The following is a 57,671-nucleotide window of genomic DNA, read 5'->3' as shown; positions in this document are numbered from 1 at the left end:
CTTGTAGTTGCAATAGTCAGGTAATCTTCAGAAGATTCAATTTTATAATTCAAATAATAAAGATTTCCTTGTTTTTCTTGGTAAATTACTTCTTCATCAGACAACGTAGTTTTTGCTTCTGGATCCCAGTTTACCATTCGGTATCCACGATAAATATTTCCTTTATTGTATAAATCAACAAAAACCTTTATAACAGACTTAGATAAGTTTTCGTCCATTGTAAAGCTAGTACGTTCCCAATCACAAGAAGCACCTAGTTTTTTTAATTGTTCTAGAATTATACCTCCGTGCTTGTGTGTCCATTCCCATGCATGTTCTAAAAAATCTTCTCTTGTAAGATCTTCTTTATTGATACCTTCAGCTTTAAGTTTTGCAACAACTTTTGCTTCTGTAGCAATAGAGGCATGGTCTGTTCCGGGAACCCAACAAGCATTATAGCCCTTAAGACGTGCTCTACGAATTAGAACATCCTGTATGGTATTATTGAGCATATGTCCCATATGCAAAACACCTGTAACATTGGGTGGCGGGATTACAATGGTATATGCTTCTCTTTCATCTACTTCACTATGAAAATAATTATGCTCCATCCAGTAGCTATACCACTTATTTTCAATATCTTGCGCACTATATTTTGCATCTAATGCCATACTTTGGTCTAATTTTTGAAATATAACCGCAAAAGTAGTTATATCTTCAAGATTATAAAACTGACATGCCTAAAATAACAACAAATCCAGCATGAAAGTGAATAACTTATTTTGGAGAATGACATAGAGATGTTTATTTTAGCATTCATTAAATAAAAAATTATGAAAAAAATAGTAATAATAGCATTAGTATTAGTGGCTGGAATTGCTACTGCAAATGCGCAGGCAAAATTTAAATTTGTAACAGAAACAATAGATTATGGTACTGTCGCAAAAGGTAGTGATGGTGTAAGAGTATTTGAATTTACTAACGTAGGCAATGAGCCACTAGTAATTACAGATGTAAAGTCTACTTGTGGATGTACTGTCCCAGAAAAACCTGAGGGTCCAATAGGTCCAGGTAAAAAAGGGCAGATTAAAGTTAAATATGACACTAAAAATAAAGTTGGTCCTATTAGAAAAAATATAACTGTTTATTCAAATGCAGATGAGCCAGTAAAACTTCTAAAAATTAAGGGAGAGGTTTTAAAAGACGGTCAAAGTATACTAGAAAAGACAAAATAAAACTTTATTATAAGTAACAACAAAACCGTTTCACAATGAAGCGGTTTTTTTTATTAAAAAACTTTTTTAAGCACAAATCGAACCCTTTTTTTAGTTCCATTTTTATCTAAGATTTCCATTGTAATCCTTTTTCCAGCTTTTGAAGAAAAAAGTTGGTTAATTTCAAATAGTTTCCATTGATGGGCTTGCTTACCATTAATCAATACAACCTCATCTCCTTTTTCTATACCAGAAATAAATGCTGGAGAATCTTTTCTTACTTCTGCAACAATATATTTAGGCACTAATTTGAATTGAAATCTTTGGATAGAGCTAATGGTATTTATAGAGCTTGAATTATTATCATTAGTCGTAGAAGAGTATCCATTTGACACACGCTCTTGTTTCTTCTCCAGCTTGTAATCAAGTCCATTATGCTCTAAAGTTAGCCCGCTCATATTGTAATAAAACGGATCAGAAAAATTAGAGTTTTTCTTTAAAGTGAGTTTCTTATTAGTAAAATCGATTATAGTAGTAAATCTTTTAAAAAAATTACCCCCAAGGCTACCATCACGTTTCTTAAATTTTCTTGCATTTTGTAATGATACACTATCAGGAAATGCTACCGTTATTTCCTTAAAGTTGAAGCTTCCAAGCTTTACTTTATCAATTCTAGATCTCTTACCATAAATATTCCCACTTAAACCCAGCCCCAGAAAATCGTCAAAATAATTTTTAGGTTCTTCTGTTAGAATATTATATTCATTGAATAGCCATAGTGCATCGCTAGAGCCAGTATCTACAAGCAACAGTAAATCCTCTTTTTCATTTTCTATATTTGCTTCAACCTTTATAAATGCTTTATTTTTATTAAACACTAAATTAAATGTTTCACACTTTCTACATTTTTTAGGTGAATAAAAATCAGGATCATAAAACTTTAAAGTTTTTGACACATAGTTTGTTTGAACAACAAATTTTTTAAAAAAATCATATCCTAATATTCCATGAATAGGGATTCCCATTCTTGGTGAAAAATTAAGAGATTCGTCAAAAATAAAATACAGAGTATGGTTAAAATCTATTGCATCTCCTATTCTAACTTTATTCCCTATACTTTTAAGCCCATCAATAGCATCTCCTTCACCCAAGCCTCTTAACTTTATAGGTGTAGTATCTTTCACCTCTAAAGAGTCATTTTCAGAAAGACTAAAAATTATAGTTGCATTTACTCCTGTATCCAATAAAAAAGATAGCTTCGTCCCATTAACTTCAACAGGGATTACAACAAGATTGTTAACTAGCTCAAAGTTAATTCTATCCTTTTTTTTTCCTTTTAACAAAGAGAAGCCTTGCTGTGCATTCAAACAGAAAGTACTTAGCAATAAAAAAACTATGCTACAGTAAAAGAATTTTGATTGAAGATTCACTATATCAATATATAAATTTTTACTTTTAAGACTCACTAATTCCTGTGATTTAACAAATAAATTTTGCAACTTTGTTTTTAAAACAAATTCTATGCCTTCTGTATCTAATAAAGGGCTAAGCATGCCAGAATCACCTATTAGAAAACTGGTTCCCTTTGCCGAAAAAGCCTATAAGCAAAACAAAAAAGTATACCATCTTAATATTGGACAGCCTGATATAAAGTCACCACAAGTTGCTATGGACGCTGTTTCATTGCACTCGCTTGATATTTTAGCTTATACTCGCTCTGAAGGCTCTGAAGAATACCGCAAAAAGATTGCCAATTATTACAAAGCAAATAATATTAATGTCGCTCATGATGACATTATTGTAACAACTGGGGGTAGTGAAGCTCTTCTTTTTGCAATGGGAAGTATTGCAGACGTGGGAGACGAAGTAATTATCCCAGAGCCATTTTATGCAAACTATAATGGATTTGCCACGGCTTCTGGAGTTAAAATTGTTCCTGTAATTTCTAAAATTGAAAACAATTTTGCATTACCTCCTATTTCAGAATTTGAAAAATTAATTACTTCGAAAACAAAAGCAATATTAATTTGCAACCCCGGAAACCCTACTGGGTATTTATATTCTAAGGAAGAAATTCAAAAACTTGCAAAAGTTGTAAAGAAACACGATTTATTTTTGGTTGCAGATGAAGTATATAGAGAGTTTACCTATGATGGTGTTGAACACTACTCCATATTGCAAGAAGAAGACCTTGCAGAAAATGGTATTATTATAGACTCTGTTTCAAAAAGATATAGCATGTGCGGTGCAAGAATTGGTTGTTTAGTTTCAAAAAACAAACAAGTTATTAATACTGCACTCAAATTTGCTCAAGCTAGGTTAAGCCCTCCAACTTTTGCTCAAATTGCAAGTGAGGCTGCTTTAAAAACCCCACAAAGTTATTTTGATGATGTTATTGTAGAATATAAAGAAAGACGTGACACGTTAATTAAATTAATTACTGCAATTCCAGGTGTAAAAATTGGCACCCCTAAAGGTGCTTTTTACTGCATTGTAGAGCTACCTGTAAAAGATAGTGATGCCTTTGCACAATGGCTACTAGAAGACTTTGAATATGAAGGGGAGACCATTATGGTTGCACCTGCTGCTGGGTTTTACTCAAGTCCGGGAGTTGGAAAAAATCAAGTAAGAATTGCCTATGTTCTTAATATTGAAAGTTTAACCAAGGCGGTTAAAATATTAAGATTAGCACTCGAAGCCTACAAAGACTAATGCAAATTGAAGTAAATAAATCCCTCAAAGATTTCAACACTTTTGGTATTGATGTTAAAGCTAGTCAGTTTTGCTCTATATCTTCAGTAGCACAGTTGCAAAAAATACTTTCAGAGAATGATATCTCTAATCTTTTTATTTTAGGTGGTGGCAGTAATTTATTGCTTACCAAAGATATCGAGGGCTTAGTACTTCATCTAAATATAAAGGGAATTGAGGTTATTAAAGAAACCGAAAATGAGGTATTTCTAAAAGTAAATTCTGGTGAAAACTGGCATGAGTTTGTCCAATATTGTATTAAAAATAATTTTGGAGGAGTTGAGAATCTATCATTAATTCCTGGAAATGTTGGCACAGCACCCATACAAAATATTGGTGCTTATGGGGTTGAACTTAAAGACGTTTTTTATTCCTGCAATACGATAGAAACCAGAACCAATAAAGAAAAAACCTTTACAAACAAGGATTGCAAGTTTGGTTATAGAAACTCTATTTTTAAGAATGAAGCAAAAGGGAAATATATTATTACAGATGTTACTTTCTCACTTACAAAAAAGAAACATAAGCTAAGTACTAGTTATGGGGCAATTCAGGCAGAACTAGAAAAAAACAACATAACTAATCCCACTATAAGTGATGTTTCCAAGGCTGTTATTTCTATAAGGAAATCTAAACTTCCGGACCCAGCAGAAATAGGAAATAGTGGTAGTTTTTTTAAAAACCCAGTTATAGACAATCAATCTTTTAATGAGTTTAGGTTACAAAACCCCGAAGCTCCATTTTACGAAGTTTCTCCTACACAATATAAAATACCAGCTGGATGGTTAATTGAGCAATGTGGTTTTAAAGGAAAGCGTTTTGGAGATGCAGGTGTCCACAAAAAGCAAGCGCTTGTATTAGTTAACTATGGGAATGCAACAGGAAAGGAAATTTGGGAACTGGCATTAAAAATTCAAGAAACTGTAAAAAACAGCTTCTCAATTTTTATAGAGCCAGAAGTAAACGTGATTTAGTTTTTAATAGCTAATGGTTTATCTACAATATGCACTATTCCATTAGACCCTAAAATATCACTTTTACCAATAACAGCCTTGGCCCCTTTTATATCTTTAATGATAATGTCATTTCCAGATTTAGATGCGGTTAGTTCAGTTCCAGCAAGAGAGGTCATTTTATAAGAACCTCCATTTTCTTTAATTTTTTGTACTAACATGCTAGAATCTATTTCACCAGAAACAATATGATTTTTTATAACGTCTAGTAACATTTGCTTATTACTAGGGTTACTTAGCGCTTTGCTGGTGTCATCTGGTAATGACGTAAACCCTTCATTTTTTGGAGCAAAAATTGTAAAAGGACCAGCATCTTTCATTAAAGTGTCAGTAAGCTCCGAGCTTATGATAAAACTACTTAACATTTTTAATTCTGGAGTAGCCATTACTTTTGCCATTACACTCCCTACTTGTACTTTCTGTTCTACCGTTAATTCTTTCTTTTCCTTTTTTAAAAATTTTGCTTTTTCAGGGTCTATTGGTTTCTGTTCTTTTTTCTCTTCTTTACAGCTAAAAGACACAAAACAAATAGATAAAACGATGAGTATAGATAGTATTTTTTTCATAATTACAGAATATTAAGATACTTCAAAAATAAGTAAATAAGGTGCATATCCATAATAAAGATTGTATTTTTGTACTTCAAAATTTATATTTTTTGAAATGAAGATTTTATTAGTTACCATAGGACTATTATTACTTGCTTTTGCAGGAATTGCTATTAAGCTTTGGGCAAAAAAAGATGGAGAATTTGCAGGCACTTGTGCAAGTCAAAACCCAATGCTTAATAAAGATGGAGAAGCTTGTGGTTTTTGCGGCAAAACTCCAGATCAGTTTGATTCTTGCACACAAGAAGAACACAAAAACTAATTCATCATCTTACCACTACTTTTTCTATATACTTTTATAGGAATAGCCCTCATTAATATTGGGTACTACATTTTATTTGCTAATTACTCGTTCTCTAAAGTTTCTAGAGGATCAACAAAGGCTAATTTTCCAATATCAATTATTGTATGTTCTAAAAATGAAGAAAAAAATTTACAAGAGAACATTCCCTTATGGCTAGCCCAGAACTATCACAACTTTGAACTTATTTTAATAAACGATTCATCATCAGATAACACATTAAGTGTAATTGAAAAGTTTAGCAATCAAGACAGCAGAATTAAAGTTGTTGATGTAAAAAATATTGAAGCTTTTTGGGCAAACAAAAAATACGCTCTAACATTAGGGCTGAAAAAAGCTATTAATAACAATCTCCTTTTTACTGATGCGGATTGCAAACCTGCATCTAACAGTTGGTTAGAAGAAATGGCAAGTCATTTTAACCAAGAAAAACAACTTGTATTAGGATATGGGCCTTACATTAATAACAAAGGCTTTTTAAATGCTCTCATTCGTTTCGAAACTCTTATTACCGCCATACAGTATTTTAGTTACGCAAAAGCAAATAACCCCTACATGGGAGTTGGTAGAAATCTAGCTTACACAAGTGAGCTATATTACAAAAACAATGGTTTTATGTCTCATATTAAAATAACCTCTGGAGACGATGATCTTTTTGTAAATGAAGTAGCAACAAAAACCAATGTTGCAATTTGTGACACCCCAGAAAGCTTTACCTATTCTGTTCCAAAAAAAACGTGGAAAGCTTGGATTCTTCAAAAAAGAAGACATATCACTACTGTTTCTCACTATAAAACAAAGCATAAAATAGCTCTAGGCGCCTATTATATTTCTACACTATTATTTTGGATTGGAGTAGCGATGAGCTTTTTTATTCTTAATTGGATAGTTGCATTAACAATAGTAGCTACTAGAGTCCTGTTTCAATATATATCTGTTGGAAAAGGGGCAAAAAAACTTCAAGAAAGCAACTTAATTTTATGGATTCCTTTTTTAGAATTATTTCTCATTTGTTTCCAAATGTTTATCTTTATTTCTAATAGTATTTCAAAACCATCTCCTTGGAAGTAACCAAAGAATTTATTATTCAAAATATTAAAGAAGCCAAAAAGGGAAAACAAAAAGCTTTTAAATTTTTACTAGACCACTACTGGAATCAAGTATATGGTTTTCAGTTAAAAAGAGTTCAAAATGAGTATGAAGCAGAAGATATAACTATTGAAGCTTTCTCTAAAGCATTTGATAAAATTCACACTTTTGACGAAAAATATACCTTTAGTACTTGGCTTACTACAATATCAAAAAACATACAAATAGATAAAAGCAGGAAAAAAAATGCTTCTATATATGCCCAAACTACAAATACTAGTGATGACCAAGTAAAAAAAATTGCAGATCACACACCAACTGCAGAAGACACGTTAATTAAAGAACAAAACTTAGTTGAATTACTTCGGTTTATAAAACAATTAAAACCACACTATCAAGAGGTTATAAATCTTAGATATTTCCAAGAAATGTCCTATAATGAAATTTCTGAAAGTTTAAAAGAGCCTCTAAATAATGTAAAAGTACGACTCCTTAGAGCAAAAAAACTACTTGCAGAGATTATAACAGAAAACAATAATCATTGAAACAAACCCTTAAAAAATTAGGCCCTGGTTTTTTATTTGCTGGAGCAGCAATTGGGGTATCACATTTAGTACAATCTACACGAGCTGGAGCAGATTTTGGGTTTGGATTACTCTGGGCACTTCTTTTAATTAATGCTGTAAAATATCCATTTTTTGAGTTTGGTCCTAGGTATGCTTCAGCAACCGGAAAAAACTTAATAGATGGTTATAAGAATTTAGGAAAGCCTGTTTTATATGGGTATTTTATAATCACATTTGCTACAATGTTTACTATACAAACAGCTGTCACAATAGTTACTGCTGGGATTGCAACTTCCTTATTTGGTACAGGCTCCATTGTAGTATGGACAGCAATTATTACTGGAGTATGTTTCACTATTCTAATAGTTGGCCGTTATAAGTTCTTAGACAGTTTAATGAAGTTAGTTGTACTGTGTTTAACGCTTAGCACTATTATAGCAGTCGGTCTTGCTTTTTCAAAAACTGAAGCTATTACACTCACGCAAGAGTTCCCAATAGAAGCCGCCTCAATTCTTTTCTTAATAACCTTTATGGGTTGGATGCCAGCTCCTTTAGACATATCGATCTGGCAATCTATATGGACACAAGAAAAATACAAACTAGACACTACCATTTCTTCAAAGCAATTTAAATTTGACTTCAATACAGGGTATATAATGACGGTCTTTTTAGCAATTGGTTTTTTATCGTTAGGGGCTTTAGTACTTTATAATAGTGGTAAGACATTTTCAAATAAAGGAGGGGAATTTGCAAATCAACTTATTGGTATGTATACCTCAAATCTAGGAGAGAATACCAAAATAATTATTGCGATTGCTGCTTTAACAACAATGTTTAGCACAACTCTTACAACTTTAGATGCCTCTCCAAGGGTAATGAATAAAACCACAGAGCTACTCGCAGGTAAAAAAAGAAGTAAAGGGTATCTGTTTTGGCTACTCATTTTAATAGCTGGAACTCTTGGTATTTTCTTTTTTTTACTAAATGAAATGAAACTACTAATAGATATTGCAACCGTTTTATCTTTTATAACAGCTCCTTTTTACGCTATAGCCAATTATAAAGTGGTGACAAGTAAACAGATGCCGGAAAAAGCAAAACCCTCAAAATTTATGAGAGTTTATAGTATTGTAAGTATATGTATCCTTATTGGATTTAGCTTTTGGTATATCGTTACAATTCTATAAGTAAGAAAGCTATTTATTGTATCTTTGTACTAGCTATGAGTACAGAAACCCTAGAAATAAAAAAACCAACCCCAAAGCCAAAATGGCTACGTGTAAAATTACCAACTGGTAAAAAATATACCGCACTACGTGGATTGGTAGACAAATACGATTTACATACTATTTGCACCTCTGGAAGTTGTCCAAATATGGGAGAATGCTGGACAGAGGGTACTGCAACTTTTATGATTCTTGGAAATATATGTACACGATCTTGTGGTTTTTGTGGAGTAAAGACAGGAAGACCAGAAACGGTTGATTGGGATGAGCCAGAAAAAGTAGCGCGCTCTATAAAGCTTATGGAAATTAAGCATGCCGTAATAACATCGGTAGATAGGGACGATATAAAAGATATGGGGTCCATTATCTGGGCAGAAACAGTAAAGGCGATACGACGAATGAACCCTAATACTACACTAGAAACACTTATCCCAGACTTTCAAGGTGTTACTAGAAATATAGACAGGATTATTGAAGTAAAGCCTGAAGTTGTTTCTCACAACATGGAAACGGTAAAAAGACTTACAAGAGAAGTGCGTATTCAAGCTAAATATGAACGTAGTCTAGAAGTATTAAGATATCTAAAAGAACAAGGTATAAATAGAACCAAAAGTGGCATCATGCTAGGCCTTGGAGAGCGCGAAGATGAAGTACTGGAAACACTACAAGACTTAAGAAATGTAGGGTTAGATATTGTAACCATAGGTCAATACCTGCAACCTTCAAAAAAGCATTTACCCGTAAAGGAGTTTATTACACCAGAACAATTTAAAAAGTACGAGACCATTGGTCTAGAAATGGGGTTCCGTCATGTAGAAAGCGGTGCATTGGTTCGTTCTTCTTATAAAGCTCAAAAGCATCTTACCTAAACTAAACACCACTAGATATGGCAGCAACAATTAAAGTTGGCATCAATGGATTTGGTAGAATAGGCAGAACACTATTTAGAACATTATACAATCACCCACAGATTAAAGTAGTAGCTATTAATGATATAGCCCCTATTGAAACTATGGCGCACCTTTTAAAATATGATAGTATTCATGGTGTTTTGCATGAAGAAATTTCTACAAAAAATAATACACTAGAAGTTGGAAGTCAAAGCTTTTATTATTCTTCAGAGCAAGAAATAAGTAACATAAACTGGAAAGATGCATCCCTAGTTATTGAATGTACCGGAAAGTTTAAAACTAAAAATGTCTTAGAAAAACACCTAACTGGTTCTGTAAAAAAAGTAATTCTTTCTGTCCCACCTTTAGAAGATGAAATTAAAACAATTGTTTTGGGGGTGAATAATAAAATTCTCTCTAAAGAAGACACTATAATTTCTAATGCCTCCTGCACTACAAATAATGCAGCACCTATGTTAAAAGTAATACATGAATTGTGCAACATAGAGCAGGCTTACATAACTACTGTACACTCATATACCTCAGATCAAAGCTTACATGACCAGCCGCATAGAGACTTACGAAGAGCGAGAGCAGCGGGTCAATCTATTGTTCCCACAACAACGGGAGCTGCTAAAGCATTAACCAAAATTTTTCCAGATCTGGCATCGGTAATTGGAGGTTGTGGCATTAGAGTACCTGTTGCTAATGGTTCTTTGACAGATATTACTTTAAATGTAAGTAATAAAGTAAGTATAGAAGAGGTAAATTCTGCTTTCAAAAAAGCTTCAGAAACTAACCTTAAAGGTATTATGCAATATACTGAAGACCCCATTGTTTCTATTGATATTGTAGGAAATCCATATTCTTGTATTTTTGATGCAGGTATGACCTCAGTAATAGGGAAAATGATTAAAATTATAGGCTGGTATGATAATGAGGTAGGGTATTCTAATCGAATAAAAGATTTAATCTTACATATTCAGTAAAAAAATACCTCAATTTTCGAGGAAATAACTATATTTAACGCTCAAGTACAATAGTTTGAACTATTTAAGCTTACAAAGAAATACCCGTTTACTCCTATTTTTTGCGTCCTTTTTATGTCTATTGACACTTAGCGCGCAAGAAACTAGGAGTGACTCTATTATTGCTGTAAAGAATGCTTTAAAGACTGCCAAAGAGTCAATGTTAAAAATGGAGATTCCTGAAATTATTAGCAACCTTGAGTTATCTAATAGTTACGCGCCCTCTTTAGACGACAATACCCTAAAAGCTAATGTTTTACTAGAACTAGCTAGACTAAATTACTTAACAGAGAATTACCCAAAAGCAATTATTGATATTGATAAAAGTATCATGTTTCTTGAAAATACTCCTAATAAAGAATTACTTGCTAGATCTCATGCTTTAAAAGGTTTTATAACCATAAAGCAGAACAAGTTTTCTGAAGCTACTAATAGTTTTAAAGTAGTTGATGACATCTTAAATTTGAATCCTAATGAATTAATTAATGCTAAAAATTTATCAGGAAAAGGATTGCTTGCCATGCAAACTAATGAATATGAGGTAGCAGTTAACTATTTTGATGCATCTATCCCTATTTTTAATAGTAATGAAGATTACTACAATGAAGCTTTTTCACATATTCACAAGGCTGAGTCACTACTACACTTCCCAGAAGAGATTGCTGAAAATGCAATAATAGAAGCAAAAAAAGCTATAGATAAAGCCAAGCCTATTATTGAAAATAACGATTTTATTAAATTAAGTCAGAATTATTATAAGGTTTCGGCTATGCTAGGTTTTAGGACTGGAGATATTGAAAAAGCCGAAAGTAATTTTACTAATTATCAAGCAACTACTTCAAAGTTAAATGAGCTTTATATTTTGGCTACATCAGAAGGAGTAGATAGTGAGTTTAATATTGTAGATCTTAACAATAAGATAAAAGAGCAAGAGCAAGACATTGCAGATCAACAAAAATCTATAAGTTTTACCAAAATGACTACAGCGCTTAGTGTGGCACTTATAGTTATTCTATCGCTTCTAACGTTATCCCTTTACAAAAACAATAATCTAAGAGCAAAGGCTAACGACCTTTTACAAGATAAAAATACCGAATTGGAATTGGCTAAAGAAAAGGCAGAAAAAGCCTCTTTAGCAAAAGCTCAATTTTTATCAACCATAACACACGAGCTTCGTACGCCTATGTACGCAGTTACTGGTCTTACAGACTTGTTAATGGATGAAAACCCAACTCCAAATCAAAAAGAACACCTCAACTCCTTAAAGTTTTCTGGAGAGTATTTACTATCACTAATTAATAACATACTAGACCTCAACAAACTAGACGCAAATAAAGTAGAGGTTGAGAAAACAACTTTTAGTCTAGAAAAAAGATTAAAAGATGTACTAATTGCTCTTAAAAAATCTGCTGATGATAGAAACAATGTCATTAAACTAGAGTTTGATGAATCTATCCCTAAAAAGTTAATTGGTGATCCATTAAAAATATCTCAAATATTTATAAATCTTGTTGGTAATTCTGTGAAGTTTACTGAAAACGGAAAGGTTACAATAAGAGTTAAAAACAAAGAGAAAAAGAATAATAAAATCTTATTGCTCTTTGAGGTTGAAGATAATGGTGTTGGTATTTCTAGAAAAAAGCAAAAAAGTATTTTTGAAACTTTCTCACAGGCTTCTCTTCAAGTGAACAGAAAATTTGGTGGAACTGGTTTAGGGCTATCAATTGTAAAAAACTTATTACAATTACTTGACAGTAAAATTCATCTAGAAAGCCAGTTAGGTAAAGGGTCTAAGTTCTGGTTTACTATAAATTTTGGCGTTGTAGAATTAAGCGAAAAAGAAGTACACAAGAAAGAAGAATATGTTGTTGATTTCTCAAAACTAAAAAACAAGAAAATTTTAGTTGTCGAAGACAACAAAATCAACCAGATGATTACTAAAAAGATTTTAGAAAAGAACAATATTATCTGTGAAGTGGCAGATAATGGTTTGGATGCAGTTAAAATGGTTGGAGATACTAAATACGATTTAATTTTAATGGACATTCACATGCCAGGGATAAGTGGTGTAGAAGCTACTAAAAAAATAAGGTTATTTAACGAAAGCATCCCTATTATAGCACTTACTGCCGTAACTATTGATGAAAATCTTGACACCTTCTTTGAAGCTGGGTTTAATGAAATTATTCCTAAACCATTTAAAACTAATGACTTCTTTGAGAAAATATACAAAACACTTGAAAGTGTTCAAAAAGAGTTTAGTGACCTATAAACTATTAGACTTGTAGTTCTTTATTTCTTCTAATATAGTTTCTTTAAATACCTTTTCTTGATTTCTTAAAATCATGGTTTTTATTGGCAAGTAATACAATGCATATTTTCTAAGAGGTTCTTTCAGGCGCATAAAATCCTTTTCAGTAGTGATAATAATTTCATTTTTTTTAAGCCTTTCAATTTCTTTGTCAGAGAAGTTATGATGGTCCGGAAAATGCTCGTGTTTAAAACTAAACTCTTTATCTTTTAAAAATTCAACGAGTGGGGTAGGGTTTGCAATTCCAGTTACAAGTGTAAAGTCTTTATCTTTTAGGTATTCTAGCGGGAGTGTTTCAGAAACACCAAAGATTTCTTTGTCATAACTTATTTTTGAAAAATATAGTTTCTGTTCCGGTTTTAACTGCAATCTATATTCAATCTCTTGCATCTTAGCATAAGAGAGTTTTTCAGGGCATTTTGTAACTACTATGATTGAGGCTCTTTTAATTCCATTTTTAGACTCTCTTAGGTTTCCTGTAGGTAAGTGAAAATCATTTGTATATAAATCATTAAATGATGTTAATACAATATTTGTTGAGGCCTTTACTTTTCGATGCTGAAAAGCATCATCTAGTAAAATTATTCCTGCTTTTTCTTTTAACTTCTCTATTCCTTCCCTTCTATTTGCACATACTGAAACAGTTACATCTGGAAAGTTTTGTTTTATTTGCAATGGCTCATCTCCTACTTGTAGCACACTATGATTAACATCGACCTCTATATAACCAGAAGTTTTTCTTTTATACCCCCTACTCAATACTGCTATTTTAAAGTCTTCTTTTAATAACAAAATTAAGTATTCTATCATTGGAGATTTTCCGGTTCCACCTACAGAAAGATTACCCACACAAATTACAGGAAGATTGTAAAATGTACTTTTTAAAATACCAGTATCATACAAATAGTTTCTAGTACTTGTAATAACCCAATATAAAATGGTAAATGGAAAAAGCAACCATCGCAATACTTTCATACAGTCAAAAATACAAATTACAATACACTACACTCTCAAAATTATAAACTCTTATCTTTACCATAAAACCAAATACTATGAAAATTAAAGATATCATAGCGTTATTACAAGACTTTGCTCCTCTACAATATGCTGAGGATTTTGATAATACAGGCTTATTAGTTGGTAATGCAAACAAAGAAGTTTCAAATATTTTAGTAACTCTAGACACCCTTGAGGAAGTTGTAGATGAAGCAATTGAAAATAATTGTAATCTAATTGTAAGCTTCCACCCTATTATATTTTCTGGATTAAAAAAAATTACTGGTAATACCTATGTGGAACGTGCCGTGCTCAAAGCAATAAAAAATGATATTGCCATTTTTGCAATCCATACAGCTTTAGATAATAGTTTTGAAGGAGTAAATGCTAAGGTAGCAGAGAAACTTCAGCTTCAAAACACTAAAATATTAATTCCACAAAAAGGCACAATTAAAAAACTAGTTGCTTTTGTCCCTAATGAAAATTTAGAAGAGGTTAGGAGTTCTCTATTTAAAATTGGTGCTGGTGCTATTGGAAATTATGATAATTGCAGCTTTACTTCTGAAGGACATGGTACTTTTAAAGGAAATGACAACTCTAACCCCGTAAAAGGAAAAAAAGGCAACTTTGAGGTACAAAAAGAAACAAACCTAGGAATCACTTTCCATAAGCATCTAGAAAGAAAAGTGATTGAAACTTTGTTAAAATCACACCCATATGAAGAGGTTGCTTATGAAATTACAACCTTAGAAAACACAAACCAGCATATTGGTATGGGTATGGTGGGCGAATTGCAAAATGAGCTTAGTGAGGGTAAGTTTTTACGTTTTTTAAAACAAACAATGAAAACTGAATGTGTTAGACATTCAAAATTTACAGATAAGCCAATAAAAAAAGTAGCTGTTTTGGGTGGTAGCGGTGCTTTTGCAATAAATGCTGCCAAGTCAGCAGGAGCAGACGCGTTTGTGTCTTCAGACTTTAAATATCATGACTTTTTCAAAGCAGAAAACAATATTTTATTGGCAGATATTGGACATTATGAAAGTGAACAGTTTACAAAAGAACTTTTAGTTGATGTGCTTACAAAAAAAATTACTAATTTTGCACCTGCCTTATCGGGAGGTAAGGTTGTTTTATCACAAGTAAACACCAATCCAATTAGCTATTTTTAACGTATGGCAACAAAGACAGAAATTACTGTAGAAGAAAAATTAAGAGCCTTGTATGATTTACAATTAATCGATGCAAGAATTGATGAAATTAGAAATGTTCGCGGAGAACTGCCATTAGAGGTGGAAGACCTTGAAGATGAAGTGGCAGGCATGAACAAGCGTCTGGAAAAGCTTAATCTTGAACTTGAGACTATTGAAGATAGCATTAAGGCAAAAAAGAATCAGATTGAAGAGTCTAAAGAGCTTATAAAAAAATATACGAAACAACAAGATAACGTTCGTAACAATCGTGAATATAATTCTTTAAGTAAAGAAGTAGAATTTCAAGAGTTAGAGATTCAACTTGCCGAAAAGCACATTAAGGAATTTAAAGTTCAGATTGAACAAAAAAATCTTACAATAGAGGAAACTAAAGATCGCCTTACTGCTAGAGAAGAACATTTAAAGCATAAACAAGGAGAACTAGATGAAATTCTTAAAGAAACTGAAAAAGAAGAGCAAGCACTTATAAAAGAATCTCAAAAGTTCGAAAAAAAGATAGAAGATCGTCTAATTAAGGCATACAAAAGAATTCGTTCTAATGTAAAAAATGGTCTTGCTGTTGTAGCTGTAGAGCGTGGTGCATCTGGAGGTTCATTTTTTACAATTCCACCTCAAGTACAAATGGAAATTGCATCTCGTAAAAAAATTATTACAGATGAGCATAGTGGACGTATCCTTGTAGATCCTACATTAGCTGATGAAGAAAAAGAAAAAATGGAAAAACTATTTACTAAATTAAAGTAATTTTTTCCCTTTAAAAATTATATAAAGCCCTCGTATTATTACAAGGGCTTTTTTTTATCTTTATAATCAAACATTAAAACAAAACCTCATGCATTTTAAAAGAGTAGCTATCTTATTTTTAATTTTTACAACTTTCTCCTGTGCAGAATTACAAAACGTTGTAAATTCATTACCAAATGGAGGTGTTGGAACCGACCCTACAATGATTGCAAATGGATTGAGACAGGCATTAGATTTTGGAATTGACAAACAAGTTTCTAAGCTTACTCAAAAAGATGGTTTTTATAAAAATCAATTAGTAAAAATTTTACTCCCACAAGAATTGCAAAAGGTCGATAGAACTTTAAGAGACATAGGACTTGGTAGCCTTGCTGATGAAGGGCTTAAAGTGCTTAATAGAGCTGCAGAGGACGCCGTAAAAGAAGCAACACCAATATTTGTATCTGCTGTAAAAGACATTACCTTTAATGATGCAAAAAATATTCTACTTGGGCCAGATAATGCTGCCACATCTTATTTAAAATCTAAAACAAATTCTGCCTTGTACTCAAAATTTAATCCGGTCATACAAAATTCTTTTTCTAAAGTAGGTGCAGATCAGGTATGGACAAACATTATTACAAAATATAATAGTGTCCCTTTTGTTAACAAAGTAAATCCAGACTTAACAGATTATGTGACAAATCAAGCCCTAAAAGGAGTTTACACTATGATAGCTGTTGAAGAAAAACAAATTAGAACAAAAGTTTCTTCTAGAACTACTACGCTATTAAAACAAGTTTTTGCATTACAAGACTAGTCAAATTATTAAAAATTAACTTTTTAGTATCTACTTTAATATAGAATTAACCAAGCATTAATAAAATTACAGAAATACTGCCTATATATTTGTAGCGTAAGAATTTAGGTATGTTTGGATGGTTTAAATCAAAAGAAAAGTTGGAGCGCTTAAAAGAACGCTACACTTATTTAATGCGCAAATCCTACAAAGTAGCATTAAAGGATGAAAGAGAAAGTGATAGAATACAACAACGAGCGAAAGAAATTTTTGATGAAATAAAATACCTTTCTTTAAAAAATGCAGATAAATAAATTAATGTAACGACTTAAAGTAATTAAAACTATCCTTAAGTCTTGAACCATACCAACTAAAATATTCCCCATCCACTAAAAGAACTTCTGTGTTAAGTTCTTTTTTTAGTTTTATCATATCCTGTTCTTTAAATGGAAAAGGCTCAGAAGAAAGTAAAACTAAATCTGCTTTTTTTAAATCAGTAATTGACACCTCTGGATATCTAGAGTTTTTTTCTGAAAGGTTTTTGTAGTTGTTTAGTTTAAGTAAAGTATTAATAAAGGTGTCTTGTCCAGCAACCATAAAAGGGTTTTTCCATATCAAATAATAGACACTCTTTTCAACAGGCTGAAAATTCTTCAAAAAACTTGCTTTGGAGCTTTTAATACCCTCAATTAGTATTGAAGCATTTTGGGAAACATTAAATATCTCTCCTATGCTATGTATCATTTCAAAAACATGTTCAATTGTATAAATATCGCTAACCCACACAGGTGCAATTAATGATAAACCCTCTACTATTTCTTTAGTATTCTCCTCTTTATTACATATAATTATATCTGGACGTAATGCTTCAATCTTTTTGTAATTTACATTTTTTGTACCTCCCACAACAGTAATGTTCTTACGCAAATCTTTGGGGTGTATACAAAATTTTGTGACTCCAACTAGGTTTTCTCGTAAACCTATATCAACAAGTAATTCGGTTTGAGAAGGAACGAGTGAGACAACCCTTTTAGGAGGTTTCGAAAACTGTAGTTTTCTTCCTAATTGATCAACACACTCCATTATTTATAAAAAATTATTTTGAAAGAATTTGCTGCATTTGAGATTGTAACTCCTTTGCTTTGCCAGCAGCAGCTTTAGCAAAGTCTTTTTCAGAAGAAGCATAAATAATACCTCTAGAAGAATTAATAAGTAATCCCACGTTTTTTGTCATTCCATATTTACAAACATCCTTAAGGTTACCTCCTTGAGCACCTACCCCAGGCACCAACAAAAAGCTATCTGGTATAATTTCTCGTATCTTACTTAAGTATTCTGCCTTAGTGGCTCCAATTACATACATTAAGTTTTTTGCATTTTCCCAAGTTTTCGAGGTCCTTAATACTTCATTATAAAGTGCATCTCCATTAACTTTTTTGGTCTGAAAATCGAAAGCACCTTGGTTAGAAGTTAAGGCCAGAAGAATGGTGTGTTTATCTTTAAAAGACAAAAATGGCTCTACAGAATCTTTACCCATATACGGAGCCACAGTAACAGAGTCGAAACCTAAATCTTCAAAAAAAGCTTTTGCATACATCTTTGAAGTATTACCAATATCTCCCCTTTTTGCATCTGCAATGGTGAAAATTTCTGGGTAATTACTATTTAAATAGGCAATTGTTTTCTCAAGAGACATCCACCCTTTTATACCGTATGCTTCATAAAAAGCAGTATTAGGCTTATATGCTACAGCTAGATGATGAGTGGCATCAATAATCGCTTTATTAAAAGCAAAAATAGGATCCTCTTCCTGAAGTAAATGTTTTGGAATTTTATCTAAATCTACATCTAGTCCAATACATAAAAAGGATTGTTTCTTTTTAATCTCTAAAACTAAACTTTCGGTAGTCATAGGTTAAAATGTTTCTCCAGATTCTTTTAGTTTTTCTGTATTGCTTACCAACTGTAACTCATCTATTATTTTCTGGATATCTCCGTCAATAATATTGCTTAAATCATAAAGTGTAAGGTTTATTCTATGATCAGTTACACGTCCTTGCGGATAGTTATAAGTTCTAATTTTTGCACTACGGTCACCACTTGTTACCATAGAACCACGCTTTTCTGCATCTTCAGCTTGCTTTTTTGCTAGCTCCAAGTCGTATAATCGTGAGCGTAACACTTTAAAAGCCTTTTCCTTATTTTTATGCTGAGATTTCTGGTCTTGACATTGTGCTACCAATCCTGTGGGCTCATGCGTTAAACGTACTGCAGAGTAGGTTGTATTTACAGATTGTCCTCCAGGTCCAGAAGAGCAAAAGTAATCTATCCTAACATCTTTAGGGTCTATTTCAACATCAAATTCTTCGGCTTCTGGAAATACCATGACAGTTGCAGCGCTTGTGTGCACTCGTCCTTGTGTTTCAGTTTGTGGCACACGCTGCACACGGTGTACACCTGCTTCAAATTTTAAAACTCCATATACATCATCACCTTCTATTTCAAATTGGATTTCTTTATATCCTCCACTTGTACCTTCGCTAAAATCCACAACACTAGTCCGCCAGCCTTTACTTTCACAATACTTAGAGTACATTCTAAACAAATCACCTGCAAATATACTAGCTTCATCACCACCCGTTCCTGCTCTAATTTCCATTACGGCATTTTTAGCATCTTCAGGATCTTTAGGTATCAATAAAAACTTAATTTCTTCTTCTAGCGGAGGAATTTTAGATTTAGCTTCGTCTAACTGCATTTTTGCCATCTCCACCATCTCATCGTCGCTTCCGTCTTTTATAATTTCTTCTGCTTCTTCTATTCGCTCCGTAGCCAAAAGATACTCTTCACGTTTATCCATAAGCAAACGTAAATCTTTGTATTCTTTATTAAGCTGAACATATTGTTTCTGGTCGCTTATAATATCTGGCTGAATGATAAGGTCGCTTACCTCATCAAATCTATTTTTTACAATCTGTAATTTCTCTAACATACTTTAAATTCTATTGAAAGAAGGTTTCAATATAGCTTTCAAATTTACAATAAATAAAGAAAGCATTCAATCTAAGCAAAGTAGAATATTATAGAATAAACTCCTTTTCTTTAAGTACTAGATTATTTGAAATTTGAGTTTCTCTGTTAATAGAAAAGTTTAATAATAAAATAAGTGAGAGCAAGTAAAAAATTCTTTCAAAATAAAACGCTACTTGGAACTCAAAAAAGTAAGCAGCGAGCCCTGCTAAATCACACATAATGATTGACATAACAAGGTATAAAAAAAGTAAAGGTGTTTTTCCAACATATCGTTCATTATATGAAAAACCTACTAAACCTAATAAAATTAGAAGCACAGATTGCAGCATAAACAAAACATACTGTGTTGTATTGTCAAGTTTTTGGACTATGATATCTGAAAGGTAAAATACATTAACCACATTGAGTATTACTAAAGTTAAAACGAATACTAATATAATGGGAGTAGACTTTTTAAATTTTACTTTAAGTAATACCAATAATACTACTAGAATGTAAGCAAAATTACCAAAGACAAAACTCATTGTTTTTGAAAAGGGGTCTTCATAGTCTAAGACAAATATGTCTTTTATTAAGAATGCTAATAACGCTACAAAAAGAAATTTAAATTTATATCCTTTATAAAAAAGTGAGTATACTAATACAATAGTTGTTGAAGCAAGCCTAACGTATCTACTTACTTGTAAATCATAAAAATATATTACTAGTAAATTAATTAAAATTAAAAAAATTGAAAGATATAGTAAGTTCCTATACTTTTTAGGTAGTATTGTTTTCATACTTTAATTAGTTAATTGTAGGTAATTACTTACGTAAAAATATGAAAATTAGTTTTATTTAACTTACATTAATTAAAAGTTAAAGGATGTTGAGAATCCCTAAGAATAAATAAATGTCCCAAACTCTGAGCTTATAGTTAGCTTTTTTTCTTCAGAAGATTCTACTTTACCAATTATCTGAGCATCCACATTAAAAGAGTTTGAGATCTCTATAATTTTTGAAGCGACTTCCTCTGGAACATACAACTCCATTCTATGCCCCATATTAAAAACTTGATACATTTCTTTCCAGTCTGTACCACTTTCTTGTTGAATTAATTGAAATAGTGGAGGAACATCAAAGAGATTGTCTTTTACAATATGAAGATTATCTATAAAGTGGAGGATTTTTGTCTGTGCTCCTCCGCTACAATGAACCATTCCGTGAATTTCTTTATTACTGTAACTTTTTAGAATCTCTTTGATGATTGGCGCATAAGTTCTTGTTGGTGATAGCACTAGCTTACCCGCATCAAGCGCAGAGTCTTTTACAGTATCTGTCAGTTTTTTTGATCCTGCATACACAAGGTCTTTTGGTACTGAATGGTCAAAACTTTCAGGGTACTTAGAAGCTAAATATTTTTCAAATACATCATGTCTTGCAGAAGTAAGTCCATTACTTCCCATACCTCCATTGTATTCTGTTTCATAGGTTGCTTGTCCAAAAGAAGACAAGCCAACTATAACATCTCCTGCTTTTATATTCGCATTATCGATGACTTCGCTGCGCTTTATTCTTGCTGTAACGGTAGAATCTACAATAATGGTTCTCACCAAATCCCCTACATCTGCAGTTTCTCCTCCTGTGGAATATATCTCGACTCCAAATTTTGACAGATCTTCCAGCAATTGTTCGGTACCATTAATAATTGCCGAAATTACTTCACCTGGAATAAGGTTCTTATTTCTTCCAATGGTAGAAGAAAGCATAATATTGTCTATCGCTCCCACACACAATAAATCATCAATATTCATTATGAGGGCATCTTGTGCAATTCCTTTCCAGACTGAAATGTCTCCAGTTTCTTTCCAATACATATATGCTAAAGAAGATTTTGTGCCTGCACCGTCAGCATGCATAATCACACAATGGTCTTTGCTACCCGTTAGGTAGTCTGGCACTATTTTACAAAATGCTTTTGGGAACAATCCCTTATCTACATTTTTAATAGCATTGTGTACATCTTCTTTACCTGCTGAAACACCTCGCTGGGCATATCGTTTTGAAACTTCTTGACTCATAGAACAAAGGTAAAAAAAGAAATGGCATAACTAGGTTATGCCATTTCTTTAGATTTTAATAGTTATTAACGCGTAAATAATAATTCACGGTATTTAGTCAATGGCCATAGCTCATCGTCTACTAATAATTCTAGCTTATCACAGTGGTATCTAATCTCATCAAAATAAGGCTTTACTTTATTACAATATAATGAAGCTCTTTTTTCTCCATTATCAATTTTGTTTGCTTTTTTACGAGCATTGATCATATCGGTAATGCCTTTGTTAATTTTTGCAATGTGTCCACTAATTGCTTCAATTAGCTCAATTTGCTCTCCAGCAAAATCTTTAAATTTATTTCCGTAGATATCTTTAAGTCCTTGCACGTTTTCAATTAAAACATTTTGGTACTTAATAGCAGTAGGAATCACATGATTTCTTGCAATGTCACCAAGTACTCTTCCTTCAATTTGGATTCTCATTGCATATTCTTCTACTTCAATTTCGTAGCGTGCTTCAATTTCAACCTTGCTCATAATACCAAGGTCTTCATACAACGCTATAGTTCTTTTAGAAACTTGTGCTTTTAAGGCTTCTGGAGTAGTTTTATTATTACTTAAACCTCTTTTCTTTGCTTCTTTTTCCCACGCCTCTCCATAGCCATCTCCTTCAAAACGAATACGCTTAGAATCTTTAATATACTCTCTAAGTACGTTAAAGATAGCGTCGTCTTTTTTCATTTTCTTACCTTTTATTAAGGCATCTACTTCTTCTTTAAATGCCCTAAGTTGTTTTGCAACGATAGCATTTAAAACTGTCATTGACTTTGCACAGTTTGCCGTAGATCCCACAGCTCTAAACTCAAATTTATTCCCTGTAAATGCAAAAGGCGATGTTCTATTTCTATCTGTATTATCTAGTAATATTTCAGGAATTTTACCTACTACATTTAGTTTTAAATCTGTTTTTTCTTGTGGTGATAGCTTCCCATTGGTAACTTTTTCAAGTTCATCCAATACTTGAGTAAGTTGCGAGCCAATAAAAACTGAAATAATAGCGGGTGGTGCTTCGTTTGCACCTAAACGATGGTCGTTACTTGCACTTGCAATTGCCGCTCTTAAAAGTTCTTCATACTCATTAACTGCTTTAATAGTATTAATAAAAAAGGTTAAAAACTGAAGATTTTTCATAGGGGTACTTCCAGGTCCTAATAAATTTACTCCTGTATTTGTAGCCAATGACCAATTATTGTGTTTTCCACTACCATTAATACCTGCAAAAGGTTTTTCGTGGAATAAAACTTTAAAATTATGGCGATCTGCAACTTTACTCATAACATCCATTAATAATGAGTTATGATCTACAGCTAAATTAGTCTCCTCAAAAATTGGAGCTAGCTCAAACTGATTTGGCGCCACCTCATTGTGTCTAGTTTTTACAGGAATTCCTAAATACATACATTCGGTTTCCAAATCACGCATGTAGTTAAGCACTCGTGTTGGTATTGAACCAAAGTAGTGATCATCTAATTGTTGTCCTTTTGCTGAAGCATGCCCTAGCAATGTTCTCCCCGCGAGGTTAATATCTGGTCTTGACTTTGCTAAAGATTTATCTATTAAAAAATACTCTTGCTCCCACCCTAAAGTTGCATTTACTTTAGATACATTTTTATCAAAATACTTTGCTACTGCTGTTGCAGCATGATCTACAGATTGTAGTGCTCGTAGTAAAGGTGTTTTATTATCTAGTGCCTCTCCTGTATACGCAACAAAAACGGTAGGAATACATAGTGTGGTTCCATAAATAAAAGCTGGTGATGTTGGATCCCAAGCTGTATACCCTCTTGCTTCAAAAGTATTACGAATTCCGCCATTAGGAAAACTAGATGCATCTGGCTCTTGCTGTACTAACTGTCCACCGCCAAACTTTTCAATTGCCAATCCATCTCCGGTAGTTTCAAAAAAAGCATCATGCTTCTCTGCCGTTGATCCTGTTAATGGTTGAAACCAATGGGTATAGTGGGTTGCTCCTTTTGAGATAGCCCATTCTTTCATCCCTGTTGAGATATGGTCTGCTACAGATCTATCTATTTTTGAACCATTCTCAATAGCATCCATCACACTCTTGTATGAGTCTTTGGTTAGATACTGGCGCATAGCTGCTTCATTAAAAACATTATGCCCGTAAATTGACGAACGTCTTTCTGGTTCATCAACATTAATAGTAGGACGATTAAATGTTTCTTTGATTGCTTGAAATCTTAATGTGGACATTTTTGTACTTTTTAAGTGATTTTTTTACAAATTTAAAGCACAAAAGTATGCTATTTTAATTTGCACCCCCTGTTTTTTTATGTTAAGTTATCAATAAATTAGGTTTTTGTGTTAATAACCCCCTTTTTTTACTCAAAAATCAAATTCTAAAAAAAAGAGAAGAAGAAAAACTTGAATAGCTTAGTTTTAAGAACATAGAAAATGGACTCGCTACGCTATTAGAATATGAACGATTGGAGTTAGGCAATTGGATAACTGGGTGATTAGAAAATAGGGTTTTAATTGTAACTAATAATACCAAAACTGTTAACTGCAATTGTGAACTTAGACTGGGACTTACTACTGAATAAAAGCCATACTTATAAAAATACAGTATGCGACTACAATAAGTAATCCTTTAATGCGATTAATCTCAAATCGTTTAGGAAGAAATGCAAGTGGAATTAAAACAGCTGCAAAGCCAATCATCCAAAAAATATCGCTAGACAAGACTTCTGGGCTATTAACATCAATAGGTTGTATAATTGCAGTAATACCTAAAACAGAAGCAATATTAAAAATATTAGAGCCTATTAAGTTTCCTAGTGATAATGCCTTTTCTTTTTTTAATGCAGCTATTACCGAAGCAGCCAACTCAGGCACACTAGTCCCTACTGCAATCATAGTAACCGCGATAACACGTTCACTAACTCCCATGCTTGTTGCTAAATCTACAGCTCCTTTTACGAGTAGCTCACTACCACCCCAAAGCGCAACACCACCGATAACTAACCAAATAATAATTTTTACAGAAGTAACTTTTGATAATGAATCATCTACAGTTTCGGTTACCCCTCTTCTACTTTGTTTTCTAGCCCTAGCAATTAATAAAACTAAATAAATTATAAGAATTACAATAAGACCAACACCTTCTAGCCTATCCAACTGGTTTCCCGAACTTAATAGAAAATACAATGCTATAGAAAGCAGCATCATCACAGGCCAATTAAATTTATAAAAGTCCTTATCTATTGCTAGTGGAGCAATAATAGCTGTTACCCCTAACACAAGTCCAATATTAGCGACATTAGACCCTATCACATTTCCTAAAGAAATATCACTAAAACCATCTAGTGCAGCATTTACACTTACTAATAGTTCTGGAGCCGAAGTTGCAAAAGAAACAACTGTGAGCCCTATAACCATTTTAGAGAGCTTCAACTTAAAAGATAATGCAACTGAAGCTCTTACCAAAAACTCTCCTCCTACTACTAATAGTGTTAATCCTAATAGAATAAAAACAACGCTCATGTATAAAATTTAGTTGCACGAAGATAGGCATTTGATTTACGATTTCAGAATAGAGAAACGTGAATTCTATCAACAAAAAGACAATAAATAACTAAAGAACAAGTTATATAACTACAAAAATAGTTGTGAAACTATAAAAATAGTTATACGTTTGCTATGACAAAGCAATTTTATAAAAAAGATTCTCATAAAAGGAAGTAAACATGGAACAATTAACAAATAAGGAAGAAGAGGTAATGCAAGCGCTCTGGAAGCTTGAAAAGGCCTTTGTTAAAGAGATAGTTAGCATTCTACCAAATGAAAATCATTATAACACAGTTTCAACTATTGTAAGAAACTTAGAAGAAAAAGGATATGTTTCACATCAAGCTTTTGGCAAAACGCATCAGTATTTTCCAATAGTTAGTAAAGAGGCGTATACTAAACAATTTATGAATCAAGCAACCCAGCGATATTTTGACAATAGCTATAAAAGCATGGTTTCATTTTTTGCCAAAGAAGAGAAAATTAGTGCAAAAGAGCTCCGCGAAATTTTAGAAATAATAGAAAACAAGTAAAGGTTATGGAAATACTATTATACGTTTTAAAATCGGCTGGGATTCTTGCTTTGTTTTATTTAGTCTATAACACCATATTACAAAGGGATGTAAACTTTAAAGCAAATAGACACTTTTTAATTGGCGGAGTTATAGCAGCTATTACTCTTCCGTTTCTTACATTTAGTTATACAACATACATTGAAGCATTACCACTAGATGATTCTGCATTTGTACTAATTGAGCAACCTATTGAAGAAATAAAAACATCTCAAGAGGTAGTAGTGATAGATTGGCTTATAATAGCTGTAACAGTTTACGCTTTAGGGTTTTTATTCATGTTTATTAAAATAGTAGTCCAGCTAGTATCCCTCTTCAAGCTAATCAATACTAACAAAAAGATTAAAAAGGGCCGTTTTACATTTGTAAAAATAGATGATAATACAGCGCCTTTTTCTTTTTTTAACTATATAGTTTATAACCCTAAACTACATAACTCTAAAGAGTTAGAGATGATACTAGCACATGAGCAAATTCATGCTAGACAATGGCATAGTATAGATATTTTACTAGTCCATATTACTAGGGCAATACAATGGATAAACCCCTTCTCATGGCTATACAAAAAAAGCATTGAAACTAATCTTGAATACATTGCAGATAACGAAACAGCACAGCAAGTAAATTCTAGAAAAGAATATCAACTGGCACTTGTAAGAGCATCTTCCTCCTTACCTGTACCAGCACTCACAAATAATTTTTATCAATCATTTTTAAAAAAACGAATCATTATGTTAAACAAGAGTAAATCAAACCCCAAGAACAATTGGAAGTTGTTAATCATTCTTCCATTACTAGCTATTTTTCTATTTAGTTTTAATGTAAAAGAGGTGATAGAGTATATTCCTTCTGAAACAATTTCTGAAATCAAAAGCACTTCAGAAAATAAGCCAACTGTAGAAGCACCTTCAGTAGTTTTAGATATTGCTAATGGAGCAACAGTAACTCCTTATAAAGAGATGGTATCTAATAGTACTTCTTCAGAAGAAAGAAAAAATACCACAGTAACAGAAGTTATAGCTAAAAAGCCTGAAAAAAATAGTAGCCTGAAAAAAATAACAGCCCCTACTAAAGTGACTATTAATGAAATAAAATTTAAGGTTACAAAAAACACAACCAATGCAGAGTTAGATAAACTAAAGGCACAGCTTAAAAAAGAACATGATATAAATATGAATTATGATGTAGAGCGAAATAGCAAAAATGAAATTACTTCTATTCATTTAGAATATGATGGTAATGGCAAAAGTGGCAATTATCATATAAATAGTGATGACAATGAAGGTATTGATGATTTTCATTTTGTGATGAATGATAGTGGAGATGTTTTGTTAGGCAATCTAGAAAAGATTGAGAAACGATTTGTTGAAAGAAGAAGAATGCTAGAAGGAAAAAGAGCGGAGGTTTCAGAAAAACGTGAAAAAATGAAAGAAAGAAGAAAGGAGATGAATGAAGAAAGAAAAGTTATTAGAGAAAAATATACTACAGCAAGAGCAAAGGTTAGAGAGAGTGGAAGAGACGGCAAAAAACGTAAAATCGCAATTGTAAGAAGTGACGACTCTAATACAGATCCATATATTATAATAGATGGAGACGAAACAGAAATTGAAATTGAAGAAATTAGCCCTAATGATATTGCATCTGTAACTGTTTTAAAAGGAAAAAAAGCAGATAAAAAATATGGTGCTAAAGGAAAGAATGGGGTAATTGAAATAATTACAAAAAATAGTGATCACGCTATTGTAATAGACAAAAACACAACAGATGCAACTTTAGCTAAAATGAAAAAAAATCTAGCTGCTAAGGGAGTTACCTTTAATTACAAGAGAGTTAAGCGTAATAGTAATGGCGAAATAACTGGAATTAAAGTTGACATTAAGAATGGGAAAGGAAGTAAATCCAGCACTAGTGTTAGTAGTGATGATGGAGAGCCCATTGAAACTATACTACTTGAAATAGATTAGCCTTTTTAAAATCTGTAATCAGAATGCCTGTATTAATATACAGGCATTTTTTATTTGTATTTTTATAGAATGAAGAAGCAATTTTTTAAAATGTTAGCAAAAATCAACAAAGCAATTTTACCTAGCTTAACCAAAAAAGGAGTTGATATAGCAAAACTTACTAAACTTCAAAAAGTATTATTTGGATATCGATTATGGGTTACTAAAAATGCATTAGATTAATATGTAAGTAATGATCTTACATCATATTTTCTCAACTTACTAGCTCCTTTTAGAAACTCTAACTCAATTAAAAAATTACATTGTACAATTTCACCTCCAAGTTTTTCAATAAGTTTACAAGCGGCACTTGCTGTACCACCAGTAGCTAGCACATCATCATGTAGTAATACCTTATCCCCTTTTGAGATAGCATCTTCATGTATTTCTAATGCATCCATACCATATTCTAAGGTGTAGGGTTGTTTTAACGTTTCAAAAGGTAGTTTTCCTGGCTTTCTAATAGGGACAAAACCGGCATTTAAATGCTGGGCAAGTGAAGTAGCAAAAAAGAATCCTCTGCTTTCTATCCCTACTACTTTATCAATTTTTTGATTTTCAGTTAAGTTAAGTAAGGCAGTTGTGCAGCTAACCAAAGCTTCTTTATTTGCTAACAAGGGAGTAATATCTTTAAAAACAACTCCATGTTTTGGGAAATCAGGAATATCTCGAATGTAATTTTCAAGGTTTAGCATCTTTAAAAATAAGTCATACTAGCTTACAATAAAAGTATTTCTGTAAAAATCAAATAATATCTTTAGAGAAGTATACTGGCTCATGTTGTTTTAAAATATGATACAACTCTTCGGGATTAAAGGGTTTTGTTAAAAACTCATCTACACCTGCCTTTATAGCATCATTTTTAACTTTATTTGATGCTGAAGCTGTTAAAGCTATTATTGGAGTTTCGCGTTTATCTATGTCTGACATTAAACGTATTTTTTTTGTTGCTTGGTACCCGTTCATTACCGGCATCTCTAAATCCATCAACACTACATCGTAATTATTATTAGAAACTTCTTTGACAGCTTCTAATCCATTTTCAACAACTTCAAAATTAGCGCCCCATTTCTTTAAAAAATTACTTAAAACAAAAACATTAAGCTTGTTGTCTTCTACGACAAGAATATTGGTTTTTAAGTTTGAATAATCTACTTGAGGGGTTTCTGCTTTTTTGCTTGCTAAGTGAGAATGCCTAGTGGTATATTCTAAATCAAATTGAAACACAGCTCCTTCACCAAGCTCACTAATCACTTTTAGAGTACTTCCTTGAAGTTTGAGTAACTCTTTACATATAGAAAGTCCAAGACCAGCACCAGGATTCAAATCTGTTTTAGAACTAGCACCTTGCTTAAATTTCTTAAAAATCTTGCGTTGTTCTTCTTTTGCAATTCCAATCCCAGTATCAAAAACTTGAAAACGAATTATTGATTTATTATGAGTACTTGAAACTTGAGATACATTAATCCCTATCTTACCTTGATTGGTGAATTTTAAAGCGTTGCTAAGTAAGTTATTTATTATTTGAGATAAACGAATACTATCTCCAATTACCATGTTGGGGATAACGCCAATTTTATTTATTTGAAAGTCAATATTTTTCTCATGAGCTTGAAATTGGAAGTTTCTTCTAAAGATTTCTAATAAATAGTTTAGACTAAACTCCTTTTTCTCGAAGTTTATATTTTTGGCCTCTATTTTATTAAAATCTAATATTCCATCTATAAGGTCTAATAAATGCTTCGCAGAAAACAATAAAGCATTTAAACTTTCTTCTTGCTCTTTAAGATGTGGCTCCATTAACAAGAGATTAGACAAACCAATCAATGAGTTTAATGGCGTTCTCATATCATGAGACATTTTTGCCATAAATTCATTCTTTGCCTTATTGGCTCTTTTTAATTTTAATTGTGTTTCCTTTAGTTTAGTGACATCTGTAAAAGTTCCTATGCTTCCAATACTTTTCCCGCCGTCATCATATCTATGAGCAATAGAAACTTCTATATACTTTATTTCTTCATTTTGATTTATAAATTTTAAGACAGTTTGTTTATTTTTCTTTTTTAAGTTAAATAAACGTTCAATTTTTTTCTTTTCAGACTCATTATCACCAACCAAAAATGAAGAATACTTTGCGTTTAATGATTTTAGTACTGAAAGACCTGTTAAATCCTTCCAAGCAGGACTTAAATAAATAAAGCGCCCGTCCTTATCTAATTGAAATAAAACACCCTTAATGTTTTTTACTATGTACTCAAGCCTAGTAAGTGAAAAATCTACTTCCTGTTTTAAGGCTTGATTGGCTTTAAAAAGCTCTTTAGAGCTTTGTTCTAGTATATTTTCTAGATGTAGAATATCTTTATCAAAACTATGATATGCTTCATTAACCTGGTCTAATAAGCCAGTAGCACTATCACTACAAGTAACCTTTTCGTCATTAGTCTTTGCTAATTGCCTTTTTAGCAATCTATGTATCTCTTTACTTCTCATACCTCTTCAGTTAAAGTAGTTATTGTCATTGTTTGATTATGGAGCTCACATGCTGAAAACTCTCCAAAAGGAGCAATCTCTCCATAGGAATAAAACCCTGTTATCTTAGTTTCACTTCCTAAGACATCTCTAACAGATTCTATTTCTTCTTCTACAAGCTGTTTAAGAACAAGCCTTCTTCCTACACAACTAATTAGTATAGCTAATGCAGGAGTATAATTATTCGATTTATTTGCAATTTCAGCAGAGGTTTCAGCTCCATTTATTAGTCTATCAACATTAGCCTTCATTAATCTTACATAGGCACCTTTTGGGATATTACCTGCAAAAGTTAAACTCTTATTTTTTTCATCAACACTTAATATTGTTCTTACTATAGGTTCTTTGTTAATAGTTGTACGCATGCTTAGTGGAAACAATAATCCCGAAGAAGGAAGGTCTTTAGCCTTATCACCCAAATAAGATTTGTATACATCAAGGGCTGGAGTGTGGTCAAGTTCAAAAAGTATATTCTTTTCAGATTTAGTGACTAAACGCTCAATACCAAAACTATCCCAACCCCCTTTAGATCCAAACCCAACTTTTAAGGAATCACCATACAATCCAATACCTACAATAGTTTTTTCTTGAAGTTTATTATTATTTACAACAAAAGTCTTTTTAAAATCTGGACCATCTGCAGCCAATCCTCCTGTTACGCTTGTTGAATTAATAACAGATTTTAATCCAGAAATTAAGTCTGCACCATTAACGTTTAAGCCATCGCTAAACAAAAGAATATGTTTTAAATCCTTATGAAGGAGTTTATTTCCTAAGTTAACACCACTTTTAAAAGAGTTTTCAATTTTATTTAGAGGAACAGCAACCTTCTTATGAGTGATTTTATTGAATTTAATTGCTGTAAATGATATTGTTCTGTCTGTTACAGAAACATTAGATATTTCTCCAGCTGTAGAGCAACCAGTAATTGATGCCTTTGGAAATTTCTTGGTTAAATAAGTAAGAACTTCTTCTTTATCAGGAAATAGAGGAGATATAAATAAAAGGATAATAGATGGCTCCATGGTCAATTTTTCTAACTGACTGTGCCAAGAACTTTCTATTAATGTTTGTTGTACTACCTCCATAACAATAATGTTGCAAACTATGGGGATAGAAACTTGCGGAAATACTTATTACGAAATGAATAAGTATATGAGTAAAATAATAAATCGTAAAGTAAGATATTTACTACTAAAAAACAAACTTATAAATTATTAATAATCAATTATTTATGATTTTTACGTTATAAATATAGTGAATTGATAGTTTTTAAACGGTAATTGATGCGCTTTATAGATTAAAATTAAATATTCATTAAACAATATACTTAAAGCTCTTAGGTTTAAAAACAAATTGGAAAATAATAGGGCTGACATAAATCATCTTTTTTAAATTTTTCTACTTATAGATTTGTGGTAAAATTTAAAAACAAGCACTATGAAAACCATTTTAATCCCTATAGATTTCACAAGCACAAGTAGCAAAGCTTTAGAAATAGGTGCAACAATAGCTAAACGAATTTCTGCAAAAATTGTACTTACGCATATGGCCGGAATTGAAGAAAGATTGTTAACTAAAACTAACACCCTTGAGGAAACTGTTTATCATACCAAACTTGCAGAAAAAAAGTATTCAGAATTATTGGAGCAGCCTTTCTTAAATGATATTCTGGTAGAACCTTTGCTACAAAAGAAGTTGGATTTTACCAGTATTAACAATTTTGCTCAGGAAATTAATGCATCACTTATTGTAATGGGTTCTCGTGGCAGTAGTGGCTTAAAAGAAATTTTTAAAGGTAGTAACGCCGAAAAGGTGGTACGTAGTTCAGAAACTCCAGTACTTATAATAAAAGAAAACGACCTCATTTTTGCGCCAAAACGCTTGATTTTTGCAAGCAACTTTGATGAAGAGGCTATTTCCGCATATTACAAAATTATTGAGATCGCCACGCTTTTGAGTGTAAAGATAGAATTACTTTATGTCAATCTACCTAATGACCAATTCATAAGTACCAAGAAAATGGACGAGAAGCTCTTAGGTTTCTTTAATAAGGTGAATCATCCCAATCCAGTAAATGCAATTAAGACAGTAAATCGTGTTGCAGACTATACAGTAGAACAAGGGGTTTTTAATTTTGCGTCATTGTCTGGTGTTGACATAATTGCCATACCAACACATGGCAGAAAGGGATTATCCCATTTCTTTAATGGAAGCATAAGTGAAGACATTGTAAACCATTCATCACTTCCAGTATTGACTGTTAAAATGCAGTAGAATTTACTATAAGCCTTCCACAATATTGTAGAGGGCTTTTTTATCTTCAATTTTTATACGTTTTCCAGAGGTGGAAACAAGACTTTCTTTTTTGAACTTGGTTAAGGTCCTTATCAGCAATTCAGTAGCAGTACCAACCACATCGGCAATATCTGCTCGTGAAAGTTGAAGGTAGAGATAACCTTCTCCATCCAATCCAAAATTATCTTCCAGATACATCAGTACCTCAGCGAGGCGTTGGCGTACTGTTTTTTGAGCCATATTAACTATAATATCGTCCGCGTATTTTAAATCTTGAGCCATGTGCTTTAGAACTGCGTTGGTAAAAACAGGATTGGTTTGTAACGGTTCTTCTATATGATTTTTCGGGATAAAACAAACTTCCATATCCTCAAGGGCTGTAGCACTAAGGTTAGCGGTTTCAGAAGCAATAACAGATCGTTGCCCAAGGACCTCACCCTTCTGGGCAAGTTTTACAATTTGATCACGGCCATTGTCACTCATCTTTGACAACTTGGAAATACCATTACGTACACAGAATACACCACTCAATCGCTCGCCCTCTTTAAAAATGACATCCCCTTTCTTGATTATTTTGGTCTTTTTATTATCAGACATTTGTTTTAGCTCCTCTTTTCTTAAAGCTTTAAAACTATTCATTTGCCTAATGATACAATTTTCACACCGCGAATTTGAATGTTCATTCATAGATTGTAAAATTAACAGATTTTTTATTCAATCCGTATTTTATGATAATTAATCTAACTTCCTAAATTCGTCCTACCTTCATAAAAACCCTTGAAAGTTTTACAGGTTTTGTGCCCATCTTCAATATTTTACAAACAGTACATACAATTAAACCTTGTTCTAAGCAAGTAACATAGAACACTCAACTAAAAGGGGAGTTTATTTAAGCAAAGGCTAGAGTTAGTAATATAAGTGTCGTTTAATCCAGTAAATTTACTGCTGAAGGTTTCATAATTTTTTTCTTTTCAAAATACCAAATTTTGACCAAAATTCATAACAAGAATTTAAGTCGAACTGACAAAAGTCATCTTTTTTAAAGACCAATCTTACCAACTTTGCCTCAGGTATAGAGCAAATTATGAAAAACTGTTATCACTGTGGCGACCCTTGCCGTGATACCACCATCGAGCATCAAGAAAAGTATTTCTGTTGTAATGGTTGTAAAATGGTATTCGACATTCTCAACGAGAATGACCTCACATATTATTACGACTTACAGGCCACACCTGGAAAGACGCCTTTAAAAATTGAGGGACGGTTTGATTTTCTGGATAACAAATCCATTATCACCCAGCTATTGGAGTTTGACGAGCAGGACATACATGTTGTATCATTTGTTATTCCAAATATTCATTGTAGTTCTTGTATTTGGGTACTTGAAAATCTACACAAATTGCATCCCGCTGTAAATAATGCGCAAGTCAACTTTCCACAGAAATCAGTTAGGATTACTTATAATGCCGATGAAATAAATCTGAAGGAATTGGTGTTGCTGCTCAGCAGAATAGGCTATGAGCCCAATATCTCACTTGAAGACTTCAACAAGAAAGAAAAGAAAATTAACCGAAGCCTTATTTACAAATTAGGCGTTGCAGGTTTTGCATTTGGCAACATAATGTTCCTGTCTTTTCCTGAATATTTTGAAGTTAGCGAATTCTGGCTGGATCAGTTTAAGCACCTATTTCGTTGGTTGATGTTTGCCTTTGCCGTTCCTGTGGTTTTTTATTCGGGAAGAGATTATTTTATATCAGCCTCAAAAGGCCTACGGTCTGGAATTTTAAATATAGATGTACCTATTTCGATTGGTATTTCGGTATTGTTTGTACGCTCTACGTTGGATATTGTAATGGATTGGGGTACCGGATTTTTTGATAGTCTTACTGGCTTGGTATTTTTCCTATTGTTAGGTAAGTTCTTTCAACAAAAAACGTATTCATTTCTATCTTTTGAAAGAGACTATAAATCCTACTTCCCTATTGCTGTTACACAGTTAATCAAAAACGACAATGCTTCCGTGAAGGCGAAAACCAAAGAAGTACAAATCCCTGTTTACGATTTAAAACCTGGAAACAGAATCCTCATCCGTAACAATGAGCTGATACCTACAGACGGAATTTTAATAAAGGGAGATGCGTTAATCGATTACAGCTTTGTAACTGGTGAAGCCGCACCGGTTTCCAAAACATCTGGTGACAAGATTTTTGCTGGAGGAAAACAGAAGTCGGGCATCATAGAGGTCGAAGTGACCAAGGCTGTTGAGCAATCCTACCTCACGCAACTTTGGAACAATGAAGTCTTCAGTAAAAATAAGGCCACCACCTTTGAAAACCTTACAGACCAGATAAGCAAACGGTTTACCATTATAATTCTGGCCATTGCTATTGTATCAACTTTGATATGGTTGTTTATAGATATCAGTATAGCCTTTAATGTGTTCACGGCGGTTTTAATTGTGGCCTGTCCTTGTGCCATTGCTCTAGCCGCACCCTTTACCTTAGGCAATATGCTTCGCATTTTCGGTAAGAAGAAATTATACCTAAAAGAAAGTAGCGTCATTGAGCAAATGGCACAAATCGACACCGTGGTTTTTGACAAAACCGGAACGCTAACGACCCACAGTAAAAATCTGATTACCTACGAAGGCATCACACTTAGTGAAAATGAACAAAAAATTCTCAAAAGCACCTTACGAGCCTCTAATCACCCATTGAGCCGAGCCCTATATGAGTTATTGCAGGATAACGGCATCTATCCGCTCGACGATTTTCAAGAAGAAACTGGTAAGGGTATCACAGGAACTTATGGCGAGACCAGCATAAAAATAGGAAGTCAAAATTTTGTAGGGCACGATACTCAAGTCGCCACAACTTCAAATACCCAAGTGCACATTAGTACTAATGATGTATACAAGGGCTGCTACATATTCTACAACAACTATCGTGACGGTATGCAGAAGTTGTTTTATGAAATTGGTAAAACAGCCCAATTGGTCGTGCTATCTGGTGATAATGATGGAGAACGAGAATTCTTAAAAAGTCAGTTGCCAGATTCTTCTCTATTGAAATTTAATCAAAAGCCAGATGACAAGCTCAACTTTATAAAAAACCTTCAACAACAGGGCAGAAAGGTGATGATGGTAGGCGATGGATTGAATGATGCTGGTGCACTCGCCCAGAGCAACGTGGGTATTGCCGTATCAGAGGACGTCAATGTATTCTCGCCCGCTTGCGATGGCATTATTGATGCCAGCAAATTAGAACAATTAAATGAGTTTATGACGCTTTCGCGAAAGAGTATTGGCATTATAAAATACGCTTTTATGTTCTCGCTATTCTATAATCTTATTGGTTTGGGATTTGCCGTCACGGGAAATCTTGCACCTGTAGTTGCAGCCATTTTAATGCCGTTGAGCTCGATTAGTATTGTGGTATTTACCACCATTTGCACATATATTATTGGAAAAAATATGAAAACTAAAATTGAATTAAAATGAAAAAGGAAATCAATCAGATAGCACAGCTTTTTGTTCAGTTGAAAAAGAAATATGAATTGAGCGAATGCTCAAATTGTCTTCTGATGAATGATTATTTAATAAGTGAGTATAAACATCTAAAACTAAAACTACAATCGCTCGAAAGATTATGTAATCAAATTGATTTTGGTAAAGACGATACTCTTGTTGAAGCACATAGAACAGTAGGAGTTATAGGATTGTATTTAATGGTTTGAGGGACTATAAAAATTATTTTTTCAAACTGACAAAAGTCATCTTTTAAGCAAATGCACCTTAATAATTTTACACCGTAATTCAAATAGGTATGAGTATCATCTATATGCTTCTTGCAATAAGTTTGGTTGTGGCCGTGGGCTTCTTTATCGCCTTTGTGGTTTCTGTAAAGAAAGGACAATATGATGATGTGTACACCCCATCGGTTCGAATGCTTTTTGATGATGAACTCGTTACCGAAAAGAAGACTAAGAAACAAAGAAAAAACCAATCAACAGAAAATCAAGAACAACACGTATAAATTATGGAATTAGAAAAGTTTTATTACGATAATAAAATCGTTCGCAAGTTTGTAATTGCAACACTATTCTGGGGTATCATAGGGATGAGTGTGGGACTTTTACTCGCATTTATGTTTTTGTTCCCCAACTTGACCGACGGTATTTCCTGGTTAAGTTTCGGTCGATTGCGACCATTGCATACAAATGCGGTAATCTTTGCCTTTGTAGGGAATGCGATATTTGCAGGAGTCTATTATTCTTCTCAGCGACTTCTTAAGGCTAGGATGTGGAAGGACTGGTTGAGCAACTTTAATTTTTGGGGTTGGCAGCTCATTATTGTTGGAGCAGCGATTACACTTCCTCTAGGATATACTACCACCAAAGAATATGCAGAATTGGAATGGCCGTTTGATATTGCCATTGCTTTGGTTTGGGTAGCTTTTGGTGCTAACCTTATTGGTACGATATTGAAGAGAAGACAGCGTCATTTATACGTAGCTATATGGTTTTATATTGCCACATTTGTTACTGTAGCAGTATTGCATATCTTTAATAGTATGGAGCTGCCTATCAGCGCTCTTAAAAGTTATTCTGCTTATGCAGGAGTTCAGGATGCATTGGTACAATGGTGGTACGGGCATAATGCTGTGGCATTTTTCTTAACAACACCATTCTTGGGGCTAATGTATTACTTTGTGCCAAAAGCGGCCAACAGACCCGTCTATTCTTATCGATTGTCCATCATCCATTTCTGGTCATTGATTTTTATCTATATATGGGCGGGACCGCACCACTTGCTGTACACAGCACTACCTGGCTGGGCGCAAAGTCTTGGAGTTGCATTTTCCGTAATGCTAATTGCTCCTTCTTGGGGTGGAATGATAAACGGATTATTGACACTTCGCGGAGCTTGGGATAAAGTAAGAACAGACCCAGTTTTAAAATTCATGGTAGTAGCAATTACTGGCTATGGAATGGCAACCTTTGAAGGGCCAATGCTTTCGCTTAAAAACGTAAATGCTATCGCTCACTTTACTGACTGGATAATTGCACATGTTCACGTAGGTGCATTGGCTTGGAACGGATTCTTAACCTTCGGTATGGTGTACTGGCTGGTGCCAAAATTGTTTAAGACAAAGCTATGGTCAAACAAACTGGCAAATGTACACTTCTGGATAGGTACACTCGGTATTATTATGTACGCTTTGCCTATGTACGTTGCTGGATTTGTACAAGCCTTTATGTGGAAACAATTCAATCCAGATGGAACCTTGGTATACGGTAACTTCTTAGAGACCGTTAGCGAAATCATCCCAATGTATTGGATGCGAGCTATTGGTGGAACTCTCTACATTATAGGTGCTTGTATAGGGGTATACAATGCTTATAAAACAGCTCGCTCTGGAAGTAAGGTAACCGATGAACTTGCAGAAGCTGCACCACTCACACGAGTGACTAAAAAGAGAACTGTTAAAGAGGGCTGGCACACTTGGCTGGAGCGTCGTCCCGTAAGACTTACTATATATGCGACCGTTGCTATTTTGATAGGCGGAATGGTCCAAATCATACCTTCATTAATTGTAGATGATTATGTACCAGTAATATCTAGTGTCAAACCATATACACCTTTGGAACTGGAAGGTCGGGATATTTACATTCGTGAAGGTTGTGTGAGTTGTCACTCACAAATGGTTCGGCCTTTCCGTAGTGAGGTAGAACGTTATGGAGAATATTCAAAAGCAGGGGAATATGTGTACGACCACCCTTTCTTATGGGGTAGTAAACGCACTGGTCCTGACTTGCATAGAGTAGGACAAAAATATAGTGATAACTGGCATCTAAACCACTTTTACGATCCGCAGAGCACATCTTCAGGTTCTATTATGCCATCCTATAAATGGCTCATCAATAACAAGTTAGACAAGTCACAGACCAGAGATAAAATGGAAGCAATGGTAACCCTTGGTGTTCCCTACACAATGGAGGAGATAGAACGATCACAACAATGGATGGATGAGCAAGGAACACAAATAGAGAAAAATCTTTATTCAGACCCAGACTTTGCTAAAACCTACGAAGCAGACAAGAAATATGCACAAGAGAATGGAGAGGATTTTGTTGAAATGCGCAATCGTGAGGTCGTGGCACTTATCGCCTACTTACAAAGACTTGGTACCGATATCAAGGTACAACCCCAGGATGATAACGAAAATGAAATAAATCTTAATGAATAAGCTATGTTAAAATTTGTAAAAGGCACTCTTGAAAACATTGATGGGGTAGAAATCTATCCTATCATTTCCCTACTCATCTTCTTCATTTTTTTTGTGGCGCTGTTCTGGTGGGTTTTTACTGCCAAAAAAACACATATCAAGGAAGTGAGCAATATACCGCTAGAACATGAAAACACTAACCAATACCCTTTTGAACTATGAGAAGTAAAGCATCTTTTTTAAGAATTATCAGTTTTAGTTTTTTTAGCTATTTTTTTCTTGACTATGTGGGTACAACCGGAGAAGAATCCATATTTATCGAGCAGCCTTGGCTCTGGGCAGTTTTAGGAATCATAATGCTGTTTTACATTGCCGGAGAAATAAGCATAGGAGCGCTCGAGGGTATGCTTTACCGAACCTTAAAACCAGAAGCAAAAACAAAATATGACGAAGAACGTGCTTTTGCAAAAGCAAATCAGCTTAAATGGGTCAAGAAAACCTACAAAAAACTCGTGGGTGGAAAACCCATTGAGCAGGAAGGGGAAATCATTATGGACCATAACTACGATGGTATCCATGAGTTAGACAACAAACTACCACCATGGTGGGTATATGGGTTTTATGCTACCATTGTTTTTGCCGTAATTTATCTTGTACGCTTTGAGGTATTTAAGGATTACTCACAGGAAGATGAATACAAAGCAGCTGTGGCACAAGCACAAATTGATATTGAAGAATATAAGAAAACAGCCAAAGATTTGGTCGATGTAAATACCGTACAACTACTTACTGAAGTAAGCGACCTAAATTCAGGGAAGAGTATTTTTGAAGGAAACTGCGCTGCTTGTCATAAGGTAACGGGTGCGGGTGGTATAGGTCCCAACCTGACCGATGACCACTGGATTTTAGGTGGTGGTATCAAGAATGTATTTAAGACCATTTCTGAGGGTGGACGCCCTGGAAAGGGTATGATCTCTTGGAGAGCTGAACTAAAACCATCTGAAATGGCACAAGTAGCCAGTTATGTACTAAGCCTACATGGAAGCAATCCACCAGATGGAAAACCACCCGAAGGCGAAATATGGCTAGACCCAGATGCACCTGTTGAAGAAGTTGAAGTAAACGTAATCGATAGTACTAAAATACAGGTTATTATAGAAGACCAACCAGTAACTGGTAATGTGGTAGAAGAACTTAATAACTAATTGAAAATAAGAATCTGTCCTGAGAGTTTTCGGGATAAAATTGTTGAGAGATGATAACAGAAGTAGCTGAAAATTTAAAAATAAGCGACCAGCCTGTAATCAAAAAAATTCATGATGAGAACGGAACAAAGATTATGGCTATCGGTTTAGCACGTGGCGTAGAACTAGAAGAGCATGTTGCACTCTGTAAAGCAAAAATACTTGTAGTACAAGGAGAAATAGATTTTAATACAGAAACCGAAAGCAGACGCTATGCCTGCTATGAAAGTTACGATATTCCAATCAACGTAAAACACAGCGTAGTAGCTTGGAACGATGCCATATTTCTCTTGTTTTTAAATGAAAATAAATGAATGATATTAGGAATAGAGAAGATATAGAACTTTTGGTCAATAGCTTTTACGATAAGGTAAGAGTAGATAATACTATTGGTTACATATTCAACAATGTTGCTGCTGTAGATTGGATAATACATTTACCAAAAATGTATAGTTTTTGGGAAACTGTTCTTCTCGATAAAAGAAGTTTCAAGGGTAACCCCATGGTAGCCCATATTCAATTGAGTAGAAAGACTGAAATGAATCAAACACATTTTGACAAATGGCTTAAGTTGTGGAATGCTACTATCGACGAACATTTTAAAGGGAATATAGCAAAAGAAGCACAACAGCGTGGTAAAAATATCGCTGGGTTAATGCTTCATAAAATTAAGAATTACAAAAACTAATGGCAGAACAGGGCAGAGATAATTTTAGAGATACCATAGGCACTCTCAATGAAGAAGGAAAGCGCGCGTGGGTTTATCCCAAAAAGCCATATGGCAAGTGGTATACCTACCGTAAGTATGTGAGCTATGTCCTACTAGCCTTTTTGTTTAGTGCACCATTTATTAAAATCAAAGGCAATCAGTTCTTGATGTTCAATGTTTTGGAGCGACGTTTTAACATATTTGGTGCACCCTTTTGGCCACAGGATTTTCATTTGTTTGTAATAATGATGATTATTGGAGTGGTTTTCGTCATTTTTTTTACAGTAGCATTTGGTCGAATTTTTTGTGGGTGGATGTGCCCACAGACCATTTTTTTGGAAATGGTTTTTCGCCGTATCGAGTACTTGATAGAGGGTGACCGTGGAAAACAAATCAGACTTGATAAAATGCCGTGGAATGCAGAGAAGATTAAAAAACGTACATTAAAATGGACGATTTTTTTCATTATTTCGTTTTTAATTGCAAATGTATTTTTAGCATATCTAATTGGTAGTGACCAGTTGATTCGCTACATCACAAATGGCCCATCAAAGCACATAAGTACTTTGATATCGCTGCTCATCTTTACAGGGGTATTCTACTTTATATTTGCGTGGTTCAGGGAGCAGGTATGCATCATCGCCTGCCCTTATGGACGATTGCAAGGTGTATTACTGGATAACAAATCTATTGTGGTGGCATACGACCATAAACGTGGCGAGAAGGAAAAGGGTCGTGCCCGTTTTAAAAAAAGCGAGGACCGTGCCGCAACGGGCAAGGGAGATTGTATTGACTGCTTTCAATGTGTCCATGTCTGCCCTACTGGAATTGACATACGCAATGGCACGCAATTAGAATGTGTAAACTGTACTGCCTGTATCGATGCCTGTGATAGTATGATGGAAGCAGTAAATCTGCCTAAGGGCTTGATACGTTATACTAGTGAAGAGAATATCGAGAAGAAAAGGAAATTTGAGTTTTCTCCACGTCTTAAGGGCTACTCTGTCGTCTTGAGTATATTAATAGCAGTTTTGATAGGAATGTTGTTTTTACGTAATGATGTAGAAGCACGCGTACTACGATTACCCGGACAATTATATGAACGTAAGGCAGACAACATCATAAGCAATGTGTACACCTATAAACTGGTGAACAAAACAGTAGATGAAATCGAGGATGTAACCTTCAGATTAAAATCGCATAAGGGAACCATCAAGGTCGTATCACACGACACCTTCAGCGTGCCAGAAAAAGGACTTGCCGAAGGAACACTATTCATAGAAATCAATGCTAGTGCACTTACTGGAGATAAAGACAGAGTTACAATTGAAGTACTAAGTGGTAGCGATGTGATTGAGACTACAACCACGGCATTTCTTGGACCGAGAAGCTATAAATGAAAAGTATGAAAAAAGATAATAAATACTGTTGCGGAGATTGCAAAAAAGGGAAATCCGGAAAAAACCACACGTGCCAAGCCAGGATTATGATTGAAAAGCTCAAAGAACAGCAGGAAGCAACTAAAAACAGTATACTATGAAGTTTAATTGGGGAACCGGCATCGTGATTGGGATGGCTCTATTTATAGGGTTTATCTTGTATCTGGTGTTCCGAATGACAACAGAAGATGCTTTTGACCACGATATGGTAACTGAGGATTATTATGCCAAAGAAATGGTATACCAGCTCGAGATAGATGCCGAGACAAACACTCAAAACTTGGCCGAAAAAATACAGAGCCACAAGGTTGATGGCGGCTGGGAATTAGTATTTCCGTCTGAGTTGGAGCCAAAAAAAATTGACGGAAAATTGTTCCTGTACAGACCGTCCAATGAAAAGCTAGATAAGGAGCTACCAATAGCCCTTACTAATTCACATTTGCTTATACCTGATGAATATTTGTTGGGCGGTCGTTGGAACATTACGTTAGAATGGGAATATGAAGGTAAGCCGTTTATGTACAAAGAAGAAATTGTGTATTAACACTTAACCATTTACCAAAAACAAAAAATAAATCTTTGATATGATTTGGTCTGCAATATTATTTGGTCTCTTAGGAAGTCTACACTGCGTAGGTATGTGCGGGCCTATCGCCTTTTTGCTACCGTTGGATCGTAAGAGCCCTATCAAACGGTTATTTCAGCTGGTAAGCTACCATGCTGGACGTCTTGTAACCTATGCACTATTGGGTGCGGTTGTGGGACTGGCTGGTATGAGTCTGAACCTTTTCGGGTTTCAGCAACAGTTGAGCATCATTATAGGCATCCTGATGATTGTGGTGGTCTTAGTTCCGGTAAAGATGTTTAACCGCTATAATTTTTCGAGACCAATTTATATGGCTGTTGGCAAAGTGAAAAGCGCTTTGGGAGCCGAGCTTAAAAAGAAAGATACAGGTACCTTTTTTACTATAGGATTTTTGAATGGCTTGTTACCATGCGGACTAGTTTATATGGCAATTTTTGGAGCTTTATCAAGTGGTGGCGCTGGGCATGGTGCAATGTATATGGCATTGTTTGGAATGGGTACCGTACCGTTGATGACCACGGCGGTATATATGGGAAATTTTTTAAAGGCGGGCATTCGCCAAAAGGTTATAAATGTTATTCCGGTTTTTGTCATCATTATTGGTATGCTATTCATATTACGAGGTATGGGGTTGGGCATCAAATTTATTTCGCCACCAGAAACCGTGGCTATTGAAAAAGTAACATCAAAACACAGTTGTCATTAATTAAAAAACAATATAAATATGAAAGCACTTTTTTTACCACTTGTGGACTGGGGAATGGGCACTATCATCATCGGTGTTTTTGCGCTGGTTTGCGTGATACTTACCGCTATTGTAATAGGAATGATGAATAGCGGGAAGAAGAATGGATCTAAAAATTCCAACAAAACTGAAGAAGATGAGCTTACGCAAAAAAAATAATCATTATACAATCACCAGTATTGATTTTATTTGGGATTACAATTTCATCATTTAACTGCAATCATGTTTTGGTTACAAATGAGTTAATTACATTTTATCGAATAGATAATGAGGTAAGAAAGCATTCAAGAATTAAAAAAGGGAAACACTATCTGGTGTTTCCCTTTCAAAACCATCGATTGTATTCGTTTAGATTGTCATCGAGAATAATTTGGTCTGCGGTTTCTTACGCTGTAATCTAAGATCAAAAGGCATACATACATTTCTTACATAGGCCTTGCCCTTTTCTGTTACAAGAAGTTTCTGAGATTTAATGACAATCAAATCATCACCCTCGAGTTCTTTGAGCTGTGCCAGAACGTAGGATAGTTCTGGGAAAAACTGGTTTTTGTTTTCCCAAGAGGTCTCAAAATTGCACATTAAGTTCAGAATGTGTTTACGAATAACGAGGTCTTCTTCATTTAATATATGACCACGCATTACGGGTAAGGTATCGTTGCGCAATAGTTCGTAGTATTCTTTCAAAGTCTTTACATTTTGGGCAAAGCCATACCAACTGTCACTAATGGCTGAGAGGCCTAGGCCAATCATGACATCAGTTTTGGAAGATGTATAGCCCATAAAATTACGGTGGATGTTTCCTGCCTGTTGAGCCTTGTAAAGCGCATCTGATTTTAACGCAAAATGGTCCATTCCAATTTCTACATAGCCTGCCTTTAGTAACATTTTTTTTCCTATTTCATACTGCAATCGCTTCTGTTCAGGTGATGGTAAATGTTCTTCACTATATCCACGCTGACCATTTCCTTTTATCCAAGGTACGTGTGCATAGCTGTAAAAGGCGATGCGATCTGGCATCAATTTTATAGTCTTTTTGACGGTATTAATTACGTCCTCTTGAGTCTGAAATGGAAGCCCAAATATAATATCGTGGCCTACTGAAGTGAATCCAGTTGAACGTGCTTCCAAAGTAGCACATTCTACATTTTCAAAAGGCTGAATACGGTTTATGGCCTTCTGCACCGTCTCGTTATAATCCTGTACGCCGTAACAAACTCTGGTGAATCCATTTCGGTTGAACATCTTAAGGTGTTCCCGCGTGGTATTGTTGGGATGGCCTTCAAAACTAAATTCAACTTCTTCGGCCATATCGGCAATTTCAAAAATTCCAATTAGCAGGTCTTCCAGATTTTCAGCAGAAAAGAACGTGGGTGTTCCACCACCCAAATGAAGTTGCTGTATCAAGGGTCGATGGCCTATGATTCCGGTATACATTCTCAATTCCTTCAGCAATGCTTGGATATATGGTTTCTCTACCAAATGATTCTTTGTTATTCTTTTTGTACATCCACAAAACGTACACATGTTCTCACAGAATGGCAGATGGATGTATAGGCTGATACTCGGTCGCTTTCCGCTTATGGTTAAACCTCCCTTATCATTAGGTAGGCTTAGTCCCTTTTTTAAACTCTCTTTCCAGCTCGAAACTGAAAAGCTATCCCCTTCCCAGTATGGGACTGTGGGATAGCTTGTGTATCGTGGACCCGGGACATTATATTTAGAAACTAAATAAGCGTCACTCTTCATATAAAAAGGCTTGTTAGGATGATTAGACCATTTATAATTATGCTTGCAGTCAAAAGTCTATAGATTAATATTGGTTTTTGTACTGTGAGAATTGCCGCATTGTGCATTGAGCAGATAGCTACACATAGCATCACAAGTGCCATGTTTAAAAATCCATTACCGAATTTTAATATTTGATAAATTGCTATAGAACCAAGACACGTAGAGAGTATTATTCCCAATACTGAATAGCCCATTACATTTTCCGTGAAATCTTTCTCTAATTTTGCAAAAGTTGTCATATCTGTTGTTTTAATATTACTGGACAAAATTAAAGTTGATGCGAAAAGAATTTTATGACTTTTGTCAGTTATACTTTTAGCTAATCATTAATCTAATAGCTATTGGAAAAATTAGATTATATCTCTTACATTTTTGTATGAAAATTGAAGTAATTTGATGTGGAATAAGTAGCATCATCAAACATATTTTTTAAAAATTTTAAACTGAAAAAAAATATAAATAAACCAGATCAATTCGAAGTTATTGAATTATGGCTTACCTACTTATCACGTAATTTAACTTCGCATTTTTTATCTTAATTACGACTTTATTTTTCTAAAATGAAGAAAAAAAAGCTCTTTAAGCATTTTACTTAAAGAGCTTTTAAAGTTAGTGACCACGGCAGGATTCAAACCTGCAACCTCTTGAGCCGTAATCAAGTGCGCTATTCAGTTGCGCCACGTGGCCAATTAGGGGTGCAAATATAAAAAATACTAATTAGTTACCACCTAATTTATAATAAAAAATGCCATCTAATAGATGGCATTTAAGATTTACTAAGTTATATGTTATATTAATTAATAAAGTGCTCTTAATGCAGTAATGTCATTATTATTAAACTCTCCATCTGCGCTAGCACTAAAACAAGCTAACATAATAGAGGTAGGGTCGTATCCTGTTGGTGTACCATTTATATGGTTTGCTCCAACTCCAGCACTACCCTCGTTCACATTTTGTCCACAACTTTGACGACTAAACCAATCTGTATGTCTAAAACCAACAGAGTGACCTATCTCATGAGTGATAACATGCTCATTTACGTTAGTACTATATCCACTTAAACCATAAATTTGTACAAATTTATATGGCAAACCACCACTTGGAAATCCAGCACTACCACCAGCACCATTAGGGTTATTTACAGTATTATTATATACTACCATGTCTTTACTCTGGTAGTCTGTACCAAACGTAAGCGAAAAACTAATAGACACTCCACTTAGACGATTATAATTATTAACAGCCCATTGTAGTGCTGTACGCTCCTTATTTGAGAGTGCTTGACTTCCGCCAGTATATCCAATGATAGAAATATTTCTTCCTTGACTAACTAAGTTATTTGTACTGTATTGGCGATTACCATTATTCACAGCTTCCATGTGCAATGCATGCATGTCGCTAAGCTGTTTTTCGGTAATTACAATATCTTCTTCGATAAATAGTCGTTCTTCAGTAGTACCATCTGGGAAGTGAAAGAGATCGTATTTAACAAGGTCCTTATTCATATTAAGCTCCTCAACCATATCGAGGATTCTTTGTGGGACTTCTTTTGTTAAATTAACTTCTTCTTGTGTTTCAGCTTCATCTTTAGAACAAGATGTAGCAAATAGACCAAGGCATAAAATGCCTATGAGTCCATACTTTAATTTTCTCATAGTTAATGAATTAGTGATTAGTAAAATATTAAGTTTGTTAGGTTAACCTATTGTAAATTTACTAAAAATTATTACCAAATCATTAATAAAGTGTTAAAATAAATGTATTTATGTTAATATAAAAGGTGTTTTACTGATTATAATTCAATATAAACCAAAAAACCGTTTAAACTATTTCAGCGCTTAACCCTGCTTCCAAAAGTTTTGAGCATCTGGGTTTTAGGTCGTCAAAAGACCCTGTTTTTACAGTACATTTTCCTTTATAATGAACTATAATTGAACATTGATGTGCTTGCTCCTCTGTATGATCGCATGCATAGATAAGTGTGTTTATAACATGATCAAATGTATTAACGTCATCATTATACAGTACGATTTGATTTTCTTGATCTTCTTTCTCTAAGACTAGTACGTCTTCTTGTTTTTTTTCTTTGGTACTCATGTTGTAAAACTTGGTAATCTAATATACAAATTTTGCAGCAACCCAATTATTGCTTTCTTTATTTGAAACGAAAGTAAGCCCGAGCGTATTACAATGGTTTTTTATAATTGATAAATCTTCAAGATAAAAACCGCTTAGGTATACTTCTCCTTTTTCTTTTAAAGACTTTACATATTGATTCATATCGTTTAGCAATATGTTTCTATTTATGTTCGCAATAATAGTATGGTATTTAGGCTTATTAGGCAATGCACCTTTATCACCAAGGATTACATTAACATCTTCACAGCCGTTTCGATTACAATTTTCAATTGAGTTTTCTACACACCAATCGTCTATATCTATTGCATCAACTTGAGTTGCTCCTTTCATTTTAGCTAGAATTGCGAGCACAGCTGTCCCACAACCCATATCAAGAACACTTTTTTTTGAATACTTATTTTCTAAAATATATTGCAACATCATAAATGTAGTTTCATGATGGCCTGTCCCAAAAGACATTTTTGGTTCAATTACAATTTCAAAATCAACATTAAAAGTTTTGTGAAATGGTGCTCTAACAACACAAGAGCCATCTACTTCAATAGGAGTAAAGTTTTTTTCCCACTCTTGATTCCAGTTAACTTGTTCTATTTCTTTTTTACTAAAAGAAATTTCAAACTCATTAGATTTAAGAATGTAAATATCTTCTAAAACTGTTTCAGTCCAATCTGTTTTCTGAATGTATGCAGCTATTCCCTTTTCATTTTCAACAAAACTTTCAAAGCCAACGCTTCCTAATTCAGCAATGAGAATTTCAGTTCCAGGGTGAAGTGGGTTTATTATAAAAGTATATTCTATATAGTTTGTCATTTTTTAAAACGAATTCACTATTGCCATAAAATCTTCTGCTTTTAGTGCAGCACCACCAATAAGTCCTCCATCTACATCAGGTTTTTCAAAAATTTCCTTTGCATTTGCTGGTTTAACACTACCCCCATATAGAATTGTAACCCTATTAGCAATTTCATTAGAATAGGCATTTGCAATAGTTTCTCTAATAAAGGCATGCATTTCTTGAGCTTGGTCCGGACTTGCTGTTTCTCCTGTACCAATAGCCCAAACGGGCTCGTAAGCAAGAATAATTTTATCCCAATTAGCTTGTTCTATATGAAACAACCCATTCTCTAACTGAGAAGCTACCACTTTAAAATGAGATTTACTTTTCCTATCTTCAAGCTCTTCTCCAAAACAAAAAATAACATTCATGTTATTCTTTAGAGCGGCATTTACTTTTTCGGCCAATAATTGATTAGTCTCCCCAAAATAGACACGACGTTCACTATGACCTAAAATTACTGTTGAAACTCCAACACTTTTTAACATTCCAGCTGAAACCTCTCCAGTAAAGGCACCATTTGGTGATTGATGCATATTTTGAGCAATAACCTTTATTGGATGTTCTTTTAATGAATTAAATGCCGAAAACAGATTAGTAAACGCAGGTGCGACCATTACAGAGACAGATTCTGGAATTACTTGCATTTTTAATTTATTTAATAAATTTTCTGTTTCAGAAATATTATTGTTCATTTTCCAGTTTCCAGCTACAATTTTTCTTCTCATAATATAATCCCTAAACAAGGTTTTTTTAAATTAATTTTAATTTGGTTTAATGCTAATCTAAGTTTACTGTGTTCTAATTTTTGGATCTAGCCAAGCATAAATTACATCAACCAAAATATTTATAAGTATAAATAAAGAGGCAATTACTATTACTGCTCCCATTATAATAGGCAAATCTAATGTATTTAAAGCATCTACTATTTCTTTCCCTAATCCATTCCATCCAAAAATGTACTCCACAAATACAGCCCCAGCAAGCATTGAAGCAAACCAACCCGAAATGGCTGTAACTACAGGATTTAATGAATTTTTAAGTGCATGCTTCTTTATAATTCTAAAAAAAGATAAGCCTTTGGCTTTAGCGGTTCTTATATAATCTTGACTTAATACTTCTAGTAAAGAGTTGCGCATTAACTGGCTTACTACCGCAAGGGGACGTATCCCTAAAACAATGGCTGGGAGAATTAGGTTTTTCCATTGTATATAGCTCCCTTCTCCAAAATCATCTACTTCATACAAGCTGCCAGTCATATTTAAGCCTGTGTACTCTTTTAAAACAAAACCAAATATCCAAGCAAAAATAATAGCACTAAAAAAGGAAGGCACACTCATTCCAAAAGTACTTATCAATTGTATAAGTTTATCTATCCAAGCATCCTTAAACAGGACTGAAACTACCCCCAATAAAACTCCTAACAACATAGCAATGCAAATTGCAGATACAGCTAGAACAAATGTATTGGGCAATGTTTCTCCAATAACACTAGTTACTTTTTTTCCGTTTTTTTGAAACGATTCTCGTAGGTAAGGAGCTTTTAAAGCAATTTTTGTTGAACCAATTTCAAATAATGAAACTCCTCTATACTTATTTTCTGAAAGAAATGTATAGTCCTCTTTGTTAGTACTATGAAATGAAAGTGGAGATAAGTCATTAATATACTGTAAATATTGAATACCGATAGGTTTGTCAAAACCATATTTCTTTTTTACAATAGCAATCTGCTCAGCATTTTCATTTTGCCCTAGCATCATACGCGCAGGGTCTCCAGGAAGAATGGTAAATAACAGAAATATTACAGTTACAACACCAAGAAGAGTAAGCAAGGCATATCCTATTTTTGCTAGTATATACTTTGCCATATGCTACTGTAGTTTTAAATCTTCAGCATCATTCCAATGCAGTTTTTGCAGTATAGTTCCTTTTGAAAGTTCTAAAATTCCAGGGTTACTTCTAACAATAGTTTTTAATGTTGTCTCATCACAGAAATAAAATTCGAAATCAAGATTTTCTGCTCCAACAATTGTGCTTGTAACTTCTGATGAAGAGGCAGAAAGCCCAATTACTTTGTATCCTTTTGCAATCGCAGCATCTGTAGCGTTCTTAATATTTGAATACCCCTCTCTTTCGGTATTACCCATACTATAAGCAATAACAACTATTAATTTATCTTCATTAAGAAACTCTGTTGTATAGTCTTCTCCTTCTTTCTCCATACTAAAATCATGTATAGGTGGTTCGTAACCTTTTTGAATTTCGGTGGTTTCAACACCAATAAATTCTCCTTCAACACTCGGGTAATCTCCATTGGTAGTTACTACTTTTTCTTCTCCATTTACATTAAACTTCCAGTTGTATTCAAAAATAGGTTTTGGCGCTCCTTCAGGAACTTCCATTCCTTCAGTAATATTTGCTCCAATTTTGTAAGGCCTAAAATCTACATATGGAAGATGTTGTAAAACTTGATAAGTCACAAACAGACAGAATATAAAACTCACAAAAACAGCAATGCTTCTTATTCTTTTTGTAAAGAAAGGCTGTATATAATGTTTTCCGAAAAATAGAACTAAAATTAAAATAAGCAACACGATATCTTTCCAAAAAGATTCCCAAGGTGTTAGTTTGAGAGCATCTCCAAAACAACCACAATCTGTAACTTTATTGAAATAAGCTGAGTAAAATGTTAGGAATGTAAAAAATATAATCATCCCTAGAAGACTCCATAAAGTGAATTTTTTGGCATATCCTAAAATGAGCATCACTCCTAGTAGCACTTCATAAATAACCACAAAAATTGCAATAATTAAGGCGTAAGGAGCTAAGAACTCAAGATTAAGTACGTCTGGCGCAAAATAATCTTTTAACTTAAATGAGAAACCAACTGGGTCGTTTAGCTTTATAAGTCCACTTATAATAAAAAATATACCAACAAAAATTCTACTTACTCCTACTAATACCTTCATAATTAATGTTATTCGTTTAAATGAATAAGTGCAAAGACTGCATAATTAATCATATCTTGATAATTAGCATCAATACCTTCACTCACTATTGTTTTTCCTTTATTATCTTCTATTTGTTTTACACGTAATAACTTCTGTAAAATTAAATCTGTTAACGAAGACACTCTCATATCACGCCATGCTTCACCATAATCATGGTTTTTATCCTGCATAAGTTGTTTGGTGACAGCAACTTTTTCATTATACAACTTTAACGATTGATCTGCATTAAGATCAGGTTGCTCAACTACTCCTCTATCTAGTTGTATTAGTGCCATAATACTGTAATTAATAATACCAATAAATTCTGACACTTCTCCTTCGTCTACTTTTCTTTCTTTATTTTCTTGTAGTCCTCGAATACGTTGCGCTTTAATAAAAATTTGGTCTGTTAACGAAGGAAGTCTAAGTATTCTCCATGCGCTACCATAGTCTTTTGTCTTGTTAATAAACAACGTTCTACAAGTTTCAATTACGCTATCGTATTGTTGAGATGTATTTGCCATTAGGATGTGCTGGATTTTGTGTAAATTTCGCTTAAATTAATCAAATTAAAAAATTGCAAACACTTAATTGTAAAGGTACGCTCGTAGCACTTTTTAAACCAAAGGTAATGGGGATTATTAATGTAACCCCAGACTCCTTTTATGATGGGGGAAAGACTAATACTTTAGATACTGTTTTATCTCAAGCAGAAAAAATGCTTACCGATGGAGCTACTTTTTTAGATATTGGTGGATATAGTAGTAGACCGGGCGCAGTTGATATTTCAGTTTCTGAAGAAATTAAAAGGATACTACCAGCTATAGAAGCAATTAACAACAAATTTCCTGAAGCTTTACTTTCTGTTGATACTTTCCGAAGTGAAGTTGCTATAAAAGCTGTTGAAGCTGGAGCAACTTTAGTAAATGATATTTCTGGTGGAAGTTTAGACACAAAAATGTATGAGGCTGTTGCAAGGCTACAAGTTCCGTATATTTTAATGCACATGAAAGGAGAACCACAAACAATGCAATCACTCGCTAACTATAACAATATTATAAAAGAGGTTACATATTATTTTTCTGAAAAAATTAATAATGCTAGAAAAGCTGGGATAAATGATATTGTTGCAGATTTAGGATTTGGATTTGCCAAAAACATTGAACAAAATTTTAAATTACTTAATAATCTTGAACATTTTAAAATTCTTAATATTCCTATGTTAGTGGGAGTTTCTAGAAAGTCCATGATATATAAGTCATTAAAAATCACTCCAGACCAAGCCCTAAACGGTACAACTGCGTTGCATATGTTTGCACTTGAAAAAGGAGCAAAAATCCTTAGAGCACACGATGTAAAAGAAGCAATGGAGTGTATTACACTTTACAATAACTTAAAAAAATAACCTATTTTTACATAAAACCACCCTCTTGGAAATTTTCGATTTTACAACCCTTAGAATTATAGATATTGTAGACATTATTCTTGTCGCAGCTCTTTTATATTATCTATATAGGCTAGTTAAGGGTACTGTTGCTATCAATATTTTTATAGGAATTGTAATAGTATATGGAATTTGGCGATTAACCGAATTGTTACAAATGCAAATGCTTAGTAAAATATTAGGTGGTTTTCTAGGGGTAGGTATGTTTGCCTTAATTGTTGTTTTCCAACAGGAAATTAGAAGGTTTTTATTAATGTTAGGTTCCACAAACTTTGGTGCTAGACGACGATTTTTCAAAAAGTTTAAGGCTTTTACTCTTAACAAAAGCCAAGATAGCTCTACCAACATAAAAGCCATTGTTGAAGCTTGTAAAAAACTAAGCGCAAGTAAGACAGGAGCAATTATTGTAATTGAGCGCAATAATAGTCTTGATTTTGTGAAACATACAGGAGACACTATGCAAATTGAGGTAAACCAACCTATTATAGAAAGTATTTTTTATAAAAACAGTCCACTACATGATGGCGCTATGATTATAGAAGATAATTTTATAACAGCAACAAGAGTTATTTTACCAGTTTCTAACGATAAAAGCATTCCGTTGCGATTTGGATTACGCCATAGGGCTGCCTTTGGTGTTACTGAAAAAACAGATGCTGTATCTATTGTAGTTTCTGAAGAAAATGGACAAATATCTTATTTAAAAGAAGGTGATTTTGTGTTGTTTGATGATATAGATGAATTACAATTACTATTACAAAAAGACCTGATGTAATATGGAAGAAAAAAAAACTCCTGAAGAAAATGTAGCTCCTGTAAATAAAGAAGTTTCTACATCTGAAAGTTTACCATCAACACATCAAAAAATAGCTTCTCATTGTGCAAATTGCCATACACCATTAGATTCATCTGCAAAGTTTTGTTTTGACTGCGGCGCAAAAGTGATAGATCAAAGATTAACACTCAAGCATATTGCAAATGAGACAACAGCTTCATTTTTAAACATTGACACTAACAAACCCGTAAAAACTTTTATTCATCTTTTTACAAAACCAGAAGAAGTTATTGGGGGTTATATTAATGGAGTAAGAAAAAGGTATATAAATGCGTTTGGGTATTTTACTATAGCCATTACACTTACTGGGCTATTTTTCTTTCTCTTTAATGATGCATATATAGAAGCAATTGAAATAGTTACAACCCAACAAAGTCAAGATGAATTTCAGAAAGAAATTGGAAAAACAATAAACCAAAAGGTATTTGAATACCAAACAGTCATTTTCTTTATTTTCATTCCTCTATTTGCATTCTTTTCAAGGTTAGTATTCCTTAAAAACAAAAAATACAATTATGCAGAGCACCTTATTATTAATTTATATGCACAATCGCATACATCTATAGTATCAATACTAATATACTTTTGTACAGTTTGGTTTACCGACGTCTTTCATACAATGTTAATGCTTGTTCTACCAATACAAATTTTGTACTTCTGTTATGTTTTAAAGAAACTCTATAAACTAAGTTGGATTAAAACAATCTTAAAATTGCTTCTTTTCATAGCTATACTAATTCCCTTATTTTTAGTATTAAGTATTATAGCAGGAATCGTAATGGTGTTAACTGGTGTTATTTCTCCAGAAGATGCAATTGAGGCCCAAAAAGCAAAACAAGGAATAAGTTATATCGCCTCTTCTGTCATAAATTGGACTTCGTAGAGATTTCGGTAATAGCCATTTTCTTTTTGTAAAAGTTCTTGGTGATTTCCAACTTCTACAATTTTACCAGCATCCATCACTAAAATTTTATCGGCTTTTTTAATAGTTGCCAACCTATGCGCAATAACAATTGAAGTCCTTCCTTTGGTAATTTTTTCAGTAGCTGTTTGTATTAATTCTTCAGAATAACTATCAACCGAAGAGGTCGCTTCATCTAAAACTAATATACTGGGTTTACTTACATATGCTCTTAAAAATGCAATTAACTGACGCTGTCCAGAAGAAAGCATAGAGCCTCTTTCTTTTACATTATATTGATAACCTCCAGGTAGTGTTTTAATAAATTTGTGTACTCCTATTTGCTTCGCAGCCATAATTACATCTTCTTCTGTAATTGATGCATCGTTAAGCGTAATATTATTAAAAATAGTATCTGCAAATAAAAACACATCTTGTAAAACAACTGCAATATTATCTCTAAGTGAACTTAGAGTATATTCTTTTATTGGAGTGCCATCTACCGAAATTGAACCACTATTAATCTCATAAAAGCGACTTAGCAAGTTAATAATAGTAGACTTACCAGCACCTGTAGCTCCAACAATAGCAATAATTTCCCCAGGTTTTACCGTAAAAGATATCCCTTTTATTACAGTTTCCTCTTCATTATATCCAAACACTACATTATTAAACTCCAAAGCTCCTCTTGCATTTTCTAGGTTTTTCTCTCCAGTATCTACAATATGAGATTTGGTATCCAAAATTGCAAAAACCCTATTAGCCGCTACCATACCCATTTGTAGGGTATTAAACTTATCGGCTATTTGACGAAGAGGTCTAAAAAACATTTGAGAATATTGAATAAAGGCAGTAATAATTCCTAAAGTTATCACTCCGCCTTCAGCTGCATTTAAACCACCATACCATACTATTAGTCCAATTGCGATAGAAGATGACATCTCTGCAATAGGAAAAAAAATGGAATTGTACCAAACTGTTTTAACCCAAGCCTTCTTATGTTTCTCGTTAATCTCTTTAAACTCTTTATAGTCCTTTTCTTCGCGCGTAAAAATCTGAACGATTTTCATTCCTGTTATTCTTTCTTGAACATAAGAGTTAAGGTTAGCCACTTGATTTCTCACTTCTTCAAAAGCAGTTTTCATTGCTCTCTGGAACAATCTAGTTGCATATAATATAAATGGAAGGATAGCAAAAACTATTAAAGCGAGTTTCCAGCTTGTATAAAGCATGATTCCTGCTATGGCAACCATTTTAAGCAAGTCGCTAATAATCATAAATAGACCTTGACTAAAAATAGATGATATAGTTTCTATATCATTTACCGCTCTTGTCGTAAGTCGGCCAACAGCACTTTTATCAAAATACTGCATTTTAAAACGCATCATCAAATTAAAAAGTTTGATGCGTAAATCCTTAACAACATTTTGCCCCAACCAATTGGCATAAAAAATAAATCCAAATTGAAAAATAACTTCTAGAACTAAGACTCCAAGCATTAAAGAAATAATAGTGACTAACTTTTTTGAGTCTCTTGGGAATATAGCTTCGTCAATTCCAATTTGCAATAGCTTAGGACTTAACACAGCTAAACCAGACATAATTATTGCAGAAACAGCTACAAAATAAAAAACAGCCTTGTAGTTGTTTGTAAAAGCTAATAGCCTTTTAAACAATTTAAAATCGAATGCCTTTCCAGAATTTGCCATACAGTCTAAATCTATAGTATATTTTTGGGATACAAAACCTTTGTTAAATATAAACCATGTGCCGGAGCAGATGCTCCAGCCTTAGTTCTATCTTTACTCTCTATTAATGAAGGAATATCTTCGACAGCAACTTTACCATATCCAACATCTAGTAAAGTACCAACAATAGCTCTTACCATATTTCTAAGAAATCTATCTGCTGAAATCTTAAACTTTAAAAAATCTCCTTTCTGCTCCCAAACTGCTTCCTTAACATTACAATAGTACGTTTTTACATCTGTATGACTTTTAGAAAAGCATTGAAAATCTTTATTCCCTAATAACATTAATGCCGCTTTATTCATTAAATCTACATCTGGTATTAAATGAAGCTCATGCATCAAGCCTTCTAAAAAAGGGTTCTTCTGTAACGAAATATCGTATTCATAGCCACGTTCAGTGGCATCAAATCTAGCATGTGCATCTTTTGGAACACTATGAAGTTTATACACAGAGATATCTTTCGGTAAAAAAGAATTAAGTTTAAAAATAGTTTTAGGAGTTAAATCAACTTCACCTTCAAAATCAAAGTGTGCATACATTTGTTTTGCATGAACCCCAGCATCTGTTCTCCCTGCACCTACTATTTTTATTTGATCCCTAAAAAAAGTTGATAATTTTATTTCTAAAACTTCTTGTACACTAATAACATCTGGTTGTATTTGCCAACCATAATAGTTTTTTCCGTTATAAGATAGCTCAACAAAATATCGCAAGGAAACTAGTACTTTTATAACTACAAAGGTACGCAAAGTATGCTACCAAATAAACAACCTTGACTGTAATGAAAAAAATTCTTCTTCTAAGTGATACGCATAGTTACATAGACAGCAAAATTATTGAGTACGCAAACAAAGTAGATGAAGTATGGCATGCAGGAGATATTGGTGATCTAAAAGTTACAGATGCTATTAGCGAAGTAGCAAAGATTAGAGCAGTATACGGTAATATTGACAACTTAAAAATAAGACAGGAATTCCCTCTTAATAATAGGTTTATTATTGAAGAGCTTGATGTTTGGATTACTCATATTGGCGGTTATCCAAACAGATACTCAAAAGCTATTAGAGAAGAAATAAAAACTAACCCTCCTAATCTATTTATCTCTGGTCATTCTCATATACTAAAGGTGATGAGAGATACTAAATTAGATTTACTACACATGAATCCTGGTGCCATAGGAATACATGGTTTTCACAAAGTAAGAACTATGCTTCGCTTTGAAATAGATAGTAAACAAATAAAAAGTCTAGAAGTAATAGAATTTCCTAG

The 57,671-nt window shown here is 33.6% G+C and carries 59 protein-coding genes and 1 tRNA gene (1 of these 60 running past the window's edge); 34 read left to right on the top strand and 26 right to left on the bottom strand.

Features of this window, described 5'->3' with window-relative positions:
- A protein-coding gene (locus RM538_RS08110) for a valine--tRNA ligase (RefSeq protein ID WP_311332918.1) crosses the window boundary here: on the bottom strand, positions 1–650 show its 5' portion. Its footprint begins 1,984 nt before the window's first position; 650 of the gene's 2,634 nt are visible here — the first part of the coding sequence; the start codon lies at positions 648–650; its stop codon lies off the left edge, out of view.
- A 162-nt stretch (positions 651–812) separates the two neighbouring features.
- On the opposite strand from RM538_RS08110, the gene RM538_RS08105 reads away from it, so the two are divergent.
- The gene (locus RM538_RS08105) at positions 813–1,214 is read left to right on the top strand and encodes a DUF1573 domain-containing protein (protein WP_311332917.1); all 402 of its coding nucleotides are present in this window, start codon (positions 813–815) and stop codon (positions 1,212–1,214) included.
- A 53-nt stretch (positions 1,215–1,267) separates the two neighbouring features.
- Here RM538_RS08105 and RM538_RS08100 read toward each other — a convergent pair whose 3' ends face one another.
- Positions 1,268–2,692, bottom strand: a complete 1,425-nt coding sequence (locus RM538_RS08100) for an aspartyl protease family protein (RefSeq protein ID WP_311332916.1) — start codon at positions 2,690–2,692, stop codon at positions 1,268–1,270.
- 22 nt (positions 2,693–2,714) lie between these two features.
- On the opposite strand from RM538_RS08100, the gene RM538_RS08095 reads away from it, so the two are divergent.
- Positions 2,715–3,905, top strand: a complete 1,191-nt coding sequence (locus RM538_RS08095; RefSeq protein ID WP_311332915.1) for a pyridoxal phosphate-dependent aminotransferase — start codon at positions 2,715–2,717, stop codon at positions 3,903–3,905.
- On the top strand, positions 3,905–4,918 hold the full coding sequence (gene murB, locus RM538_RS08090) for a UDP-N-acetylmuramate dehydrogenase (RefSeq protein WP_311332914.1): 1,014 nt from the start codon (positions 3,905–3,907) through the stop codon (positions 4,916–4,918). Before RM538_RS08095 ends, murB begins: the two co-directional genes overlap by 1 nt.
- On the opposite strand, the gene RM538_RS08085 is transcribed toward murB, so the two are convergent.
- Positions 4,915–5,523: a fasciclin domain-containing protein gene (locus RM538_RS08085; protein ID WP_311332913.1), complete on the bottom strand. Its 609-nt coding sequence runs from the start codon at positions 5,521–5,523 to the stop codon at positions 4,915–4,917. The two genes, murB and RM538_RS08085, sit on opposite strands and share 4 nt — an antisense overlap.
- 97 nt (positions 5,524–5,620) lie before the next feature.
- On the opposite strand from RM538_RS08085, the gene RM538_RS08080 reads away from it, so the two are divergent.
- From RM538_RS08080 to RM538_RS08050, 7 genes are all read left to right on the top strand, one after another.
- Complete coding sequence (locus RM538_RS08080) at positions 5,621–5,827, top strand: membrane or secreted protein (RefSeq protein WP_311332912.1); 207 nt, start codon at positions 5,621–5,623, stop codon at positions 5,825–5,827.
- Positions 5,828–5,830: 3 nt separating this feature from the next.
- A complete protein-coding gene (locus tag RM538_RS08075) occupies positions 5,831–6,937 on the top strand; it encodes a glycosyltransferase (protein WP_311333071.1) in 1,107 nt (368 codons plus the stop codon).
- A complete protein-coding gene (locus tag RM538_RS08070; protein WP_311332911.1) occupies positions 6,928–7,500 on the top strand; it encodes an RNA polymerase sigma factor in 573 nt (190 codons plus the stop codon). The genes RM538_RS08075 and RM538_RS08070 overlap by 10 nt, the downstream gene beginning before the upstream one ends.
- Positions 7,497–8,708 carry an Nramp family divalent metal transporter gene (locus RM538_RS08065; protein WP_311332910.1) on the top strand — a complete coding sequence of 404 codons (1,212 nt, stop codon included), beginning with the start codon at positions 7,497–7,499 and terminating at the stop codon, positions 8,706–8,708. The genes RM538_RS08070 and RM538_RS08065 overlap by 4 nt, the downstream gene beginning before the upstream one ends.
- Before the next feature lie 35 nt (positions 8,709–8,743).
- Positions 8,744–9,616: a lipoyl synthase gene (gene lipA, locus RM538_RS08060; protein WP_311332909.1), complete on the top strand. Its 873-nt coding sequence runs from the start codon at positions 8,744–8,746 to the stop codon at positions 9,614–9,616.
- A 17-nt stretch (positions 9,617–9,633) separates the two neighbouring features.
- The gene (gene gap, locus RM538_RS08055; protein WP_311332908.1) at positions 9,634–10,626 is read left to right on the top strand and encodes a type I glyceraldehyde-3-phosphate dehydrogenase; all 993 of its coding nucleotides are present in this window, start codon (positions 9,634–9,636) and stop codon (positions 10,624–10,626) included.
- Positions 10,627–10,747: 121 nt separating this feature from the next.
- Entirely contained in the window at positions 10,748–12,937 is a 2,190-nt protein-coding gene (locus RM538_RS08050) for a response regulator (RefSeq protein WP_311332907.1), read from the top strand.
- Here the strand turns inward: RM538_RS08050 and lpxK are convergent.
- Positions 12,932–13,951 (bottom strand): tetraacyldisaccharide 4'-kinase, encoded by a 1,020-nt coding sequence (lpxK, locus tag RM538_RS08045; RefSeq protein WP_311332906.1) that lies wholly within the window; start codon positions 13,949–13,951, stop codon positions 12,932–12,934. The genes RM538_RS08050 and lpxK overlap by 6 nt on opposite strands.
- A 77-nt stretch (positions 13,952–14,028) precedes the next feature.
- On the opposite strand from lpxK, the gene RM538_RS08040 reads away from it, so the two are divergent.
- The 4 genes from RM538_RS08040 (at position 14,029) to RM538_RS08025 (ending at position 17,022) form a co-directional block, all read left to right on the top strand.
- Positions 14,029–15,144 (top strand): Nif3-like dinuclear metal center hexameric protein, encoded by a 1,116-nt coding sequence (locus tag RM538_RS08040; protein ID WP_311332905.1) that lies wholly within the window; start codon positions 14,029–14,031, stop codon positions 15,142–15,144.
- A 3-nt stretch (positions 15,145–15,147) separates the two neighbouring features.
- A complete protein-coding gene (locus RM538_RS08035; RefSeq protein ID WP_311332904.1) occupies positions 15,148–15,930 on the top strand; it encodes a zinc ribbon domain-containing protein in 783 nt (260 codons plus the stop codon).
- Between the two features lie 88 nt (positions 15,931–16,018).
- Complete coding sequence (locus RM538_RS08030; RefSeq protein ID WP_311332903.1) at positions 16,019–16,729, top strand: DUF4197 domain-containing protein; 711 nt, start codon at positions 16,019–16,021, stop codon at positions 16,727–16,729.
- Positions 16,730–16,839: 110 nt separating this feature from the next.
- Entirely contained in the window at positions 16,840–17,022 is a 183-nt protein-coding gene (locus RM538_RS08025; protein WP_311332902.1) for a Lacal_2735 family protein, read from the top strand.
- Between the two features lies 1 nt (position 17,023).
- Here RM538_RS08025 and RM538_RS08020 read toward each other — a convergent pair whose 3' ends face one another.
- From RM538_RS08020 to RM538_RS07990, 7 genes are all read right to left on the bottom strand, one after another.
- Positions 17,024–17,791 carry an ABC transporter substrate-binding protein gene (locus RM538_RS08020; RefSeq protein WP_311332901.1) on the bottom strand — a complete coding sequence of 256 codons (768 nt, stop codon included), beginning with the start codon at positions 17,789–17,791 and terminating at the stop codon, positions 17,024–17,026.
- Positions 17,792–17,804: 13 nt separating this feature from the next.
- Positions 17,805–18,620 carry an orotidine-5'-phosphate decarboxylase gene (pyrF, locus tag RM538_RS08015; protein WP_311332900.1) on the bottom strand — a complete coding sequence of 272 codons (816 nt, stop codon included), beginning with the start codon at positions 18,618–18,620 and terminating at the stop codon, positions 17,805–17,807.
- A gap of 3 nt (positions 18,621–18,623) precedes the next feature.
- Positions 18,624–19,700 (bottom strand): peptide chain release factor 1, encoded by a 1,077-nt coding sequence (gene prfA, locus RM538_RS08010; protein ID WP_311332899.1) that lies wholly within the window; start codon positions 19,698–19,700, stop codon positions 18,624–18,626.
- 88 nt (positions 19,701–19,788) lie between these two features.
- On the bottom strand, positions 19,789–20,520 hold the full coding sequence (locus RM538_RS08005) for a hypothetical protein (RefSeq protein ID WP_311332898.1): 732 nt from the start codon (positions 20,518–20,520) through the stop codon (positions 19,789–19,791).
- Between the two features lie 99 nt (positions 20,521–20,619).
- The gene (locus RM538_RS08000; protein ID WP_311332897.1) at positions 20,620–21,801 is read right to left on the bottom strand and encodes an AIR synthase related protein; all 1,182 of its coding nucleotides are present in this window, start codon (positions 21,799–21,801) and stop codon (positions 20,620–20,622) included.
- Between the two features lie 65 nt (positions 21,802–21,866).
- Entirely contained in the window at positions 21,867–24,053 is a 2,187-nt protein-coding gene (locus RM538_RS07995) for a glutamine synthetase III family protein (RefSeq protein ID WP_311332896.1), read from the bottom strand.
- Positions 24,054–24,392: 339 nt separating this feature from the next.
- On the bottom strand, positions 24,393–25,343 hold the full coding sequence (locus RM538_RS07990; protein WP_311332895.1) for a calcium/sodium antiporter: 951 nt from the start codon (positions 25,341–25,343) through the stop codon (positions 24,393–24,395).
- 203 nt (positions 25,344–25,546) lie between these two features.
- On the opposite strand from RM538_RS07990, the gene RM538_RS07985 reads away from it, so the two are divergent.
- The 3 genes from RM538_RS07985 (at position 25,547) to RM538_RS07975 (ending at position 28,125) form a co-directional block, all read left to right on the top strand.
- Positions 25,547–25,900: a BlaI/MecI/CopY family transcriptional regulator gene (locus RM538_RS07985; RefSeq protein WP_311332894.1), complete on the top strand. Its 354-nt coding sequence runs from the start codon at positions 25,547–25,549 to the stop codon at positions 25,898–25,900.
- A 5-nt stretch (positions 25,901–25,905) separates the two neighbouring features.
- Positions 25,906–27,903, top strand: coding sequence for a M56 family metallopeptidase (locus tag RM538_RS07980; protein WP_311332893.1), 1,998 nt, complete (start codon positions 25,906–25,908; stop codon positions 27,901–27,903).
- 69 nt (positions 27,904–27,972) lie between these two features.
- Positions 27,973–28,125 carry an SsrA-binding protein gene (locus tag RM538_RS07975; protein ID WP_311332892.1) on the top strand — a complete coding sequence of 51 codons (153 nt, stop codon included), beginning with the start codon at positions 27,973–27,975 and terminating at the stop codon, positions 28,123–28,125.
- Here the strand turns inward: RM538_RS07975 and RM538_RS07970 are convergent.
- From RM538_RS07970 to RM538_RS07960, 3 genes are read right to left on the bottom strand one after another with little or no spacing between them, the layout of a single operon-like run.
- Entirely contained in the window at positions 28,122–28,637 is a 516-nt protein-coding gene (locus RM538_RS07970) for an adenine phosphoribosyltransferase (protein WP_311332891.1), read from the bottom strand. The genes RM538_RS07975 and RM538_RS07970 overlap by 4 nt on opposite strands.
- Before the next feature lie 49 nt (positions 28,638–28,686).
- On the bottom strand, positions 28,687–30,432 hold the full coding sequence (locus RM538_RS07965) for a response regulator (RefSeq protein WP_311332890.1): 1,746 nt from the start codon (positions 30,430–30,432) through the stop codon (positions 28,687–28,689).
- Positions 30,429–31,559, bottom strand: coding sequence for an FIST signal transduction protein (locus RM538_RS07960; protein WP_311332889.1), 1,131 nt, complete (start codon positions 31,557–31,559; stop codon positions 30,429–30,431). Before RM538_RS07960 ends, RM538_RS07965 begins: the two co-directional genes overlap by 4 nt.
- A 352-nt stretch (positions 31,560–31,911) precedes the next feature.
- On the opposite strand from RM538_RS07960, the gene RM538_RS07955 reads away from it, so the two are divergent.
- Positions 31,912–32,748: a universal stress protein gene (locus RM538_RS07955; RefSeq protein WP_311332888.1), complete on the top strand. Its 837-nt coding sequence runs from the start codon at positions 31,912–31,914 to the stop codon at positions 32,746–32,748.
- Between the two features lie 6 nt (positions 32,749–32,754).
- On the opposite strand, the gene RM538_RS07950 is transcribed toward RM538_RS07955, so the two are convergent.
- The gene (locus tag RM538_RS07950) at positions 32,755–33,408 is read right to left on the bottom strand and encodes a Crp/Fnr family transcriptional regulator (RefSeq protein WP_311332887.1); all 654 of its coding nucleotides are present in this window, start codon (positions 33,406–33,408) and stop codon (positions 32,755–32,757) included.
- 445 nt (positions 33,409–33,853) lie between these two features.
- On the opposite strand from RM538_RS07950, the gene RM538_RS07945 reads away from it, so the two are divergent.
- From RM538_RS07945 to RM538_RS07890, 12 genes are all read left to right on the top strand, one after another.
- Positions 33,854–36,268, top strand: a complete 2,415-nt coding sequence (locus tag RM538_RS07945) for a heavy metal translocating P-type ATPase (protein ID WP_311332886.1) — start codon at positions 33,854–33,856, stop codon at positions 36,266–36,268.
- A gap of 83 nt (positions 36,269–36,351) precedes the next feature.
- A complete protein-coding gene (locus RM538_RS07940; RefSeq protein ID WP_311332885.1) occupies positions 36,352–36,504 on the top strand; it encodes a hypothetical protein in 153 nt (50 codons plus the stop codon).
- Between the two features lie 89 nt (positions 36,505–36,593).
- Positions 36,594–36,803 (top strand): cbb3-type cytochrome oxidase assembly protein CcoS, encoded by a 210-nt coding sequence (gene ccoS / locus RM538_RS07935; protein WP_311332884.1) that lies wholly within the window; start codon positions 36,594–36,596, stop codon positions 36,801–36,803.
- Between the two features lie 3 nt (positions 36,804–36,806).
- Entirely contained in the window at positions 36,807–39,017 is a 2,211-nt protein-coding gene (gene ccoN, locus RM538_RS07930; protein ID WP_311332883.1) for a cytochrome-c oxidase, cbb3-type subunit I, read from the top strand.
- A 3-nt stretch (positions 39,018–39,020) separates the two neighbouring features.
- Positions 39,021–39,218 (top strand): CcoQ/FixQ family Cbb3-type cytochrome c oxidase assembly chaperone, encoded by a 198-nt coding sequence (locus RM538_RS07925; RefSeq protein WP_311332882.1) that lies wholly within the window; start codon positions 39,021–39,023, stop codon positions 39,216–39,218.
- Entirely contained in the window at positions 39,215–40,201 is a 987-nt protein-coding gene (locus RM538_RS07920) for a cbb3-type cytochrome c oxidase N-terminal domain-containing protein (RefSeq protein WP_311332881.1), read from the top strand. The genes RM538_RS07925 and RM538_RS07920 overlap by 4 nt, the downstream gene beginning before the upstream one ends.
- Before the next feature lie 50 nt (positions 40,202–40,251).
- On the top strand, positions 40,252–40,554 hold the full coding sequence (locus RM538_RS07915) for a cupin domain-containing protein (RefSeq protein WP_311332880.1): 303 nt from the start codon (positions 40,252–40,254) through the stop codon (positions 40,552–40,554).
- Positions 40,551–40,928 (top strand): group III truncated hemoglobin, encoded by a 378-nt coding sequence (locus RM538_RS07910; RefSeq protein ID WP_311332879.1) that lies wholly within the window; start codon positions 40,551–40,553, stop codon positions 40,926–40,928. The genes RM538_RS07915 and RM538_RS07910 overlap by 4 nt, the downstream gene beginning before the upstream one ends.
- Positions 40,928–42,349: a cytochrome c oxidase accessory protein CcoG gene (gene ccoG / locus RM538_RS07905; RefSeq protein ID WP_311332878.1), complete on the top strand. Its 1,422-nt coding sequence runs from the start codon at positions 40,928–40,930 to the stop codon at positions 42,347–42,349. The genes RM538_RS07910 and ccoG overlap by 1 nt, the downstream gene beginning before the upstream one ends.
- A 136-nt stretch (positions 42,350–42,485) precedes the next feature.
- Positions 42,486–42,932 (top strand): FixH family protein, encoded by a 447-nt coding sequence (locus tag RM538_RS07900; protein ID WP_311332877.1) that lies wholly within the window; start codon positions 42,486–42,488, stop codon positions 42,930–42,932.
- A gap of 40 nt (positions 42,933–42,972) precedes the next feature.
- A complete protein-coding gene (locus tag RM538_RS07895; RefSeq protein ID WP_311332876.1) occupies positions 42,973–43,680 on the top strand; it encodes a sulfite exporter TauE/SafE family protein in 708 nt (235 codons plus the stop codon).
- 18 nt (positions 43,681–43,698) lie between these two features.
- A complete protein-coding gene (locus RM538_RS07890; protein ID WP_311332875.1) occupies positions 43,699–43,878 on the top strand; it encodes a hypothetical protein in 180 nt (59 codons plus the stop codon).
- A gap of 189 nt (positions 43,879–44,067) precedes the next feature.
- On the opposite strand, the gene hemN is transcribed toward RM538_RS07890, so the two are convergent.
- The 9 genes from hemN to RM538_RS07845 all read right to left on the bottom strand — a co-directional run bounded on the left by hemN (position 44,068) and on the right by RM538_RS07845 (position 51,995).
- Complete coding sequence (hemN, locus tag RM538_RS07885) at positions 44,068–45,465, bottom strand: oxygen-independent coproporphyrinogen III oxidase (protein ID WP_311332874.1); 1,398 nt, start codon at positions 45,463–45,465, stop codon at positions 44,068–44,070.
- Positions 45,466–46,120: 655 nt separating this feature from the next.
- A tRNA-Arg gene (locus RM538_RS07880) sits at positions 46,121–46,194 on the bottom strand.
- Positions 46,195–46,304: 110 nt separating this feature from the next.
- Positions 46,305–47,162 carry a zinc-dependent metalloprotease gene (locus RM538_RS07875; protein ID WP_311332873.1) on the bottom strand — a complete coding sequence of 286 codons (858 nt, stop codon included), beginning with the start codon at positions 47,160–47,162 and terminating at the stop codon, positions 46,305–46,307.
- Between the two features lie 166 nt (positions 47,163–47,328).
- Positions 47,329–47,604: an ATP-dependent Clp protease adaptor ClpS gene (locus RM538_RS07870; RefSeq protein ID WP_311332872.1), complete on the bottom strand. Its 276-nt coding sequence runs from the start codon at positions 47,602–47,604 to the stop codon at positions 47,329–47,331.
- Between the two features lie 18 nt (positions 47,605–47,622).
- Positions 47,623–48,456 (bottom strand): 50S ribosomal protein L11 methyltransferase, encoded by an 834-nt coding sequence (gene prmA / locus RM538_RS07865; protein WP_311332871.1) that lies wholly within the window; start codon positions 48,454–48,456, stop codon positions 47,623–47,625.
- Positions 48,457–48,459: 3 nt separating this feature from the next.
- Positions 48,460–49,209: a triose-phosphate isomerase gene (tpiA, locus tag RM538_RS07860; RefSeq protein ID WP_311332870.1), complete on the bottom strand. Its 750-nt coding sequence runs from the start codon at positions 49,207–49,209 to the stop codon at positions 48,460–48,462.
- A gap of 63 nt (positions 49,210–49,272) precedes the next feature.
- Complete coding sequence (locus tag RM538_RS07855) at positions 49,273–50,349, bottom strand: ABC transporter permease (protein WP_311332869.1); 1,077 nt, start codon at positions 50,347–50,349, stop codon at positions 49,273–49,275.
- A 3-nt stretch (positions 50,350–50,352) separates the two neighbouring features.
- On the bottom strand, positions 50,353–51,450 hold the full coding sequence (locus tag RM538_RS07850) for a BT_3928 family protein (RefSeq protein WP_311332868.1): 1,098 nt from the start codon (positions 51,448–51,450) through the stop codon (positions 50,353–50,355).
- A gap of 8 nt (positions 51,451–51,458) precedes the next feature.
- Positions 51,459–51,995 carry a DUF1599 domain-containing protein gene (locus RM538_RS07845; protein WP_311332867.1) on the bottom strand — a complete coding sequence of 179 codons (537 nt, stop codon included), beginning with the start codon at positions 51,993–51,995 and terminating at the stop codon, positions 51,459–51,461.
- Positions 51,996–52,102: 107 nt separating this feature from the next.
- Between RM538_RS07845 and folP the strand changes: the two genes are divergently transcribed.
- From folP to RM538_RS07830, 3 genes are read left to right on the top strand one after another with little or no spacing between them, the layout of a single operon-like run.
- Positions 52,103–52,876: a dihydropteroate synthase gene (gene folP, locus RM538_RS07840; RefSeq protein ID WP_311332866.1), complete on the top strand. Its 774-nt coding sequence runs from the start codon at positions 52,103–52,105 to the stop codon at positions 52,874–52,876.
- A gap of 25 nt (positions 52,877–52,901) precedes the next feature.
- Positions 52,902–53,690 carry a diadenylate cyclase gene (locus tag RM538_RS07835; RefSeq protein ID WP_311332865.1) on the top strand — a complete coding sequence of 263 codons (789 nt, stop codon included), beginning with the start codon at positions 52,902–52,904 and terminating at the stop codon, positions 53,688–53,690.
- A gap of 1 nt (position 53,691) precedes the next feature.
- The gene (locus RM538_RS07830) at positions 53,692–54,633 is read left to right on the top strand and encodes a DUF3667 domain-containing protein (RefSeq protein ID WP_311332864.1); all 942 of its coding nucleotides are present in this window, start codon (positions 53,692–53,694) and stop codon (positions 54,631–54,633) included.
- Here the strand turns inward: RM538_RS07830 and RM538_RS07825 are convergent.
- Positions 54,597–56,360, bottom strand: coding sequence for an ABC transporter ATP-binding protein (locus RM538_RS07825; RefSeq protein ID WP_311332863.1), 1,764 nt, complete (start codon positions 56,358–56,360; stop codon positions 54,597–54,599). The two genes, RM538_RS07830 and RM538_RS07825, sit on opposite strands and share 37 nt — an antisense overlap.
- A gap of 11 nt (positions 56,361–56,371) precedes the next feature.
- Positions 56,372–57,115, bottom strand: coding sequence for a tRNA pseudouridine(38-40) synthase TruA (gene truA, locus RM538_RS07820; protein ID WP_311333070.1), 744 nt, complete (start codon positions 57,113–57,115; stop codon positions 56,372–56,374).
- A 68-nt stretch (positions 57,116–57,183) separates the two neighbouring features.
- Between truA and RM538_RS07815 the strand changes: the two genes are divergently transcribed.
- A partial coding sequence (locus RM538_RS07815; protein WP_311332862.1) for a metallophosphoesterase family protein occupies positions 57,184–57,671 on the top strand: 488 nt, incomplete at its 3' end.

This window comes from Patiriisocius hiemis, assembly GCF_031846325.1.
In the GTDB taxonomy this organism is placed as follows: domain Bacteria; phylum Bacteroidota; class Bacteroidia; order Flavobacteriales; family Flavobacteriaceae; genus Patiriisocius_A; species Patiriisocius_A hiemis.
The sequence above is the reverse complement of the archived record's forward strand: the minus strand, read 5'-3'. Positions and strand labels throughout refer to the sequence as shown.

Excerpts from the sequence above, each read along its gene's own strand:
- RM538_RS07915 (WP_311332880.1), top strand. The coding sequence starts at position 40,252 with ATGATAACAGAAGTAGCTGAAAATTTAAAAATAAGCGACCAGCCTGTA.
- RM538_RS07825 (WP_311332863.1), bottom strand. The coding sequence starts at position 56,360 with ATGGCAAATTCTGGAAAGGCATTCGATTTTAAATTGTTTAAAAGGCTA.
- RM538_RS07920 (WP_311332881.1), top strand. The coding sequence starts at position 39,215 with ATGAGAAGTAAAGCATCTTTTTTAAGAATTATCAGTTTTAGTTTTTTT.
- RM538_RS08000 (WP_311332897.1), bottom strand. The coding sequence starts at position 21,801 with ATGAGTCAAGAAGTTTCAAAACGATATGCCCAGCGAGGTGTTTCAGCA.
- ccoG (WP_311332878.1), top strand. The coding sequence starts at position 40,928 with ATGGCAGAACAGGGCAGAGATAATTTTAGAGATACCATAGGCACTCTC.
- gap (WP_311332908.1), top strand. The coding sequence starts at position 9,634 with ATGGCAGCAACAATTAAAGTTGGCATCAATGGATTTGGTAGAATAGGC.
- RM538_RS08085 (WP_311332913.1), bottom strand. The coding sequence starts at position 5,523 with ATGAAAAAAATACTATCTATACTCATCGTTTTATCTATTTGTTTTGTG.
- RM538_RS07975 (WP_311332892.1), top strand. The coding sequence starts at position 27,973 with ATGAAGAAGCAATTTTTTAAAATGTTAGCAAAAATCAACAAAGCAATT.
- RM538_RS07830 (WP_311332864.1), top strand. The coding sequence starts at position 53,692 with ATGGAAGAAAAAAAAACTCCTGAAGAAAATGTAGCTCCTGTAAATAAA.
- RM538_RS07985 (WP_311332894.1), top strand. The coding sequence starts at position 25,547 with ATGGAACAATTAACAAATAAGGAAGAAGAGGTAATGCAAGCGCTCTGG.
- RM538_RS07850 (WP_311332868.1), bottom strand. The coding sequence starts at position 51,450 with ATGAAGGTATTAGTAGGAGTAAGTAGAATTTTTGTTGGTATATTTTTT.
- pyrF (WP_311332900.1), bottom strand. The coding sequence starts at position 18,620 with ATGACTACCGAAAGTTTAGTTTTAGAGATTAAAAAGAAACAATCCTTT.
- RM538_RS07900 (WP_311332877.1), top strand. The coding sequence starts at position 42,486 with ATGAAGTTTAATTGGGGAACCGGCATCGTGATTGGGATGGCTCTATTT.
- RM538_RS07960 (WP_311332889.1), bottom strand. The coding sequence starts at position 31,559 with ATGGAGGTAGTACAACAAACATTAATAGAAAGTTCTTGGCACAGTCAG.
- tpiA (WP_311332870.1), bottom strand. The coding sequence starts at position 49,209 with ATGAGAAGAAAAATTGTAGCTGGAAACTGGAAAATGAACAATAATATT.
- RM538_RS07965 (WP_311332890.1), bottom strand. The coding sequence starts at position 30,432 with ATGAGAAGTAAAGAGATACATAGATTGCTAAAAAGGCAATTAGCAAAG.
- RM538_RS07980 (WP_311332893.1), top strand. The coding sequence starts at position 25,906 with ATGGAAATACTATTATACGTTTTAAAATCGGCTGGGATTCTTGCTTTG.
- murB (WP_311332914.1), top strand. The coding sequence starts at position 3,905 with ATGCAAATTGAAGTAAATAAATCCCTCAAAGATTTCAACACTTTTGGT.
- RM538_RS08040 (WP_311332905.1), top strand. The coding sequence starts at position 14,029 with ATGAAAATTAAAGATATCATAGCGTTATTACAAGACTTTGCTCCTCTA.
- RM538_RS07995 (WP_311332896.1), bottom strand. The coding sequence starts at position 24,053 with ATGTCCACATTAAGATTTCAAGCAATCAAAGAAACATTTAATCGTCCT.
- RM538_RS07855 (WP_311332869.1), bottom strand. The coding sequence starts at position 50,349 with ATGGCAAAGTATATACTAGCAAAAATAGGATATGCCTTGCTTACTCTT.
- RM538_RS08095 (WP_311332915.1), top strand. The coding sequence starts at position 2,715 with ATGCCTTCTGTATCTAATAAAGGGCTAAGCATGCCAGAATCACCTATT.
- RM538_RS08025 (WP_311332902.1), top strand. The coding sequence starts at position 16,840 with ATGTTTGGATGGTTTAAATCAAAAGAAAAGTTGGAGCGCTTAAAAGAA.
- prmA (WP_311332871.1), bottom strand. The coding sequence starts at position 48,456 with ATGACAAACTATATAGAATATACTTTTATAATAAACCCACTTCACCCT.
- RM538_RS07940 (WP_311332885.1), top strand. The coding sequence starts at position 36,352 with ATGAATGATTATTTAATAAGTGAGTATAAACATCTAAAACTAAAACTA.
- RM538_RS08105 (WP_311332917.1), top strand. The coding sequence starts at position 813 with ATGAAAAAAATAGTAATAATAGCATTAGTATTAGTGGCTGGAATTGCT.
- lpxK (WP_311332906.1), bottom strand. The coding sequence starts at position 13,951 with ATGAAAGTATTGCGATGGTTGCTTTTTCCATTTACCATTTTATATTGG.
- RM538_RS07875 (WP_311332873.1), bottom strand. The coding sequence starts at position 47,162 with ATGAGAAAATTAAAGTATGGACTCATAGGCATTTTATGCCTTGGTCTA.
- RM538_RS07955 (WP_311332888.1), top strand. The coding sequence starts at position 31,912 with ATGAAAACCATTTTAATCCCTATAGATTTCACAAGCACAAGTAGCAAA.
- RM538_RS07910 (WP_311332879.1), top strand. The coding sequence starts at position 40,551 with ATGAATGATATTAGGAATAGAGAAGATATAGAACTTTTGGTCAATAGC.
- hemN (WP_311332874.1), bottom strand. The coding sequence starts at position 45,465 with ATGAAGAGTGACGCTTATTTAGTTTCTAAATATAATGTCCCGGGTCCA.
- RM538_RS07895 (WP_311332876.1), top strand. The coding sequence starts at position 42,973 with ATGATTTGGTCTGCAATATTATTTGGTCTCTTAGGAAGTCTACACTGC.
- RM538_RS08035 (WP_311332904.1), top strand. The coding sequence starts at position 15,148 with ATGGCAACAAAGACAGAAATTACTGTAGAAGAAAAATTAAGAGCCTTG.
- RM538_RS08080 (WP_311332912.1), top strand. The coding sequence starts at position 5,621 with ATGAAGATTTTATTAGTTACCATAGGACTATTATTACTTGCTTTTGCA.
- RM538_RS07970 (WP_311332891.1), bottom strand. The coding sequence starts at position 28,637 with ATGCTAAACCTTGAAAATTACATTCGAGATATTCCTGATTTCCCAAAA.
- RM538_RS08030 (WP_311332903.1), top strand. The coding sequence starts at position 16,019 with ATGCATTTTAAAAGAGTAGCTATCTTATTTTTAATTTTTACAACTTTC.
- ccoS (WP_311332884.1), top strand. The coding sequence starts at position 36,594 with ATGAGTATCATCTATATGCTTCTTGCAATAAGTTTGGTTGTGGCCGTG.
- RM538_RS07945 (WP_311332886.1), top strand. The coding sequence starts at position 33,854 with ATGAAAAACTGTTATCACTGTGGCGACCCTTGCCGTGATACCACCATC.
- folP (WP_311332866.1), top strand. The coding sequence starts at position 52,103 with ATGGGGATTATTAATGTAACCCCAGACTCCTTTTATGATGGGGGAAAG.
- lipA (WP_311332909.1), top strand. The coding sequence starts at position 8,744 with ATGAGTACAGAAACCCTAGAAATAAAAAAACCAACCCCAAAGCCAAAA.
- ccoN (WP_311332883.1), top strand. The coding sequence starts at position 36,807 with ATGGAATTAGAAAAGTTTTATTACGATAATAAAATCGTTCGCAAGTTT.
- prfA (WP_311332899.1), bottom strand. The coding sequence starts at position 19,700 with ATGTTAGAGAAATTACAGATTGTAAAAAATAGATTTGATGAGGTAAGC.
- RM538_RS08020 (WP_311332901.1), bottom strand. The coding sequence starts at position 17,791 with ATGGAGTGTGTTGATCAATTAGGAAGAAAACTACAGTTTTCGAAACCT.
- RM538_RS07990 (WP_311332895.1), bottom strand. The coding sequence starts at position 25,343 with ATGAGCGTTGTTTTTATTCTATTAGGATTAACACTATTAGTAGTAGGA.
- RM538_RS07890 (WP_311332875.1), top strand. The coding sequence starts at position 43,699 with ATGAAAGCACTTTTTTTACCACTTGTGGACTGGGGAATGGGCACTATC.
- RM538_RS07845 (WP_311332867.1), bottom strand. The coding sequence starts at position 51,995 with ATGGCAAATACATCTCAACAATACGATAGCGTAATTGAAACTTGTAGA.
- RM538_RS07950 (WP_311332887.1), bottom strand. The coding sequence starts at position 33,408 with ATGAATAGTTTTAAAGCTTTAAGAAAAGAGGAGCTAAAACAAATGTCT.
- RM538_RS07870 (WP_311332872.1), bottom strand. The coding sequence starts at position 47,604 with ATGAGTACCAAAGAAAAAAAACAAGAAGACGTACTAGTCTTAGAGAAA.
- RM538_RS08005 (WP_311332898.1), bottom strand. The coding sequence starts at position 20,520 with ATGAAAACAATACTACCTAAAAAGTATAGGAACTTACTATATCTTTCA.
- RM538_RS07925 (WP_311332882.1), top strand. The coding sequence starts at position 39,021 with ATGTTAAAATTTGTAAAAGGCACTCTTGAAAACATTGATGGGGTAGAA.